The following is a 57,671-nucleotide window of genomic DNA, read 5'->3' as shown; positions in this document are numbered from 1 at the left end:
AGAGGCAACATAAGCCGAGAAACGGGTCGCATTGGCCAATACGCCAATCGAGCTGATGTTAATAATCTGGCCGCTACGACGTACCATCATTTGTGGCAGAATATTCATCACCAGACGCACTGCACCAAAATAATTCAGCTGCATGGTGCGTTCAAAATCGTGGAAACGGTCTAAAGATTCATGCACGGCACGACGGATTGAACGTCCGGCATTGTTAACTAAAATATCAATATGATCGACAGACGCTAAAATATCTTTTGAAGTCTGGTCAATGGCTTCCCAATCATTTAAATCACACGGGAAAATAGATGCTTTGCCGCCTTTGGCTTCAATCTCTGCTTTGACCTGCTCCAGGGTTTCCTGGGTACGTGCCACCAGCAGCACATGCGCTCCCGCCTCTGCCAGACGATAAGCGGTGGTCAGTCCGATACCACTGGATGCACCGGTAATCAGTACGGTTTTTCCATTTACTTTTTTCTTGAAAAGTTTCTCTAGTTTTGCCTTCACACTCGTATCCCTGCTTGATTAAAAGATCAGACTCAATGGTCTTTGTTATTTGAATTTTTGCGCCCAATCTCATTGGTTCGGGCTGTTATGATGGGCATTATAATAACCGAAGTTTAAAAAAAAGCTATAAAATAAGTGCTTGAAATTGAAAGTTATTTTAGAGTAATTGCTCTAATGGGGTGTTTTGGTGGATTGGTAAATTCTGCTTAAAATTTTTCGACAAAGCAAGTCCTTGTTTCTATGTTTAAAAAGCAAAAAGTCTGCCATTGCAGCGCAAAAGCAGACCGTTTGTCGTGAAATTGCAATAATTAGACGCTAGCCAGTGCCTGCTCCAGATCAGCAATCAAATCATCAATATGTTCAATGCCAATCGACAGGCGCACCATATCTTCACTTACCCCCGCCGCTTTCAGCTCTTCATCATTTAATTGTCGATGGGTGGTGGTAGCCGGGTGGCAGGCCAGACTCTTGGCATCGCCAATATTGACTAAACGGGTAAACAGTTGCAGCGCATCAATAAAGCGGGTGCCGCCTTCACGGCCATCTTGCACACCAAAGGATAGAATCGCAGACGGTTTGCCTTTAACATATTTTTGCGCCAGCGCATGTTGTGGATGATCTTTTAAACCGGCGTAATTGACCCATTTCACTTTAGGGTGCTGCTGCAAATATTCCGCCACTTTTTGGGCATTTTCGGTATGACGTTCCATGCGCAGGCTTAAGGTTTCCAGTCCTTGTAGAATCAGGAAAACATTATGCGGGCTAATCGCTGCACCGGTATTGCGTAGCGGTACCACGCGGGCGCGGGCAATAAAGGCTGCTTCGCCCAAGGCTTCGACATAATTCACCCCGTGATAGCTTGGGTCAGGGGTATTTAAGGATTTAAAACGTTCAGGATATTTGCCCCACGGGAATTTACCGCTATCGACAATAATTCCACCAATCGAGGTGCCATGGCCACCAATATATTTGGTCAGCGAATGCACCACAATATCGGCACCAAAATCAAAGGATTTTTGCAGCACCGGTGTGGCCACTGTGTTATCCACCACCACCGGAATGCCATATTCATGCGCAATTTGGGAGATGGCTTCTAAATCAATAATATTGCCGAGCGGATTACCAATGGATTCCACAAAAACCAGTTTGGTTTTGTCATCAATTAGTTCGCGTAAGGCTTCCGGGTTCTGATAATCAAAGAAACGGACTTCGACGCCCTGTTTTGGCAACGTATGTGCGAACAGGTTATAGGTACCGCCATACAGGGTTGAAACCGATGCAATATTATCGCCAGCTTCGGCCAGGGTCTGAATGGTATAGGTAATTGCAGCCATCCCCGACGCCAGTGCCAGCGCACCAATCCCGCCTTCGAGCGCTGCCACACGTTGCTCCAGCACTGCCGTGGTCGGGTTCATGATACGGGTATAAATATTGCCTTGTACTTTTAAATCGAACAGATCGGCACCGTGCTGGGTATTGTCAAAGGCATAAGAGGTGGTCTGGTAAATCGGTACTGCCACGGCTTTGGTGGTCGGTTCAGGGGTGTAGCCAGCATGAATGGCCAAAGTTTCAGCTTTATACGTCATTTTTCGTTCATCTTGCGTGAGTTATATTTTGATCAAGTGTAGCAGGTCTATTTATGAAATAAAGAGGGAAATATCTGCAATAATTATCTTTAAATTTCATAAAGACGCCCTCATTTTAAAATTTCAACGGCGGATAAGGCTGCAATGTATGCCTGAATTTTGGGCACTTTAAAGAGTTGTAACAAAGCGTGGAAGATGAGGCCGATCCCTTATCTTTTTCTGGCTTTCAGGTATAATAGCCGATTATTTTTTCGCTCATTTGAGTAGGGGTGGCGGTTTTGCCCCCGAAATTGGTTTTTCTATTGAGGAGTCCTACGTGGCCCAATATATTTATACGATGAACCGAGTGTCGAAGATGGTTCCGCCGAAGCGCGAAATCTTAAAAGACATCTCTTTATCATTTTTCCCAGGCGCAAAAATTGGTGTGCTTGGTCTAAACGGTGCAGGTAAATCGACCTTGCTTCGTATTATGGCGGGCGTAGATAAAGATTTCTCTGGTGAAGCACGTGCACAGCCAGGAATTAAAATCGGCTACCTTGAGCAAGAACCACCGCTCGATCCAACCAAAGACGTTCGTGGTAACGTGGAAGATGGCGTACGTGAAGCGCTTGATGCATTGGCGCGTCTGGACGAAGTATTCGCTGAATATGCAGCTGAAGATGCAGACTTTGATGCGCTTGCAAAAGAGCAGGAAAAGCTGGAAGCCATTATTCAGACTTGGGATGCGCACAACCTGAATAACCAGCTGGAGCAAGCCGCAGCGGCATTAAACCTGCCAGCATGGGATGCAGATGTGACTAAGCTTTCAGGTGGTGAGCGCCGTCGTGTGGCACTGTGCCGTTTGCTATTGTCTAAACCAGACATGCTGCTGCTGGACGAACCGACGAACCATTTAGATGCTTCATCTGTAGCCTGGTTAGAACGTTTCTTAAAAGACTTCCCGGGCACCATCGTGGCGATTACGCACGACCGTTACTTCCTTGATAACGTTGCCGAGTGGATTCTGGAGCTTGACCGCGGACATGGTATTCCATATCAAGGCAACTATTCGTCTTGGTTAGAGCAAAAGAACGCGCGTTTAGAGCAAGAGCAGAAGCAGGAAGAATCTTTTGCGAAGGCATTGAAAAAAGAACTTGAATGGGTTCGTTCAAATGCCAAAGGTCAGCAAAAGAAAAACAAAGCGCGTATGGAGCGTTTTGAAGAGCTGAACTCACGCGAATTCCAGCAGCGTAACGAAACGTCTGAAATCTATATTCCACCTGGTCCACGTTTGGGTAACAAGGTGGTTGAGGTTGAAGGCATCAGCAAGTCATTTGGTGATCGTACCCTGTATAAAGATTTAACCTTCACCGTACCACCTGCAGCAATTGTCGGTATTGTGGGTGAGAACGGTGCAGGTAAAACCACACTGTTTCGTATGATGACTGGTGAAGAGCAACCAGATACCGGTACGGTAACACTGGGGGAGTCGGTTAAAGTCGCTTACGTGGGTCAGATTCGTGACACGCTAGATGATAACAAAACCGTGTGGGAAGAAGTGTCTGGCGGTTTAGACATCTTACGTATTGGTGAATACGAAATTGCATCACGTGCTTATATTGGCCGCTTTAACTTTAAAGGCCAAGATCAGCAAAAACGTGTTGGTCAATTGTCAGGTGGTGAGCGTAACCGTTTACAACTGGCGAAAATCCTGCAAATGGGCGCTAACGTCATCCTACTCGATGAACCGTCAAACGACCTGGACATCGAAACTTTACGTGCGCTTGAAGATGCAATTCTGGTCTTCCCGGGTACCGTGATGGTGATCTCGCATGACCGTTGGTTCCTCGACCGTATTGCAACGCACATCCTGTCATTCGAAGGTGAAACTCCTGAATTCTTCACTGGTAACTATGCGGAGTTCGAAGAATACCGTCGTAAACGTGATGGTGATGACCTGATTACCAAGCGTCAGAAATATCGCAAAATTGGTGGTTAATCCCATCTAAATAAAAAACCAGCCTTCGGGCTGGTTTTTTTATGTAGTTTGAATAGAGAGCTATAAAGAGATGGGTATTATCCTGGTCGCGCTATATAGATATAGAAGGAAGGCGTGTAGCGATCGCAGGAAGTGTGCAATACTTTTAGCACTTCATTGAAGGAGATGATTTTTTACCTTTTTATAATCATGGGCTGGCGTTGGGAGCTATCCTGATCAACGCCAGATGCAGCTTTGTTTGAATCAATGAGAAAAATCAGATTTCCCACTCATGGTTGCATTCGCGGCATTTCCATTTCTTCTGGTTTTGCATAAAAGCCTGCATTGAAATTTTAAAATCTGGCAAATCACGATAGAACATGAAGCCGGCAATTAAACAGATCACAAAGACAATTACGGTTGCTGTTTGCAGGGTCGTGCCCGCACCATCCCCAAAAATCCACATGGCAATACTAATCAGCACCAGCAGCAATAAAATAAAAATAGCTGGAATCAGAAATACCAGGCTTTTTGGCACCACCGGACGTGGAGCTGCTTGGCCTGCTTGCGCAACAGGCATGATTTTCGGGCTTTGACACTTCGAGCAACGGTATTGCATTACAACTCCAAAATTCTAATCTGTGGTTTATTTTAATCGGAATACATCAGAAAGCAAAAAAGCACAGCAAAATAAAACAACAGGCAATAAAAAACCCAAGTCATAATGCTTGGGTTTTTTATCAGATCACTTTAAAAGTGAGCTTAAATTGGCGTCCCTACGGGGATTCGAACCCCGGTTACCGCCGTGAAAGGGCGATGTCCTAGGCCTCTAGACGATAGGGACTTATTGAGGCAACACAATTATGAAACCATGGTGGAGCCAAGCGGGATCGAACCGCTGACCTCTACAATGCCATTGTAGCGCTCTACCAACTGAGCTATGGCCCCAGTCTGTGTGAGCGCTATATTATGAAGATAATGCTCACACGTCAACAAAAAACTGCATTAACTTGCATCAACTGCATCATTTTTCGGCAATTTTAAGCTTTCATTGAGTTTTTCCCAGGCTTTTAGCTCTTTTTTGCTTGGTCCGCCCACAATTTCCAGCGCATGGCGCAGACGGGCAAAAGTTAAATCCGGACCAATAGTGACCATGGTCTGCATCACTGGCGTAGATGCAGTTGAACCGGCAATGGCAATAAAGAATGCCGGCATAAAGTCGCGCAGTTTAATTTCCATTTGTGCGGCCAGGTCCATTAAGGTCTGGCTCACGGTGTCATTGTTCCAGGTGAACAGACTTTCCAGACGCCAGATGGCAAACTGCAAGCTTTGACGAACCTGTTCTTCAGACAGTTTTTTACTTTCAAACTGTTCTTTTGAAAGTGTCGGGAAATGGTTGAAGTAGTGCGCAGACCAGTTCACGGCTTCAGATAATAAGTTGATACGTGGCTGAATCGCGGCAGCAATCTCTTCCAGCTTGGCGCGATTGGCTTTCCAGGCCAACAAGGTATCCAGCAGTTCAGCCGGAGAAAGGGCTTTAATCCACTGACCGTTGAGCCAGTTCAGTTTTTCCACATCAAAGATTGGACCGCCCAAAGACACACGGTTGATGTCAAAGTGTTCAATCATTTCCGCCAGGGTGAATTTTTCACGCTCATCCGGCATTGACCAGCCCATGCGGCCCAAATAGTTCAGCAAGGCTTCTGGCAGTACGCCAATGTCTTTATAGTAGTTGATTGAAGTCGGGTTCTTGCGTTTTGACAGTTTGGATTTGTCCGGGTTACGCAGCAGCGGCATGTGGCACAGTACCGGCATGTCCCAGCCAAAGTATTGATACAGCAACTGATGTTTTGGTGCTGATGGAATCCATTCTTCACCACGAATGACATGGGTAATTTGCATTAAATGGTCATCGACCACGTTGGCTAAATGATAAGTTGGCAGGCCATCGGTTTTTAGCAGAATCTGCATGTCGACTTGCGCCCAAGGAATTTCCACTTCACCGCGCAGCATGTCGTTAAATTTGCAGATGCCTTCGGTTGGAGTTTTCATGCGGATTACATGTGGTTCGCCTGCCGCCAGACGACGCTGAACTTCTTCAGCGGAAAGCTGTAAACCGCGACCGTCATAACGTGGAGATTCACCACGTGCTTGCTGTTCGGCACGCATCTGGTCCAGTTCTTCTGCAGTTGCGAAGCAGTAGAAGGCATGACCTTTTTCAACCAGTTCCAGTGCATACTGTTTATAGATGTCCATACGCTCCGATTGACGGTATGGCGCATGTGGGCCACCCACATCTGGACCTTCTGACCAGTTCAGGCCTAACCAGCGCAAAGAATCAAGAATCATTTTTTCAGATTCAGGGGTCGAGCGCAGCTGGTCGGTATCTTCAATACGCAAAATAAATTCGCCGCCATGCTGTTTGGCAAAGCACAGGTTAAACAAGGCAATATATGCAGTGCCTACATGCGGAAAACCGGTAGGAGAAGGAGCAATACGGGTACGAACAGTCATAATCAGTAATGAGTCAGAATGTAAATTGGAATCTATTATAACGAAAAAGCCTGATCACTTAATGCTTTATTCTGCATTCGATGATCAGGCTGCAACAGCACGCGGCTTGAGGGGGAGTCAGTCGCGCGCAGGTTCAGTTCAATCCGGTCAATTAAGACTGGTTCGAGCTGAAGAAGGATTGTACAAAACGGCTAAAACGCTGGTTTTGTGAAGCAAAGAAATTCTGGGTTGGCGCTGCTTTAATTGACGTCATCATTTTCAGGTCATTATCGGCTTGCAGCTTGTCTGTTTTGGTGGTGCCTAACTGTTCTTTTTGCTGCAACAGGGCTTTTTCAATGAGGGAGGGTTTGGCCGGCACCATTTTCACCGCAGTATGGGTATTTTTAACCACTGCCGTATGGCTGGTTTGTGCCATCAGGCCCAATCCTAAACTTAAACACAGTACATAGACTGACTGTTTCATCCTGATACTCCCCCAAACTGGTTTTGGATTTAATTTTTTTACGTTGTGGCTACTATATAACCACAGATAAAATATAAAAAGTAAGAACTGCATCACACTTTTTACAAAAATATAAAAAATGTCAGGCTGCTGGTTACTTCTATTCACATTTCGCTGTTGAGTACATGTTTTAGCAAATAACTGTGAAGAGAAAGTGAAGATCAGCAACAAAACTTATCTTATATCATATTTTTTTATATATAATTATGCAAGTTTCGCATTTTATTGATATGTAACTGGGTATTTAGGTGAATGGATCAAGTGCGGGCTATCTCATCTTAATCTTGCTTTAAATCAGCACGGTTTGCCAAGCGTCTGAAAGCCGGGTTTATTCATATTTTTGAATATCTATTCCATAAAAAGCTATAACCTGATTTTGGCCCATCGGTTATGCTGCTTTTTAAAAGAAAAACAAATGATTAAAAGAAAAAATTGCCCATCTTAAAACGAAAGTAAAAATTTTTCTGAATTGCGATTTATGATTTTATTTCATATAGTTAGCATTAATGTAGATAACCTATTTGTGCTGTCATGAAATCTCAAATTAAAGCTTTATTTTCAGCGGCTTTGCTGGCAACCGGCCTTGCGGCAACGGTCAATTCTGCCCAGGCAGCAGATCGTCAATTTTTAAACGTGTCTTATGATGCGACACGCGAATTCTATGATGAATTTAATGCCTCATTTGGTGATTACTGGAAAAAACGCACCGGTTTAAGCGTGAATTTCAAGCAGTCTCATGGCGGTTCAGGCAAACAGGCGCGTTCAGTGGTCGATGGCCTGAAAGGTGATGTGGTGACTTTGGCACTGGCCAACGATATTGAAGAAATCGTCAGATCGGGTCAAATCCAGCCGGGTTGGCAAAAAGAGTTCCCGCATAACTCGGCACCATATACCTCAACCATCGTATTTATGGTGCGTAAGGGCAATCCAAAGCACATCAAAGACTGGACCGATTTAACCAAACCGGGCGTACAGATTATTACTCCAAACCCGAAAACCGGTGGTCTGCCACGTTGGGTATACCTGTCTGCATGGGGCTATGCATTGAAACAGCCGGGTGGCAATGAAGCCAAAGCCAAAGATTTTGTCAGCAAGATGTATCACAACGTTAAAGTGATGGACTCTGCAGCACGTGCCTCAATGACCACTTTCGCAGAACGTGGTATTGGCGATGTACTGCTGACCTGGGAAAACGAAGCGCTGGTGACCCTGAAAACCTTGGGTAAAGACAAGTTCGATATTGTTTATCCATCGATGTCGATTTTAACCGAGCCTTCAGTGGCAATTGTTGACCGTACCGTAGAGCGTAATGGCAACAAGTGGCTGGCAACTGGTTATATCAACTATTTATATTCACCGTTGGGTCAGGAAATGGCAGCCAAACATTTCTATCGTCCACGCAATGAAAAGGTACTGGCCAAGTATGCGCATCAGTTCCCGAAACTGAAAACCTTCACCATTGATGAAGTATTTGGTGGCTGGGCCAAAGCGCAGCAAACCCACTTTGCGAACGGCGCCATCTTCGACCAGATTTATAGCAGCAAGCGTTAATCATCTGCGGACTGGTTAAAGAATAAATTCAAACAGCCTCCTTGTGAGGCTTTTTGAATATTTGGCAAAATCACAAAACGGTTTTCTCTATGAAAAGTAATATTTCTGTACAAAAAGTCGTTTGGAGCTTTGTCAAAACAAGGTAATAATGTGCAGTTAAATTTTGGCTGTATTGATTGAATCCCTATGTCGCATATTTCTGTATTACTCCACGAAACTGTTGATGCCTTGCTGGCAGAACGCAATACAGGAATTTATGTCGATGGCACCTTTGGCCGCGGCGGGCATACCCGTTTATTGCTGTCCAAATTAGATGAACATGCGCGTGTGTATGCCTTTGATAAAGACCCACAAGCCTTAGCGGTTGCAGCAGAACTGGAACAGCAAGATCCGCGGTTTAAAATTATTCATGCCAGCTTTGCCGATTTAAAGCAGGAACTGGCCGCACGTGGTATTGAACAGGTTGATGGGGTGATGGCCGACCTGGGCGTATCGTCTCCGCAGCTGGATCAGGCTGAACGCGGTTTTAGCTTTATGCAGGATGGCCCGCTGGATATGCGTATGGACAACTCGCAGGGGGAAACCGCGGCTGAGTGGTTGCTACAGATTGAAGAAGAAGCCCTGGCCAATATTATTTTTAAATATGGCGAAGAACGTTATAGCCGCCGTATAGCTAAAGCCATTAAAAACGCCGGTTTGATTGAAACCACCGGCCAGCTGGCCGAAATTGTAAAAACTGCCCATCCAAAATGGGAAAAGCATAAACATCCGGCAACGCGAACATTTCAGGCCATTCGTATTGCTATTAATAAAGAATTAGAAGATATTGATATTTTCTTGCCTCAGGCCGTGGAAGTGCTGAAGCCTGAAGGCCGTCTGGCGGTCATTAGCTTCCACTCTTTAGAGGACCGTTTGATTAAACAGTTTATTCAAAAAGAATCAAGCTTGGCAGAAGATACCGGTTGGGGGCTGCCGCAAGTACAACAAGATACCCGCCGTTTAAAAAAGATTGCTCGTATCCGTGCGAGTGAAGAGGAAGTCAAAGCCAATCCGCGTTCACGCAGTGCGTGGCTGCGTGTGGCTGAAAAGTTAGCTTGAACAGGCGAAGAATGAAAACCAAAGCAGTTGAAAACAATACAGAACAGTCACGACTGAAAAAAATGGTCGTCTATTTGATTTTGTTGGCCCTGGTGTTTATCAGTGCGCTCATGGTGGTCTTTCAGGTGTTTGAATATCGACATGATTATCGTCAGCTCAGTTCTTTTATGCGTGAGCGCGATGATCTCAATGCCGAGTGGGGCCGTCTGCTGATTGAACAGCAGACCTTTGGTGCCACCGCCCAGATCGGGACACGTGCCGTAACCCAGTTACGCATGTATTCACCACCCACCGCACAAACTGTGGTGATTTCATTGCCGACGACTTCAGAACAGAAACAATAGGGCTGGCTGTACATGGTAAATTCGCGTAAGAAGCAAACAGGTAAAAAACAGCAGTCTGTTACCCAAAAAAGCAGTTTAAATGTCGATATGTGGCGCTTCTACCTGATGTGGGGAACGGTGCTGCTGGTCTTTGTGGCGCTGGTCTGCCGGGCCTTTTATGTGCAGATTATCAATCATGATTTTCTGCAGAATAAGGCCAATGCCAATATTCTAAGAACTGAAAAACTCAAAGCCATGCGCGGCGTGATTTACGACCGGCATGGCGTGCCTTTGGCGATTAGTACCCCCATCATGAAAGTGGTGATTGATCCGCGTGATTATTTTGAGGCCAAAGAGCTGTATGACGACACCATGGCCGAGCTGGCCAAAGACCCGAATAACCGCAAACTCAAGCGTCAACTGCCCAATAAAAACCTGAATCTGGATGAACTGGCCGATGCGGTGGGCATGGACCGTCAGGAACTGCATCAGAAAATGCATGAGCGTCCACGTTCACGTTATCTGGTGCTGCAAAAAGAAGTGCCACCACAGCAGGCGGAACTGATCCTGAAGCGCAACTTCCAGGGTGTCTATACCGAGAAAAACTATAAGCGTTATTATCCGCAGCCACAGCCGAATGCCCAGATTATTGGCCTGACCAATAGTGAAGGCACCGGGATTGAAGGTCTGGAAATGCAGCTGAACAGCCGTCTGGCTGGGGTCGATGGCGAACAGCAAATTATCCGTGATAAACGTGGTAACCGGGTTAAAGATCCGGAAGTGATTAAAGAAGTCGAGCACGGTGAAAATATCACTTTAAGTATCGACTCGCGCCTGCAATACATCATGTATCGTGAACTGACCGCTGCCGGCGTGGCCAATAATGCCCGTTCTGCCACAGCCATTGCAGTCGATGTGAAAACCGGTGAAATTCTAGCCATGACCAGCTGGCCATCGTATAACCCGAATGACAAAAAGGGCCTGGAGAACAAAGATGCCATGCGTAACCGCGGGGCAGTCGATTCCTTTGAGCCGGGCTCGACCATGAAGCCATTTACCGTGGCCATGGCGCTGGAAAGTGGTAAATATTCGGCCAATACTGTGGTCAATTTAGGGGGGGGCTCGATGCGTGTTGGTAACCATACCATCCGTGATACCCACAATTATGGCAATTTGACCCTGGCTGGCATTATCCAGAAATCGTCTAACGTCGGCGTGGCGAAAATTGCCCTGTCTTTGCCCTATCCAACCTTGCCCACCTTCTATAAACGCTTGGGCTTTGGCCAGCGTTCGGCTGTAAAATTCCCGGGTGAAAGTGCCGGCCTGATTTTACCGCCAAGCAAGTGGAATGTCTCTGAAGTGGCAACCATGTCCTATGGTTATGGTCTGAATGCGACCGTGCTGCAACTGGTCGATGCCTATGCCATGATTGCCAATCAGGGCAAAAAACTGCCGCTGAGTCTGTATAAGTTGGAAGGCGAAGTGCAGGGCGAGCAGATTCTTGACCCGAAAATTGCCGAGCAGGTTCTGCTGATGATGGAAGCGGTGACTTTACCGGGCGGTACGGCGCGTCAGGCCAATATTCCGGGTTATCGTGTTGCCGGTAAAACCGGTACCGCACATAAATTGCGTGCTGACCGCAAAGGCTATTCGCAAAATGAATACCGCGCCCTGTTTGCCGGAATTGCACCGGTCAGTGACCCGCGTCTGGCCATGTTTGTGGTGGTAGAAAACCCGACCGGTCAATACTATGGCGGTCTGGTTGCTGCGCCAGTGTTTGCACGGGTGATGCAGGAATCCTTACGTTTAATGAATGTACCTTTAGATAAACCTTTAGATACAGCACAAATCCAGTAAATAGGTGATGAATGTCCATTACATTTCAAGATCTTTACACCGTTGAGCATGTTGCTGGATGGAGGTCACAACCCTTTGCAGGCTTCAGCTTAGACAGCCGCAAAGTTACAGCAGGGCAAATTTTTATTGCCCTGACCAGTTTTTCGCAGCCTGAAAAAACCGTCCAGTTTGCCGAAGCAGCGTTGGCACGTGGCGCGTTGGCTATTATTGCAGAAACCGATTTGGGTCTGCCGAATCAGCTGATCGTACCGGAGGTACGTCACTTAATGGGGCAGTGGCAAAAACAGTATCTGCATGCCACGCAGCCGCTGCAGGCTGCACGTATTCTGGCGGTTACCGGTACCAATGGCAAAACCACCATCGCCCGTCTGATGGCAGAACTGCTGATGTTACAGCGCAAACCGTGTGCGGTGATGGGCACCACCGGCAATGGCATTTTGCCGAATCTGGAAGCCTCTTCGCATACCACGCTAGATGCCTTACAGCTCCAGCAGGCCCTGCACAGCTATGCCCAGCAAGGCGCTGAATTTGCGGCAATTGAAGCCAGTTCACACGGACTGGAACAGGGTCGTTTAAATGGCTGTAGCATTGAAATTGCCGTGTACAGCAACTTAAGCCGTGACCATCTGGATTATCATGGTACGCTGGAGGCCTATGCTGAAGCCAAAGCCGCGCTGTTCCGTTTTGCCAGCTTAAAAGTGGCGGTCATTAACCTGGATGATGCCTTTGCGGAAGTTATGCTGACCGCCGCGCGTCAGAATCCGGCACAACCAAAAATCCTGACTTATTCCACCACGCAAGCGGCGGATTATCAGGTGCAGAATATCGAATACAGTCTGGCTGGTGCGCAGTTTGAACTGATCAGCGCCCAGCAGCGTTATCGTGTACACAGTCCGTTACTGGGCCATTTTAATGTGGAAAATCTGGTGGCCAGTCTGATTGCCGTTGAGCAGGCCGGATTTGACTTGTCGGATTTAATTGCCAGCGCGCCACAGCTGCAAGGTGCACCGGGACGGATGCAGGTGATTCGTGATGGCGAACGTCTGTTTGTGGTCGATTATGCGCATACACCAGATGCCTTGAAACAGGTGTTAATTACCCTGAAACGGCATGTATCGCAGCAGCTCTGGGCTGTCTTTGGCTGTGGCGGCGATCGTGATCGCGGCAAACGGCCGTTAATGACCCAAGCCGCGCTAGAGCAGGCTGATATCGCCTTGCTCACTTCGGACAATCCGCGGACTGAATCGCCTGACCAGATTTTTGCCGACATGCAGCAGGGCATTGATTTTAGTGGCCACAGCTATCATGAAATCCGTGATCGTCGTGAAGCGATCAAGTTTGCCGTGAAGCAGGCCCAGCCGGGCGATATCGTGGTGATTGCCGGTAAAGGTCACGAAAATTATCAGGAAATTGATGGGGTGCGACACTGGTTTGATGATGTCGTTGAAGTTCAGGCTGCAATTGATGTCCAGCATCATGCTACCAGCTCTGCCTATCCCGCCTAATCAGGAATTCTTATGCATACTTCAACCACCAGTACTGCGGTCTTGACGCCGTGGAGCGCAGCGCAGTTACAACAGGCCACCCAGGGTTATTGGCTGAATGATCGCGCACCAAGCACTGAAATTAAACGTATTTTAACCGACTCCCGTCATGCTGAAGCCGGCGATGCCTTTTTAGCACTGAAAGGTGAGCGTTTTGATGCCCACGATTTTGTGGCGCAAGTGGCGGCCAGCGGCTGTCAGGTGGCGATTGTCAGCCAGCCGGTCGATGCCGATATTTTTCAGTTGGTGGTGCCGGATACCCGCCTGGCGCTGGGCCATTTGGGTGCCTATCGTCGTGCTCAATATCCCGATCTGAAAGTGATTGCCTTGACTGGTAGCAGCGGCAAGACCACCACCAAGGAAATGCTGGGCAGTATTTTATCACGTCTGGCGCCGACCTTAATTACCCGCGGTAACCTGAATAATGACCTAGGCGTACCGATGATGTTGCTGGAGCTGCGTCCGGAACATCAATATGCGGTGATGGAGCTTGGGGCCAGCCATCAGGGTGAAATTGATTACACCTCACAGCTGGTACAGCCACAGGTAGCGGGGATCATTAATATCGGCACCGCACATCTGGGCGAGTTTGGCGGCCGTGATGGCATCTGCCGGGCCAAATCTGAAATTTATGCGCATATTGTGGCAGATGGATGTTCGATTGTACCGGCCGCAGATGATTTTGCTGACTCGATCCGTCAGGCAGTTCGCACTGAACAGCAGCTTAGTTTTGGTAACGGCGGGGATGTGTTTGCCACCGACATCGAACTCCAACCCCAATCGACCCGTTTCCAGCTGCATACCCCGCAAGGCGTGCGTGCAGTCGATTTACCGTTTGCCGGTGAACATAATATCCAGAATGCCACAGCCGCAGCGGCATTTGCGCTGGCGATTGGCATTGGTCTGGATGATATTGTTGCCGGACTGGAACAGGCCCAAGGTGCTAAAGGTCGTCTGAATTTTATTCAGCACGGTGCGCATCTGTTGATTGATGATACCTATAATGCCAACCCGACCTCAATGCGGGCGGCCGGTGAAGTGCTGGCGCAGCAGGAGGGGATTCGGGTCATGGTCATCGGTGATATTGGTGAGCTGGGGGCATCGGCGGCAATTGAGCATTATAAGCTCGGCCGAGATTTGGTGTCGCTCAAAGGCCTGAACTTTGTGGTGGCGGTGGGCGAGTTTGCTCCGGCCAGCCAGGAAGGGGCACGCAGTACCCAATACGGCAAAAAACTCCAGGCCTTTTTGAATCAGGAACAGGCCTTGCCATTTTTAATTAGTCTAGTTGAAACACATCAACCTCAGTCCATGAGTTTCCTGTTCAAAGGTTCTCGTTATACCCATATGGAAACGTTGATGACTGCATTGATGGAGAAACTTTAAATGCTGTTATGGTTGTTTGAACAGCTTGCGGGCTATCACAGCTCGTTTCAGGTGGTTCGTTATTTAACATTACGTTCATTGCTGAGTGTCCTGACAGCGCTCGGGATTGGTCTTTTGCTTGGACCTGTGATGATTCGTAAGTTACAGGCATTAAAATACGGTCAGGCAGTCAGCTCGTTTGCGCCAGAAGGACATGCGAAAAAGATGGGTACCCCGACCATGGGCGGTGTGCTGATTTTACTGTCGATTGGGATTTCGACCCTGCTCTGGGCCGATCTTTCCAACCCCTATGTCTGGATTGTACTGGCGGTTATGGTGATCTTTGGTGCGGTCGGCTGGGCCGATGACTGGATTAAAATCCGTTATAAAGACAATGCCGGACTACCAGCACGCAAGAAATTCTTCTGGACTTCGGTGGCCTCTTTGGGCGCGGGTATTGCGCTGTACTATATTGCCACACAGCAGCCGAACCCGGCGCAAACCGCCGATATGCTGGATGTATTAATTCCGTTCTTTAAAGATTTCAGCATTCCGTTATCCATGATTCCACTGGGTATTGGCTTTATTATTTTCACCTATCTGGTGATTAATGGTGCTTCCAATGCGGTGAACCTGACCGATGGTCTGGATGGTCTGGCGATCATGCCAATTGTACTGGTTGCGGCTGGTTTGGGTGTATTTGCCTATTTAGCCGGTGATGTGCGCTTTGCCGATTATCTGCATATTCCTTATGTCAAATACGCCTCTGAACTGGTGGTAATCTGTGCTGCCATGATTGGTGCCGGTCTGGCCTTCCTCTGGTACAACGCGCATCCGGCGCAAGTCTTTATGGGTGATGTCGGCGCTTTATCGTTAGGTGCGATGCTCGGCACAATTGCGGTGATGGTGCGTCAGGAAATCGTTTTTGCGATTATGGGTGGCGTGTTTGTGGTTGAGGCGATATCGGTCTTCCTGCAAATTGGCTCACTGCGGATGCGTAATAAACGCGTGTTCTTAATGGCGCCGCTGCATCATCACTATGAAAAGAAAGGCTGGCGTGAAACCCAGGTGGTGATTCGTTTCTGGATTATTACAATTATGCTGGTGGTTTTAGGCTTAATGACCTTAAAATTGCGCTAAGCAAATTGAACTGAAAAGTCGGCACTTGCCGGCTTTTTTATGGCAGCAAGCTTGGGAGAAAAACATGAACCTGCTGATGTGTCCTGTCTGTCGTCAGCCCTTAAGCCTGACCGACCGAACATGGCGCTGTGACAACAAGCACAGTTATGATGTGGCCAAACAGGGCTATGTCAATCTGCATGTGGTGCAACATAAGCACAGTAAAAATCCGGGTGATACCCCGGAGTCTGTACAGGCGCGCCGGGCATTTTTAAGTGCAGGACACTATGCGCCGCTGCAGCAGGCTGTGGTAGAGAAAATTCGCAGCCTGCGTATTGAAAACCTGCTCGATATTGGCTGTGGGGAAGGCTATTACACCAACGCCATGCAGGCTGAAGTACTGCAATGCGTGGGCGTCGATATTGCCAAAAATGCAGTGCAAGTGGCCGCCAAGCTGAATAAAGACGTGACCTGGGTGGTGGGAACCGGTGCGACTTTGCCGGTTTTGGATAAATCAATTGATCTGTGTACCAGTCTGTTTAGCCCAATTCCGAAAGAGGAAATTCTGCGGGTGTTGAAACCGGAAGCTTATCTGATGGTGGTAAGCCCGGGACCGCAGCATCTGTTTGCGATGCGCGAAGCCTTGTTTGAAGAAGTTAAAGCGCATGAACCACAGAAGTTTGTGGAACAGCTAAAAGATGGGTTTGAGTTGGTCAGTGAAGATGTTGTTGATGCAGCAATGTGCTTAAATCAGAGCGATTTAAAACATCTGATTGCGATGACGCCATATGCCTATAAGGCCAAACTGGAACGTCGTCAGGCGCTGGAGCAGCAGGATCAGTTCCTGCTGAATGCGCAATACCAGATATATCTGTTTCAGAAAAAGTAAGTGTTTAGTCCTAAAAAAGCCCAAAAAATGAGCGTATTTACATACACTCATTTTTACTACATTTTTCTAATATTTGCTTAACTGACTGGCATTACCTCAGTTGAGGGCTTTTTGTTGTGCGTTTATAAGACTTCATCAATTAGGTTTTCAATCGCATCAGGGCGAGAATTCTGCTGCTGATTTTGCGCTGGTTGTTGCGGCTGTGCCGGTTGCTGTGGCTGAGGCTGCATTGGTGGTGGAGTCGCCTCATCCGGAATCAGGATTTCCTCACCCGGCAAATCATCAAAATCATGCTGCGGTGCAGGCGCGACCGGTGCCGGCGCAGGACGATACAGCGGACGGGCCAATGGCGGTGATGAACGATAGCGCTGCTGCAACTCCTGCTCCATGCTGTCATTGCTGGCACTATCGCGGCTTAGCTGGTTGCCTTTACGGTCCAGACTGACCCAGGCTTCCGGTGTACCTTGCAGGGCTTTACCCATAAACTCGGTCCAGATCGGCAGGGCTGCGACACCGCCATATTCACGACGACCCAAAGTCGTTGGCTGGTCAAAACCGACCCAGGAAATGGTCACCAGTTTACCATTAAAGCCGGCGAACCAGGCATCTTTGGCATCGTTGGTGGTTCCGGTTTTTCCACCAATATCATTACGGCCAATACGCAGGGCAGCGCGTCCGGTACCGTACTGAATCACATCACGTAGAATATTGGCCATATCATAGGCCGAGCTGGATTTTAAAATACGCTGTGCCTGACGATACTGGCTGCGTTCAATCTTGTTGGCTGGCGCTGCATCTGCAGTTTGGATTGACTGATTGGTGACTTCAATCACTTCATCATCTGGCGTTTTTACTTCAGCTGTTTCAGGATTTTTTTCATCTTCACTGATACAGGCAATGCAGGCATATTCAGGATTGGCCTGATAGATGGTTTTGCCATACGCATCTTCAATACGCTGAATAAAATGCGGTTGTACCCGATAACCGCCATTGGCAAAGGTGGCATAGCCGGTGGCCATTTGCACCGGCAGCACCTGTGGCGTACCTAAGGCGATGGTGTAGTTACGCGGAATCTGGTCTTCCTGCAAGCCAAAATCCATAAATAGTTGGCGGGTACGGTCCAGACCGACGGTTTGAAGTAAGCGGACTGAAACGGTATTTCGAGATAAATACAGCGCACGGCGTAAAGGAATCATGCCCAGATAACGGCCATCCGAGTTACGTGGTGACCATTTGCCAATGGTAATTGGGCTGTCATTGAGCATGGTATGCGGAGTCATGCCGCGTTCAAGCGCCATCGCATAAACAAAGGGTTTGATAATTGAGCCTGGCTGGCGCCAGCCTTGCAAGGCACGGTTAAAGGTCGATTGATAAAAGTTATAACCGCCGACAATGGCTTCAATCGCGCCATTGTTTGGGTTAATTGCAATCAGCTGCCCCTGAACTTTGGGAACTTGCACCAGTGACCAGGAACTTTTGTTCTGGTTAGGGCGTAAACGGACAATATCGTTAACTTTGACAATTTGAGCTGCCCGGTTTGGTGCTGCGCCAACACTATTGGCATTGCGATAGGGACGCGCCCAGGACATGCCAGACCACGGGACAGTGACGGTAGAACCATCCTGCATCAGGGCTTCAAAAGAATTGTTCAGGACTTTGGTGACTTGTGCGGGATAGGTGTTGGCAAAGGCACGAAAGTCACTCAGTGGCTGGTCATGCGCTTCGGCACCGCGCCAGCCATGACGGCGGTCATATGCTTCTAGACCATTTTGCACCGCCTGCTCGGCATAAGCCTGACGTTTACTGTCAATGGTGGTGTAAACCTTATAACCAGAATCAACCGCCTGCTTGCCGAATTTTTTGACCAGTTCAGCTCGGACCATTTCCCCAACATAGGGGTGAATATTACTGATACTGCGATCCGGCATATCCAGGTTAATTGGCTCGGCAATCCCACCCTGATATTCATTCTGGTTGATATAACCGAGTTGCAGCATCCGGCCCAGAATCCAGTTGCGACGTTCTAAGGCACGTTCCGGATTGACCACTGGATTGTAACGTGATGGCGCTTTTGGCAGACCAGCAATCATCGCCATTTGCGCAATACTCAGTTCTTCCAAGCTTTTGTTATAGTAAATTTTGGCTGCTGCCGCGATCCCGTAAGCATTTTTACCGAGAAAGATTTTATTGACATACAGGGTCAGAATTTCTTCTTTGGACAGGTTCTGTTCAATTTTTCGGGCTAGAAAAATTTCAGTCAGTTTGCGTCTTAAAGTGCGTTCCGGGCTTAAATAATAGTTCTTGGCCACCTGCATGGTAATGGTCGAGCCACCGGTTTGCACATTAGAACCGGTCACCGCTTCACTCACCGCACGGCCTAGGCCTTTAAAGCTGATGCCGCTATGTTCGAAAAAGGCCGAATCTTCAGCCGCTAAAAAGGCATAGATAAACTTTTCGGGAATCTGGTTGTACTCGACAGGTACAGAAAGTTTGCCACCATACTCTGCAATTAACTGATTATCCGTGCTATAAACTTGTAAAGGCTTCAAAAGAGGCGCTTTTTTTAGAGTGGTCATTTCCGGCAAAGATGGGGCAATATAGAGATACATGCCATAAAAACCCATCGGAATGGAAACTAACACAATAATTATGAGCAAAAAAAATGGATGAACACGGCCCGAACAAGATAGCTTTTTCATAACAAGTAAGTTTTAATAAGAGCTAATGGCAAACTAATTGCTGGTCAGTATAGCCTTTACCCATACGGATTGTTAGATGAGTTATTGTATCCGTACAAAAATATAGACCACAAAGCAACTTAGTGAATGGCATTTTTTGGGGATAAAAAAATAATAGGAAAAACTTATTGTGCGCAGGTTATATCGTAAACCGAGTAAGGGGTTAATAGGTGTAGATATTAGTTCTACTTCTGTTAAGTTATTGGAGCTCTCTGTAAAGAATGATCGTTACTGGGTGGAAAGTTACGCCTTGGTACCGCTCTCAGAGGGCAGTGTGGTTGAGAAAAATATTCTGAATCCTGAAGCTGTAGGGGATGCGCTCGAGCGTGCCTTTAATTTGGCCAATACACCGACAACAGCTGCCGCTTTAGCGATTCCAACCTCAATGGTAATTAGCAAGACCATTGAGATGGATGCCGATATGACGGATGACGAACGTGAAGTTCAAATCCGGATGGATGCAGAGCAATATATTCCTTTCCCATTAGATGAAGTTAGCCTGGACTTTGAGGTGCTGCCTGATCGTCTGGCCAATCCAAACCGGGTCAATGTTTTGCTGGTGGCGACACGACTGGAAAATGTCGAGAGTCGCTGTGAAGCGATTGAACTGGCCGGTTTAACCCCAAAAGTGGCAGATGTCGAAAGCTTTGCCATTGAAAATGCCTTTAAAGTCTTCGCCGATACCTTGCCGATGGGGGTAAATACCATTGGTGTGTTAGACATTGGTCATACTATGACCACGCTGTCGGTACTCAAAGACAATAAAATTATCTATACCCGCGAGCAGGTCTTTGGTGGCAAGCAGCTGACCCAGGAAATCCAGAACCGTTATGGTCTGTCCTTTGAAGAAGCCGGCCGCGCCAAGAAAAGCCGTACCTTGCCAGATGATTATGATGTTGAAGTGTTGGAGCCATTCCTTGAGGCGGTGGTGCAGCAGGCGGCACGTTCGCTGCAGTTCTTCTTCTCCTCATCGCAGTTTAATGAAATTGACCATATTCTGCTGGCCGGTGGGAATGCCAATATTCCGGGTCTAGCCAAGTTGCTGCAGCAAAAACTGGGTTACCGCGTCACCATTGCCAATCCGTTTTTACAGATGGGTTTCTCCTCCAAAATTGATATTAAAAGAATTGAAAGCGATGCCTCTTCATTGATGGTGGCATGTGGCTTGGCATTGAGGAGTTTTGATTAATGGCAAAAATTAACTTACTCCCTTGGCGTGATGAGCTAAGAGAAAAACGAAAAAAAGAATTTATTGCGGTTTGTATTGGGGCTGCATTAATTGGGGTGCTGGCCGTCACGCTGGCATGGTTCTATTACAACCATAAACTGCAGGATCAGGAACAGGCCAATCAGCTGGTGATCAGTACCAATCAGAATCTGGATGTACAGTTAAAGTCGCTGGAAGGCCTGCAAGAGCAGCGTAATGCCATTGTCGAGCGTATGAAGCTGATTCAAGGTCTGCAAAGTCAGCGTCCTGTAGCGGTACGTTTGGTCGATGAGCTGGTCCGCGTTACCCCAAGTAGCATGTATTTGACCAAAGTGGCCCGTATTGGCAATAAATTTACCTTTGAAGGCAAGGCCGAAAGTCCAAACACGGTAGCAGAGTTCCTGCGTAATCTGGAAGCATCACCATGGTATCGCAACGCCTTCATGAATTCTTTCTTGGCCGTTGAAGAAAATAAAAACAAGGCACCAAGTTCGGTTGTTCCACGGGTAGAAGAAAGCTATGGCAGCTTCGTGGTAACGGCAGATTTGGATGAAATTGCACTTCCAGGCACAGCACCTGCGTCTGGTACTCAAGCAACAGCGGGGGCAGTACAATGAGTCTCGATCAATATGAAGAAATGAATCAGGATCCTGTTGCTGCGCCAAAGAAAAAAATGACGCTGGATAAATTCTTGCAGCAATGGAATACCTTAGATCCGAATAACTATGGCAGCTGGCCGTTTTCCGTCAAGCTGACCATCTGGATCTTTATCATTATTTTAATTGCCTTCCTGGGCTATTTCCTGGCCATCAAGCCGAAGCTGGATGCAATTTCCAATGCGCGTGCACAAGAGCAGAACCTGCTGAATGAGTTTCGTGAAAAAGATTCCAAACTGCGTAACTTGCAGCAATATCAGGCACAGTTACAGGAAATGGAAGCCAACTTTAACCAGCAGCTACAACAGTTGCCAAAAGAAACCGAAATTCCAGGTCTGGTTGAAGATGTCAACGTTACGGGCGTGAATTCAGGCTTAAGATTTAAAAATATCCGTCTGGAAAATGAAATCAAGCAAGAGTTCTTTATCGAGCAGCCAATTTCGATTGAAGCCACCGGTGATTATCATGCTTTTGGTTCTTTTGTGAGCGGTACAGCCGCTTTACCGCGAATTGTGACCATGCATGATTTCACTATTACTGCCGGTGAAAACAAGGAAAAGAAAACCGATATTCCACAAATTACCTATGTCGCGAAAGCCAAGACCTATCGCTATGTCGGGAATACCGATGCACAGGCCGGTAATAGTACGACTCCAGCCACAGGAGCAGCACAATGATGAAATTTGAAAAACTTTCGTTGGTTCTGGTGTTGGGCCTACTGGCTGCAGGCTGTGATTCACGTATTGATGCCGTGAATGCACAAATGGCAGAAATCCGTAATCAGCCGCCGTTGCCGATTGAGCCGGCACCGACTTTTGAGCCAGCACCTGTATTTAACTATGCAGCACATCAGCTGAAAAGCCCGTTTATGCCAAGTTCTCTGGCGGCCGAGCTAAAGATTATGGCGGGTAAACGGGTTTATCCAAACCTGTCGCGCCAGTTGCAGCCTTTAGAAAGCTATGCACTGGAAACTTTAAGTATGAAAGGCAGCATGCGCGGGCAACGCGGCGAGATTCTGGCCCTGATTCAAACTCCAGATGGTGAAATTGAACGGATTCAGCGCGGCAGCTATATGGGCTTGAATCATGGTCGGGTCATCAATATTACGCCGACACAAATTGACTTAATTGAGATTATTCCAGATGGTCGCGAAGGGTATGTTGAACGTCCAAGAAGTCTAGTACTGATTGGGCCGGCGCCATAAATTAAAGGAATAAAAATGAATAATACTGTGAAAGATTTTATTTTTGGGGATGGCATTACAATGAACAATTTGTTCCGTCAGTTTTCAATGGGCGCTGTTGCGATGGCCGTCATGCAAGTGGCCAATGCGCAGGTCAGCATTACCAATATTGTACCAATGCAAATTCCAGGACAAGGTACTGAAATTCGTGTCATGTTCAATGGCTTGCCACCTCAGCCTGCAGCCTATCAGCTTGAGCAGCCATCACGTTTGGTGCTGGATTTTGATAAAGCCCAGCAGACCTTAAAACAGGCCAGCATTCCGGTTGCGACTCGGGAAGCCAGCTCGGTTGATGTCAGTTCCGATGCCCAGCGTGCACGTTTAACGGTTAATCTGGCTGAAGCGGGTGCTTTTACTACCCGTGTTGAAGGCAATACTTTTATTCTTAAAATTAACAGCACTCAGGCAGCCGTAACGCCAGTGACGGTACAGCAGACGGCTCAAGGTGTATCGAATATCGGCTTTCAGCGCGGTGCAGAAGGGGAAGGTCAGGTAGTAATTGACCTGGCAGGCAGCAACACCCCGGTCGATGTACAACAGCAAGGCAGTAAAATTATTGTCCGTACCTTGGGCAATAAAATTCCTGCACATCTGGCGCGCCGTTTAAGCGTCAATGATTTTGCCACCCCGGTATCTACCATTGATGCGCAAAATGATGGTGGCAATGGGGTAATTACTATTCAGTCTGCCGGAAGCTATGAATATATGGCGTATCAGGCAGAAAATAAACTGACCATTAGCCTGAAACGTCCGGTAGATAAGAACCCGTTCAAACCGCGTGCAGCACAAAGCTATACCGGCAAAAAGATTTCTTTAGATTTCCAGGATATTGAAGTGCGTCGTGTGCTGCAGTTACTGGCGGATTTTACTGGAATTAACATGGTTGCCGCCGATACGGTACAAGGCAATATCACCTTACGTCTCAAAGATGTGCCGTGGGATCAGGCACTAGATATTATTTTAAAAACCAAAAATCTGGATAAACGCCGTAATGGCAATGTGATCTGGATTGCACCCGTCGCAGAGCTGATCAAGGCCGAAGAAGAAGAAGCCAAAGCGATTGCTCAAAGCGTCAAGCTGGCGCCGCTGCAAACCGAATATATCCAGTTAAATTATGCCAAGGCTGCTGATATCGAGAAACTGATTACTGATGGTAAAAACGCATCCAATTCTCGAGGCGGCACAAATTCGGGTTCTGGGGCAGATCCACTTGGTGATAGCGTCGGTAGTCTGCTCAGCCCACGTGGTACGGTGTCGGTTGATCCACGAACCAACACCCTGATTATTAATGATACTGCACAAAAAATTGACCAGATTCGCGGCATGATTGACTTGCTGGATGTATCGGTGAAACAGGTGATGATTGAAGCGCGTATTGTGCGTGCCACCACTGACTTCACCAAAGAGATGGGGGTCAAGTGGGGCATCCTGTCACAAGGGATCATGAATAATAACCATCTTTTGGTCGGTGGTAGTGATACCACACTGTGGAATTTACGTGAGCCGGAATTTGACGATGAGCGTGGTGGTTATACCTATGAAATTGAACGTCCACAAAACTTGAATGTCGATTTGGGGGTCACCAGCCCAGGTGCGAGCCGGATTGCTTTTGGTCTCATCAGCCTGTCTGACTTTATGCTGGATTTAGAACTGTCTGCCCTACAAGCTGATGGTTATGGTGAAGTGATTTCGACACCGAAAGTACTGACTGCTGATAAGCAACAGGCCAAAGTGGCTTCAGGTACGCAGATTCCGTATCAGTCTGCTGAAGGAGGCGGTGTCAATGCGGTATCCACCACAGAGTTTATTGATGCAACTTTAAGTCTGGATGTTACGCCAAGCATTACCCCGGATGGTAAAGTGCAGATGAACCTGAATATCACCAGTGATAGTCCGGGAGCACCAACGCCGACCGGTCAGCTGACGATTAACAAAAACTCGATCAATACCAATGTACTGGTCGATAATGGTGAAACCGTCGTGCTCGGTGGTATTTTTGAGCAGCAGACAGCCAATCAGCAAACCAAAGTGCCATTCCTGGGGGATATTCCGTATTTAGGCCGTTTATTCCGTAAAGATATTAAATCGGACAATAAACGTGAGTTGCTGATTTTTGTGACACCACGAATTGTTAATGACAGTGTTTCAAGAAATCATTAATATATTTTCAATTTAACAAAATAAATAGGTGACTCCTTGCCAAGCAAAGAGTTTAACGCCCTGCCAAATATCTATTTGGTGGGGCCGATGGGGGCCGGAAAAACCACGGTAGGGCGACATTTGGCAGAGCTGCTCGGACGCGAGTTCCTGGACAGCGATCATGAAATCGAGCGTCGTACCGGGGCCACCATTCCCTGGATTTTTGAAAAAGAAGGGGAAAGTGGTTTCCGTCACCGTGAAACCACCGTCATTGACGAGCTGACCTCTCGTACTCAACTGGTTCTTGCCACTGGCGGCGGTGCAGTCACCCAGGCTCCAAACCGTGAATTCCTCAAACAGCGTGGTATTGTGGTGTATCTGTATACCCCGGTCGAAATCCAGCTGCAACGTACCTACCGCGATAAAAACCGTCCTCTCCTTCAAGTTGAAAATCCTGAACAGAAACTGAAAGATTTGCTTGCAGTACGCGATCCATTATATCGTGAGGTGGCGCATCATATTATTGAAACCAATCAGGGTGCAGCCCGTGATCTGGCACAAAAAATCCTGAATGTGATCGTGGCGAAAAAATCAATTTAATTGAGTACAGTGTTTTAAAACCATGCAAACCTTATATGTTGAACTCGGCGATCGCCGTTACCCGATTTTTATTGGCAGTGATTTAAATCCTCAGACCTTACTGGAACCTTATATTCAAGGCAAGCAGGTCATGATTGTGAGCAACAGTACCGTGGCGCCTTTGTATTTAGAGCACTATCAAACTGCCATAGAAGCACTGGGTAAACAGGTGGCAACATGTATTTTGCCCGATGGTGAAAAATACAAGGATATTCAGCATCTCAATCTGATTTTTGATGCCCTGCTGGAGGCCGGGTTTAACCGCGATTGTACCGTGCTGGCACTCGGCGGCGGTGTGATTGGCGATATGGCCGGTTTTGCCTCGGCCTGTTTCCAGCGCGGTGTGTATTTTATTCAGGTGCCGACCACCTTGCTGTCTCAGGTCGATTCTAGTGTGGGTGGGAAAACTGGAATTAACCATCCGCTAGGTAAAAACATGATTGGTGCCTTCCAGCAACCGCAAGTGGTGCTGGCCGATATGTCACAGCTAAAAACCTTGCCGGATCGTGAGCTGTCTGCCGGTCTGGCCGAAGTGATTAAATATGCGCTGCTGGGTGATATTGAGTTTCTGGACTGGCTAGAACAGCATATGGATGCCTTGGTGGCACGTGATCCGGTCTTGTTGGCGGAAGCGGTGTACCGTTCTTGCGCACACAAAGCCCGTATTGTCGCCAATGATGAAAAAGAGCAGGGCGAACGCGCATTGCTGAATTTGGGTCATACCTTTGGTCATGCCATCGAGTCTTATCTCGGTTATGGCGAATGGCTGCATGGTGAAGCGGTTGCGACCGGCATGGTGATGGCTGCCGATTTATCGCATCGGATGGGCTGGATTTCTGCAGACGATGTTGAGCGTACAAAAAGAATCATTTCTCGTGCCGAATTGCCGATAGTATGTCCTAAAATTCCGTTGGATGATTTTCTCGGTTTTATGGCCCATGACAAAAAAGTGTTGAATGGCCAGTTGCGACTGGTATTAATGCAGCGTCTGGGACAGGCCATCATTACCCGGGAATTTGATCCGGAATTGATGAAACAGTCTATTCTTGCGCATCAGGCAGCATAAATAAGGGATCCCATGGCAGCAGCATCACAAAGCGTCAAACAACGTGTTCAGAATTCCATCTGGTTGGTGTGTGGTGCGCTGTGTCTGCTGCTGGCGATTATCTTCTGGGCCATTACCGATCGTGATGAGCTGGTTGAAGTCGAAAAAGCCCCGGAATCAGAAGTTGAATTACAGATTCAGCCGGCAAAAGTCGCGGCAACCGCGCATTTGGGTGCCCTGATCGACGAAGTCAAACCGCTGGAACAAACCAAGCGTTTAACCGCTTCCGGTTTGCATGAGCCTGAATTTCGCGGCACCAAATTTATCTCCGAGCAGCGTAAGCACCAGACCATTGAGCTGTTTCGCGTGAGCGAAGAAGATATTATCAAGGGCTTTCTGAAAAAACAGGCTGATCGCCAGAATTTTCTTTATATTCGCTTGAGTGGTGAAAACCGCGCCGAGCAATATGTGTTGCTGTATGGCAATTATAAAAATACCAGTCAGGCGCGAAGCGCTTTAGAACAGCTGGCGCTGCAATTGCCTGCATCGGTCAAACCGGTGGTAACCAGCTTTATGGACTATCTACCGTTTGTGAATGACCTGGGTGCAGAGGAAGTGAGCCTAAACAATAAACTTTATGAAGTGGCTTTAAAGCCGGCTGCGCTGCCGAAAATTGATGAAAGTCTGCTGGCTGCACCAAAACAGAGCGCAACCAGTCCGCAACGCTCCACTACAACCACCACCGTAACCCGCCGTGATCAGGACGGAAACGTGGTGGATGTGCAAAAATCACAAAGTGGTGTTGCTCCACCTGCACCAGCATCGAATAACACCACCACAGAACAAGAAATTAGCGATCCTTTCAATTAAACTGCCGTTCTAAAATAGCGCAGGCTGGTGTATAAAAATAAAGATATGCACAAAAACAGTGCGTATAAAATAAGCGAAACTTCCCTGAAAGCGCACCGCTCTCACTGAAACTTGCCCAAATTAAGTCATTTAAAAATAGCACAATAAAGTTGGCATCATTTTTGCATTATTGGGGCATCAATTGAGTTAATGTCCCTATTTTGGAGCAAGAAAGATTCAATGATTGTGCGAAATCGTCAAATGTTTATGCTTGATTTAAGTGCGTAAAGGCAGTCACGGTTTTCCTCAGCTTGTCATCTTGATCACTCAAGATCAAAGCCAGGAGAAATGAACTTGCTCAACATGGATCTTAAGCTAAGTCAGTCGGACCAGGTCGCAAAAGAAAGTAGATTGTTAATGCCCAGCAAGGGCGCGTTGAAAGAAGGGTACGCTATGCACATGCCATCGCCTAATACTGTAGCTCCCGCTCAAGGTTTATACCAACCGGATGAGTTTAAAGATAACTGTGGTTTCGGTTTAATCGCCCATATGCAGGGTGATGCAAGCCATGATCTCGTCAAGACCGCCATTCATAGTTTGAGTTGTATGACCCACCGTGGTGGTATTGCCGCAGATGGCAAGACGGGCGATGGTTGCGGTCTATTGCTTGCCATGCCAAAGCAGTTCTTCCGTGAAGAAGCCAAACGCTTAAGTGACATTACCTTAAGTGAAGTGTTTGCTGTGGGCACCATTTTCCTGAGCCTCGATCCGGCCTTAGCTGCGCATGCCAAACAGACGTTAACCAAAGAAATTGAAGCAGAAGGCTGTAAAGTCATTGCCTGGCGTGTAGTGCCAACCAATAACGATGCTTTAGGTTCAATTGCCATGCAGTCTTTGCCTGCATTTGAACAGGTCATCGTGAACTGCCCGATTGGCGTGACTGAAGTTGAATTTAACCGTAAATTATTTTTGGCGCGTCGCCGTGCCGAACAGCAACTCAGCAATGATCCGTATTTCTATGTGACCACTTTATGTTCAACTGTGATCAGCTATAAAGGTCTGATGATGCCAGCTGCGATTGCTGACTTCTATACCGACCTGGCTGATGAGCGTTTAGCGTCACATATCGTGGTGTTCCACCAGCGTTTCTCGACCAATACCTTGCCACGCTGGCCGCTGGCGCAGCCGTTCCGTTATCTGGCGCACAATGGTGAAATTAACACCATTACTGCAAACCGTAACTGGGCGCTGGCACGTACCCCTAAATTTGAAAACCCGTTGTTGCCGGGCTTAACCGAGCTGAATCCAATTGTGAACCGTACCGGTTCGGATTCATCCAGCCTGGACAATATGCTGGAAATTCTGGTGGGTGGTGGTATGGATCTGTTCCGTGCGCTACGTATGCTGGTACCACCAGCCTGGCAAAACGTGGAAACCCTGGATGCAGACCTGCGTGCCTTCTATGAATTTAACTCGAAACACATGGAAGCCTGGGATGGTCCGGCAGGTCTGGTGATTCAAGATGGTCGTCATGCCATCTGTATGTTAGACCGTAACGGTTTACGTCCGGCACGCTGGGTCATCACCAAAAATGGTTACATTACGCTGGCTTCTGAAATTGGGGTTTGGGGTTATGAACCGGAAGATGTGGTGTCGAAAGGCCGTGTCGGTCCAGGCCAGATTCTGGTGGTTGATACCATGACCGGTAAAGTGCTGGACACCAGTGATGTGAACCAGCATCTGAAAAAAATGCGTCCTTATCGTGAATGGTTACGTGAAAATTCAATTCGCGTTCAAGGCAGCCCGGAATTAGAAGAATATTTATGTGATCAGGGCTTAAAAGGCGATGGCCTGAAAGCGGCACAAAAAATGTTTATGGTCACTTTTGAAGAACGTGACCAGTTACTGCGTCCAATTGCAGAAAGCGGTCAGGAAGCCGTTGGCTCGATGGGCGATGATACCCCAATGGCCGTGTTGTCGCGTCAGGTGCGTCATGTATCAGATTATTTCCGTCAGCAGTTTGCACAGGTCACCAACCCGCCAATCGACCCGTTACGTGAATCAATTGTGATGTCGCTGGAAACCTGTCTGGGCCGTGAGCAAAATGTGTTTGAACAGGGACCGGAACATGCTGATCGTCTGATCATTTCCAGCCCGGTACTGTCAAACTCGAAAATGCACCAGATTCGTACTTTAGGACGTAAAGGCTATGAAATTGCCGATATCGACCTGAACTATGCTGAAACTGAAGGTCTGGAAGCGGCAATCACACGTATTTGCGAGCAGTCTGCGCAAGCGATTCGTGATGGCAAAACCTTATTGGTACTTTCCGATAAGAAAATCCGTGAAGGCTATCTGCCGGCCAATGCGGTAATGGTGACGGGTGCGGTGCATCACCACCTGATCAATACCGGTTTACGTACCGATGCCAACTTGATTGTGGAAACCGGTTTTGCCCGCGATCCGCATCAATTTGCAGTGTTACTCGGTTTTGGTGCCACCGCCATCTATCCATATCTGGCTTATGATGTGATCAATGATCTGGTCGCTAAAGGTGAACTACTCGGTGATCCGGTCTATGCACAATCGAACTTCCGTAAAGGGATTGAAAAAGGCCTGCTGAAAGTCCTGTCAAAAATGGGTATTTCAACCGTTGCTTCGTATCGTGGCGGTCAGCTGTTTGAAGCAGTCGGTTTATCTGCCGAAGTGGTGAATACCTGCTTTAGCGGTGTACCAAGCCGTATTCAGGGCGCGACTTTTGTTGATCTGGAAAATGACCAGAAAAAACTGGCCGATACTGCGTGGAAAGCGCGTAAGCCAATTGATCAGGGTGGTTTGCTGAAATTCGTCTTCGGCAAGGAATATCATGCCTTTAACCCGGATGTGATCAATTCCTTACACAAGGCGGTGCGTTCAGGCAATTATGCCGATTTTAAAGAATACGCCGAGATTGTGAATAACCGTCCAATCGCGACCATTCGTGATTTATTTAAACTGAAAACAGACAATTCGATTCCACTGGAACAGGTGGAGTCAGTTGAAGAGATTTTACCGCGCTTCGACTCTGCCGGGATGTCTTTGGGTGCGTTATCACCTGAAGCGCACGAAGCGATTGCAATTGCCATGAATACGATTGGTGGTCGTTCGAACTCGGGTGAGGGCGGTGAAGATCCAGCGCGTTACGGCACCATCCGTAACTCGAAAATCAAACAAATTGCATCGGGCCGTTTTGGTGTGACGCCTGCGTATTTAACCTCTGCAGAAGTCCTCCAGATTAAAGTCGCGCAAGGTGCAAAACCAGGTGAAGGTGGCCAGTTGCCGGGCGGTAAAGTCAACGGACTTATTGCGCGTTTACGTTACTCTGTACCGGGCGTAACCCTCATTTCGCCGCCGCCGCATCACGACATTTACTCGATTGAAGATTTATCACAGTTGATCTTCGATTTAAAACAGGTGAACCCACAGGCGATGGTGTCGGTGAAACTTGTTTCTGAGCCAGGTGTCGGTACGATTGCGGCCGGTGTTGCGAAAGCGTATGCCGACTTCATTACCATTTCTGGTTATGATGGCGGTACAGCGGCTTCGCCACTTTCTTCTATTCACCATGCCGGTTCTCCGTGGGAGCTCGGTCTGTCTGAAGCGCATCAGGCACTGCGTGTGAACGACCTGCGTGGTAAAGTTCGCGTACAAACCGATGGTGGTTTAAAAACCGGTCTGGACGTGGTGAAAGCGGCCATCCTCGGTGCTGAAAGCTTCGGTTTTGGTTCTACCCCAATGATTGCTTTAGGTTGTAAATACCTGCGCATTTGTCACCTGAACAACTGTGCGACCGGTGTGGCGACGCAGCAGGATCACTTGCGTCAGGAACACTATATTGGTGAACCGCAAATGCTGATCAACTTCTTCACCTTTATTGCTGAAGAAACCCGTGAATGGCTGGCGGCGCTGGGTGTATCCAGTCTGAAAGACCTGATTGGTCGTACAGACTTGCTGGAAATCCTGCCGGGTGAAACCGACAAGCATGCCCATCTGGATTTAAGTGCATTGCTGGAATCGCATCCTGCGGCGGAAGGTAAGGCGCAGTACTGTGAAGTACAAGGCAATGAACCATTCGATAAAGGTATATTGGCCGAGCAGATGGTCAGCGAGATGCTGCCAGCAATTGAAGCCGGTACCGGTGGTGAATTTAATTACAGCATTGGCAACTGTGACCGTTCAATCGGTGCACGTATTTCCGGTGAAATTGCCCGCCGTTATGGCAACCTCGGTATGGAAGCCCATCCGGTGAAAATGAACCTGACCGGTACTGCAGGTCAGTCCCTGGGTGTCTGGAATGCCGGTGGTTTACACATCAAGCTGGAAGGCGATGCCAACGATTACGTGGGTAAAGGGATGGCTGGTGGTCGTCTGTCGATCTTCCCGCCAAAAGGTTCGCCATTCCAGACCCAGAATACCGCGATTATTGGGAACACCTGTCTGTACGGTGCCACTGGCGGTAAACTGTTTGCAGCGGGAACTGCGGGCGAGCGCTTTGCGGTGCGTAACTCGGGTGCCTTTGCCGTGATTGAAGGCGCGGGCGATCACTGCTGTGAATACATGACCGGTGGTATCGTAACGGTACTGGGTAAAGTCGGACACAACTTTGGTGCCGGGATGACAGGTGGTTTTGCTTATGTACTTGATTTGGACAACGACTTCGTTGACCATTACAACCATGAGCTGATCGAGTTAAACCGTATTTCTACAGAGTCGATGGAAGAACACAAAGAGTTCTTGTCACGTATCTTAGATGAGCATATTCAAGAAACGGGTAGTGCCTGGGCGTACAAGATCCGCCATGAGTTTGATTACTACAGCCGCAAGTTCTGGCTGGTAAAACCAAAAGCAGCCAACTTGCTGACTTTGTTAAAGACAACTCAAGCTGATCCTCAATAATTCCACGACTGCAGAAATGAAGCCAGATGCAAGGCAACTGTGAATCCCTTGCATCTAGCCACGGAGTAAAGACATGGCAGAACGCCTAAGTAATGACTTTCAATTCCTGGATGTTGCACGCCAAGACCCAGAGAAAAAAGAGATTGACGTCCGCAAATCTGAGTTTGTGGAAATTTATAAGCCATTTACCGCAGAAGTGGCGACCAACCAGACCCATCGCTGTTTAGGCTGTGGTAACCCGTACTGTGAATGGAAGTGTCCGGTACATAACTACATTCCAAACTGGTTAAAACTGGTTTCAGAAGGCCGTATTTTCCAGGCGGCAGAACTGTGCCATCAGACCAATACTTTGCCAGAAGTTTGTGGCCGGGTTTGTCCACAAGACCGTCTCTGTGAAGGCGCCTGTACCTTAAATGATGGCTTTGGTGCCGTGACCATCGGTAATGCAGAAAAATACATTAATGATACTGCATTTGCGCTGGGCTGGCGTCCAGACATGTCACATGTCAAATGGACCGATAAAAAAGTCGCGATTATTGGTGCCGGTCCGGCAGGTCTGGGTTGTGCCGATATTCTGGTGCGTAATGGTGTAAAACCGGTGGTGTTTGACAAGCGTCCGGAAATTGGTGGTCTGCTGACTTTTGGTATTCCAGAATTCAAGATGGAAAAAGATGTGATGAAACGCCGCCGTGAAATTTTCACCGGTATGGGCGTAGAATTCCGTTTAAATACCGAAATTGGTACAGATGTCACCATTGACCAGTTACTGGCTGATTATGATGCTGTCTTCATGGGCATGGGTACTTATACCTACATGAAAGGTGGTTTTGCCGGTGAAGACCTAGATGGTGTGTATGATGCGCTGGATTTCCTGATTGCCAACGTGAATCGTTGTCAGGGCTGGGAAAAAGATCCATCAGAATACATCTCTGTGGAAGGCAAAAAAGTGATTGTCCTGGGTGGTGGTGATACCGCGATGGACTGTAACCGCACCTCAATCCGTCAGGGTGCCGCGTCAGTGACCTGTGCCTATCGCCGTGATGAAGCCAATATGCCGGGTTCACGTCGTGAAGTAACCAATGCGCGTGAAGAAGGCGTGGAATTCCAGTTTAACCGTCAGCCAATTGAAATTGTGGGTGAAAATGGCAAAGTCACTGGAGTAAAAGTGGTGACCACGCAACTGGGTGAACCAGACAGCCGTGGCCGTCGCAGCCCTGAGCCAATTCCGGGTTCAGAAGAAATTCTGCCGGCAGATGCAGTATTGTTGGCCTTTGGTTTCCGTACCAGCCCAGCCGACTGGTTTGCCGATGTGAACATCAACCTGGATGGTTCAGGTCGTGTCGTGGCTGCAGAACAGCAGGAATTTAAATTCCAGACTTCAAACCCGAAAATTTTCGCCGGCGGTGATATGGTGCGTGGCTCTGATTTAGTCGTGACTGCAATCTGGGAAGGCCGTCAGGCAGCAGAAGGCATTCTGGACTATCTGGATGTCTGATTTACGCTGAATTCATTCAAGAAGCCCGCTTTTTAGAGCGGGTTTTTTAATCTCCTTGGTTTCAGAATCAATCCCTGAAAATGAAAAAAAGACAAGGGCTGCTAGCAAATTCACTGTAAACACACTTTATGCAACAGGTCATTTTGAAGTTTTTTGCAAATCGAATCGGTCTTTTTGCCATAGGGGAAAAGTGATTTTGTTCACATACTGAGCGTCTCCAAAACAAAAAAGATCAGTAACCATGACGCAAGTGACGGCAGAAAAATCCTATCTTCATCGTCCGAAAGCCATTGGGATCACGGTTCGCCGGCTCACATTTAATCCTCATGCCATCCGCCGGCATTATTTTGCCAATTCGCCGGTGATGTCGCATCTGCTTACCGCCTTATCTTCCACTTTTCCCATTGGTGAGCAGTTTTTTGTGCATAGCGTGCGCAATGTACGCGATCAGGTTCAGGATCCGCAGTTGCAGGCACAAATTGCTGCGTTTATTGGGCAAGAGGCAATGCATTCCAAGGCGCATCGTGAATTTAACAACGCCTGGCGCCGTGATGATTATCAGCTCGATCGTTTTCAGGCCTGGCTGGCGCGTAAAGATCATCATGTCAAAAGTCTGCCACCCAAAGTGCAACTGGCGATTACCTGTGCCTTTGAACATTTTACTGCGCTACTGGGCGGCTATATTCTGCGTCATCCGGAAGTGCTGAGTACGCTGGATGATGATGCGGCCAAACTGTGGATCTGGCATGCGATTGAAGAAATTGAACATCGGGCGGTGGCGTTTGAGGTATATCAGCATGTGTATGCCGATCATCGTCTGCGCCGTATGATCATGCGCAGTGTGACTGCCGGTTTTGCCAGTCTGACTTTTTATAGCGCTTCACAGCTGTTTTTGCAGGACAAGAAAAACAGTATGCCGAAAATCGGCGGTAATCTGTTGGGCCTGTATTTGCTGGCGAAAATGCTGCTGCAGCTATTGCCGGAATATCTGTCCTATTACCGGAAAGATTTTCATCCGGCCAAAATCAATTACAGTCGCAGTCTTAGATACTGGAAGCAGCGCATGGCAACGCAGTATCAGGTTGAAGGTTTCCAGCAGGAACAGCCACCACAATTACTCAGTTAATTCAAACAGATGTTAAACCGCTAATCAAAACCGGACTTCTTTACTCGTCCGGTTTTTTCATGCGCATGTGTTTTCCAAGTGATAAATAAAATTAACAAAACTGGGCTAAAATACCGTTAGAATCAAATTATTGAACAAATACAAATAAATAATTAGAGGATAAGGCATGAACTTGATGAAAAAAACACTGCTGATGCTGGCGCTCAGCAGCAGCTTGACCCTGAGTGGCTGTGGCTATAACACCTTACAGGTCAAAGATGAAGCCGTAACGGCGGCCTGGTCGGAAGTACAAAACCAGTATCAGCGCCGTGCCGATCTGGTGCCGAACCTGGTCAATGTGGTGAAAGGCTATGCCGCACATGAAGAGCAGGTGTTGACTGAAGTGACCCAGGCACGTGCCAATGTGGCCGGCTTAAAAGTCGATCAGGCGGTGCTTGAAGATCCGGCTCTGTTCCAGCGCTATCAGGAAGCGCAAGCGCAAATGACCGGGGCGTTGTCGCGTTTAATTGCGGTATCAGAAAATTATCCGGATTTAAAAGCCAATCAGCAGTTCCGGGATTTGCAGGTGCAGCTTGAAGGCACCGAAAACCGTATTGCCGTGGCGCGTAACCGTTATATCACCACGGTGCAGGACTTTAATGCCTATTCACGCCAGTTCCCGCAGGTGATGACTGCAAAAGTGATTGGTATGGACACCAAGCCAAACTTTAGTGCCGATCAAAACGCGCAAACTGCACCGACCGTGTCGTTTGAATAATCCCACGCCCCAAGGAGCCGCGGATCATGCCTGATTCAATTACTGCTCTCATCCGGTGGATACTGCACAGCCTGCTGTTGTGCTGTGCGCTATTGCTCAGTTCACTCAGCTTGGCAGACACGACTGCCACTGGTTCGGCAGATGATCTGGCGGCAGCGCGCATCATTCAGGAACAGCAACGCGCGGCCAATGCTCGTCATCAGAGTCAGGCAGCCGCTGCATCTGAGGCAAGTGCTGAACAACCGGTGATTGCCAATGATATGGCAGAAGGGGAGTCCATCCGCGGCTTGCCGACTTTAAATGAACCGGTGATTGATCAGGCCAATTTGCTGAGTGCAGCGCAGAAACAGGCGATTAGCCAGCGGATTTTAGCGCTGCATCAGCAGGGTAAAGCACAAATTGGGGTGGTGATTGTCCCGACCACCGGTCAGGAAGATATTTTTGATTTTGCCATGCGGGTCGCAGAACAATGGCAGTTGGGCTCGGCCAAATATGACAATGGCTTGTTAATGGCAATTGCAGTGAATGATCGCCGTATTCAGATTTTAACCGGTTATGGTCTGGAAGGGGTATTACCCGATATTGTGCTGGGCCGGATTATCAACAACCAGATCACGCCGTATTTTAAACAGGCGCAATATGCCAGCGGCATTGAAGCCGGTCTGGCCGAAATTGAACGTATTTTGAATATGGACCCGGACGTAGCGGCCAATGCGGCTAAAGAGCTGCAGGAACGCCAGCAACAGGCACTGCGTGAGCAGCAGGCACGGGGAAAAACTTTTAATACAGTAATTTTTATTTTAATTGCCGGGGTGATTGGCTCTTATATTGTTGGTAAACGTCTCAGCGCTTCAACCGCTGCGGTGGCGGCTACGGTGGCGGGGCTGGTCAATGGTGTAGGCATATTCACCAGTTTATTGATGGGCCTTGGAATTTTCTTTTTACTCATTACCGCGCTGGCACAAGCGATTTTTCATATTTTCCTGGCCTCGGCCGGTCGTGGCGGTGGAGGCGGCGGCTTTGGTGGAGGCGGTGGATATAGCGGCGGAGGCGGCGGCTTTGGCGGGGGAGGGGCATCAGGATCATGGTAACCACAACAGATACAACCGAAATTATTACCCAGCCGAAAACTCAGGAGCTGAGCCAACCCAGTTTAAAACGCTGGTTCAGGCATTTTTTCTATATGCCGGCGACCAAGCGCTTTTTTAACCAGCAGGACCAGTACGCGATTGCACAAGCGGTCACAGAAGCTGAGCATGGCCATATTGGCGAAATTCAGGTGGTGATTGAAGGCTGTCTGCCTTCGCGTTTGGCCTATTATCTGGATACGCGTACCCGCGCACGACAACTGTTTGCTGAACTGGGTGTCTGGGATACGGAATATAACAGCGGTGTGCTGCTGTATTTAAACCTGTGTGAGCGTAAAGTCGAGATTGTGATTGACCGTGGTATTAAGTATGCCACTGAGCAGCAGGTCTGGGATGAGATTTGCCAGAAAATGGTGTATGGCCTAGCGCAAAGAGAGTATCAGCAGGCCGTGATCTTGGGTGTTAAAGAAATTGGCATGATTCTGGATGGTTTTTATGACCGGAAAATTCAGGATGAAGCCAATGAGCTGGGGAATAAGCCGATTATTCTGGGGTGATTTTTTTAATTAATTAACTGTATTGGATTGAATATTGTGATACTTAAGAGAGTTTAAAGACTAATAAGCTGAACTTATTACCCAAAGGTTCTGTCATTAATAATGACACCGTGGCACTTGAAGCAGGACGTAAACGAGGTTCGATTAAAAAAAGCCGTCATGCTGCATTAATTGAGGCAATTGAGCAGGCTGCGCAGCAAGCAGGACAAAATGTACTTTCGCCTACACAACAGGTTGAACAAGCAAAAAACAAAACTAAAGCGGTGAAAAATGATTATGAGCAGCTGAAAGAAGATTATGAAAAACTGCTGGAAAAGTGCAATTCGCTGTTGTTAGAAAATTTTGGATTGAAATAAAAAAACACATCAAATTTGATGTGTTTTTTTAAGTTTATATATTAAAGAGTAGGTGCAGTTGCTTGACTAGTACAATTACCTGAAATTTCTGCAGGTGCGTTTGTTACACAAGCCCATGTGCCATTTGAACCTGTTGTAGATGGGGTGTATGTAAATAAAACTGCTACGTTAGCAAGCTTAGCGTTTACACCAGTTGCATCAAATGTATATAGAGCCTTAGCATCAGTGCTCGTGCCACTTGTATATGCACCATAGGTGATATCCCCATATTTCCCTTCTAATCCAGCGCCTAAAGGATTGTCTGTTGCACTACTGGCAACATAGCTAGTGCCTTGATCAACTTTTTCTTGAACGGCAGATTTTAAACCTGATAACAGTACTTGAGACTCAGAAAATTGAGAACGAGCAATATAGTTTTGATAAGCAGGGATCGCGATTGCAGCAAGAATACCGATAATTGCTACAACAATCATTAATTCAATAAGGGTGAAACCTTTTTGAGCGTTCATAACATTCTCCACAAATGTTTTGTTAATTTAATTATAAGCTTTGTAAGCTAATTTATAGTTTGCACAAAGTGTGCCAAACTATGTTAGCGACTTATTCTATAAAAAATCAATACTTTGCTTATATATAAATTGGAGTGGAAAAATTTTTCTGTAAATATATGTAAGTAACTGACGTAAATTGTCAGTTTTTTAGGTTTTTTATTGTTTCTTGAATAAGGGGAAGGTTCATTAGAAATATTAATATCAATGCAAAACTACAATCGCTAAATAATTAAATAGTGGCTCCCTCAGCTGCTTTTTTGATTATCATAGCTCATCTTTTTCTCAACTTTTGCAGCATGAAATTTTTCCTCTTGCTTCTCGCCAGTATCTTTATCTCCCTCGCCTGGCTCCTTCCCATTCATTACCGTCCCTGGGTCACCTATACCGGCGAGCTATATGCTTTTCTTGCGCTGTTCGCTTTGGCGGCTATTTTCCTAAAAGAAAAACTGACTCTTCCAAAAATAAGCCTGCCTTTACTGGCCTTAACCGCTGTTCCATTTATCCAATGGGCCTGTGGTTTGCTGTTCTTTTTTGATAAAGCGCTATTTAGCAGCCTGTATATCTTTGGCTTTTGGTTGGCGATTGTACTGGGCTATAACCTGACCGTAGATGCTGCGCAGCGAGAAAAAATATTTACAGGTTTAAGTTTTGTCTTTTTAGGTGTCGGCACCCTAACCGGTCTCATGGCCATTTGCCAATGGCTCACCATCGACCAGTATTTCCCGTTTATAGTCGATATTCGTACTGGCCAGCGCCCTTATGCCAACTTTGCCCAGCCGAATAATATGGCGACCTTTCTGGTCATGTCCTTAATGGCCTGTTTATATCTGTATGAAAAACAGAAACTGAAAACAGCACTTTTGGTTGTAACTGGTTTGGTGATCTTAAGCGGGGTGGTGCTAAGTCAATCGCGTACCTCTTGGGTCGCCTCGCTGTGTATTCTGGCTTATCTCGGTTATCAGCAATACCAAGGCTATATCCGCCTGAAATGGCTCTATAGCGCGCTCTGGTTTGCAACTTTTGTTGGTTTGATCTTTATTGCCCCTTCCGTAAGTCAACTACTCTCACAAATCGCAGATATAGCGGTACAGTCTCGTGATGTGGTACAGCGTGCTACCGGTGATATGTCGCGGCTGGCAATCTGGGAGCAAATGCTGCATGCCATTGCCCATCAGCCCTGGTTTGGCTATGGCTGGCATCAGACCAGTGTTGCTTACACCACCATCAGTGAATTTTTCCAGGGACCGGTATGGATTCGTAGCGCTCACAATGTGGTGCTCGATCTTCTGCTCTGGAATGGTCTGCTGATTGGCTTGCCATTGTTGGCTTATCTGGCCTATTGGGGCTATCAGCTGCATCGGCAGGTGAATTCGACCATTTCGGTGATTAGCCTGTTGATGCTGGGTGCCTTCCTGATTCATGCCATGCTGGAATTCCCGCAGAACTATGCCTATTTTCTGCTGCCCGCCGGTTTTATTTTGGGGATTGTGCAGTCGCAACGTCCAAATGCTGGTGTGCAGTTATCGCCAATATTCATGCGGGTTGGCTTTGGAGTGGGATTAGTCCTGTTATTGCTGATTTATCGTGATTATGAGTTGATGGTACCGAAGCTAAATCAATCGGTGCGTTATGAAAAGACACCGGAAAAAATCATCAATCAGGATCAGATTTATCTGCTCGAGGAATTTAACCGCCGCATTGCCTGGATTCGTCTGAATCCGTATAGCCAGCAGAGTCCGGAGCAATTACAGCAGATTCATGAGATTGTGCTGAATTATCCAACCCAGTATGACCTGCTTAAATATGCCCGAGTGCTGGCCTTTAATGGCTATGAAGCCGAAGCCAAACAGCAGCTGGAGCTGTTAAAGATCTTACGAAAGGTCGAGGTGGATTATGACAGCTTGCTGGATGGGGCAGAAATCAGCAAAGAGCCGTAAATTATCTTCTGATTTTTAAGGCTGCTGTTTGGGATTTGAAACACATTGCTCAATCCATAAAAAAGACCGGACTTCCGGTCTTTTTTATGCAGTTAATCTTTTTAATTGAGCTTAGAGCTGACTCTGAATATAGTTTTCAATACCGACAGATTCAGTTAAATCCAGTTGCGTGGTTGCCCAGTCTAGATATTCTTCTTCTTTTTCCAGAATTTCCTGAACCAGATCACGGGTCACATAATCCATTTCCTGTTCAGCCAAAACGACGGCTTTCTGAATGGCTTCAATATTTTCTTTGACTTTACGGACATCACAGTTCAGCACTTCAACCGTGTGCTGACCAATATACAGTTTGCCCAGATGTTGCAGATTCGGCAGACCTTCTAGAAATAAAATCCGCTCGATAATTTTATCGGCATGTTTCATTTGACGAATTGATTCTTTATATTCCGCCGAACCGAGTTGCTCAATGCCCCAGTCATTAAACATGCGCGAATGTAAAAAATACTGGTTAATAGCGGTTAAATGATGATACAGCACCTGATTCAGCTGATTAATCACCTCACGATTGCCTTTCATTGCACTACTCCATCTCACAATTTCTGCCCTAAACAGTTTTAAGGCAATCTAGAGCTTTATCTTAAACAAGATGATGGAGGATGGCGAGTAATTTATTGAACAGCAAATGAAAATCGTCATCAATGTGATTCGGCAGCAATGCCCGGTCGGGCAATAAAAACCCGCCTGAGTCAGAAGCGGGGGAGGAGAGTCGGCCCACGGACCGAAGGATTTATTCTTATTGGAATTAGGCAGCAACTGCGAGACGGCCAGCAAGTTCGGCCACCTCATCGCTAATAATGGCACGTGCTTCAGGGGCACAGCGGCCACAGCAGGTTCCCAGATCGAGCAGGTCACGAATTTCGCGATAGCTTTCAGCACCATTCGCTACGGCGTCTTTAATGTCTTGATCTGTAATACCACGGCACAAGCAAACGTACATTGATACAACCATGAAGAATTAAATAAGATAAGTGTTATTATTGATAATTATTATCGTTTGTCAATAAAAATCATTTGAAAATTCATTTGTTGTGATTGGGTTTTTGAATAAAAAAATACCATCTTATCGATGGTATCTTTTTTGTACAGCTAAGTTATTGATTAATAATTACCACGCCATCCATTTCAACCAGTGCACCTTTGGGTAGGCTGGCCACACCTAAAGCGGCACGCGCTGGATATGGCTGGGCAAAATATTCACCCATAATCTGGTTCACCAACTGGAAATTGGATAAGTCGGTCAGGTAGATGTTCAGTTTGGCAATATCAGCCAGCGTGCCACCTGCGGCTTCACAGACGGCTTTCAGGTTGTCAAAAACACGACGGATTTGCGCTTCAATGCCTTCAACCAGTTCCATGCTGTAAGGATCAAGGCCAATCTGTCCTGACAGGTACACGGTATTGCCAACTAAAATGGCTTGAGAATATGTACCAATGGCAGCAGGCGCATTTTCAGTATGGATCACTTGGCGGGACATCGATTTCTCCTTTTATAAGTATGGACAGCATAAACGATTAGCCGGGCAGGCTCAGGCCTATCGTATCATGATTAACAGGCCTTGGATGTTTCGGCAATATTGGGCGGCAGTTCCAGACGGATAATCCGCGGGAAGCCAAAATGCATGCGCAGGTCGCGAATAATCTGGGCAATCTGCTTACGGTTGTTCACCACAATATTGACATAAGTCTTGGCATCGTGGCTACGGACCATTTCCACCCCGGTCTTGGCCTTACGGCATTGATAGATCAGGTCAGAAATCTGCTCATCATTCATTTCAATATCAATGCATAAATAGGCGGTGAAACTGACGTCATCGACGTCATCCGAGTTCCACTGTAGCGGCATGATATTTTCCGGATGCAGATGCTGTTCATGCAGCAGGTTATGGCAACGCGCGCGATGCACAATTAAACCACGGCGGGATAAATGGCCCTGAATCGGATCGCCAAGCACCGGATTACAGCAATGCGCATATTTAACATCAATGCCTTCGGTGCCCTGAATCAGACGATCCGAAACTTCCGAGCTGCTGTCCTGTGAATAGAGATGGTTGGCCACCAGTTGCGGTAACAGGTCACCGACTGCAATCTGTTCAAACAGGCGTTCTTTACTGTCGATATGACGCCATTGCAACAGGTTAATCCAGTCGTCTTCGCTTAAATCTTTAATCGAACAGTTAAACAGTTTCAATGCGCGGTTAAGGGCTTGCTCACCGACCAGGCGCTGCTCGTCAATATCCTGATCACGCAGAATGTTTTGCAGGGCACGGCGCGCTTTCTGGGTGTTAATAAAGCTGAGCCAGTCCGGGTTTGGTGTCGCTAAAACATCGGTAATCACTTCCACCACCTGACCGCTGGTTAGCGGGGTAGATAGTGGTTTGATTTCTCCATTAATTTTCGCACCGACCGCATGGTTGCCGAGGAACAGGCTGGCCGAATAGGCAAAATCAACTGCGGTAGCACCTTGCGGTAATTCATGCAGATGGCCATGCGGGGTATAAACCCAGATTTTTTCCTGATGCAGATAATCCAGCAGCTCGCTAAAGGTGGTTTTGGCACAGGCGCCATCAATCAGCACGTTCAGGTTTTGCATCGAGGCCTGAATCGCCGAGCGGCAGGCTTGCGGTGCATTCTCACCGAGAACCACGCCAAAACGGGCTGCTTTACGCATCAGCTCGGTTTGAATGGTTAAGGATAAGGTGGTTTCTTCACCTTTCAGGCGCAGCATCAGCGACTGGTTGCCACCCGGTAAGGGCCGGCGAATATGATCGGCAAAATGCAGCACCTGAAAATGTTCACGTAAAATATCGGCTAAGCGGTCACAGTCGGCAATGCTTTGCAGAATAATTTCAAAGGCGTGGCTGTGAGTCAGCTCTTGCAGGTCGATGTCATTTTTGACGAAATAACGGAGCAGTTCGATATTGTTATTTTTCTTTTTAATCCGGCCGCTAATCTGATGATATTGCAGCAACTCGGCCAGGTTCTTTTCCCATTTGGCCTGATATTCACAGCGTTTCGGCTTGGTTTCTAGCAGGGCAGCCTGAACATTGTTGAACATATCCAGATCAAGATTCTGGTAGCACAGATGTTCCAGGTTGTCGGCCATTTCATTCATACCGACAATACGCGCCATCGGCACAAAAATATCAAAGGTTTCCTGGGCAATGCGGGCGCGTTTATCTGGACGCAAGGCATCCAGCGTGGTCATATTGTGATAGCGGTCAGCCAGTTTAATAATGATCACACGCGGGTCTTGCAGGGTCGCTTGCAGGATTTTACGGAAGGACGCGGCTTTATTGTATTCTTTATCGCTGGAATGGCTGAGTTTGGTGACGCCATCGACCAGTTCGGCCACGGTACGGCCAAATTTTTCGGTAATATCTTCTTTGCTAAATTCGGTATCTTCAATCACATCATGCAGCAGTGCCGCCATCAGGGTTTCGGCATCCAAACGCATGTGCGCCAGAATGCAGCTGACCGCAATCGGATGCAGAATATAAGGCTCGCCGCTTTTACGGGTCACGCCATCATGCGCCAGATCGGCATAGTCACAGGCCGCAAGCACGCGCTCGCTATCGCTTTCACTCAAGTAAGCGTCGATAATCATATTTAGTTGCTGTTTGGCTTGGCTGACCTCTGCGCCTGGCATATACCACCTTTAACTACAATGCTCGTAACAATCACAAAAACTGATCTTCTAATGAAAAACATATTGCATGACTTGTCAATTTTTTTCACCGAAAATATCGAAATAAAAGCTCGTTGTAATTACGAGTTCCGATGCTTATGTTATAACGGTTATTGCGCAATTATTAAAGTTCAAATAATAAAAAAGCCTAGTAAAAAACTAGGCTTTTTCAGGATGTATTTTCTTATTGGAAAGAAAAACCATCTAAATTCAAGTTATTTGCTGAAAGTGCAAGGTCAAGGCTAGAGGTTTGGTAGTCCTGATCGCGTTGTTTCAAAATGTCTTTAGAAACGTGGCCTTCTGCAATTTCACGTAAAGCAACAACGGTAGGTTTGTCGTTGTCCCACTCAACGGTAGGTTCAATTCCCTGACGTGCCAATTGACGCGCGCGTTTGCTTGCCACTAGTACAAGCTCAAAGCGGTTGTCTACATGGTCTAAACAATCTTCAACGGTGACGCGTGCCATAAGAGTTCTCGTTTGAATGGTAAATTTAAACAGACTGTGCAGTATAAGGTGCTTTGCCTGAAGACTCAAGTTTTAATCAGGGTGCTGTAGGGGTAATCAGCTTCTGGATCAACTCCTGATGACGGTTGGCCTGCTGGCTTAACACCAGACGGTTGGCAATAATCACGGCTTCCAGGTCATGCAGGGCTTTATTAAAGTCATCATTGATAATCACATAGTCAAAGTTGACATATTGCTGCATATCTTCTACTGCACAGCTTAAGCGATGTTCAATCACATCCACAGCATCGGTGCCGCGATTGGACAGGCGCTGGCGCAAGTCAAACTGGCTTGGCGGTAAAATAAAAATCTGTTTCGATTCAGGAAAAAGTTTGCGCACCTGCTGCGCACCTTGCCAGTCAATTTCCAGCAGGACATCGTGACCTTTGGCCAATTGTTCTTTGACTGTGGCTTGGGCTGTTCCATAATAATTGCCAAAGACTTCGGCATATTCAATAAAACCGCCTTGTTGCACTAGGTCGATAAAATCCTGTTTCTGGGTGAAATGGTAATGAACGCCGTCCAGTTCGCCAGGACGTTGACCACGGGTCGTGTGGGAAACAGAAACGTGCAGATTGTTAACACGTTCAAGCAGGGCTTTAACAAGGGATGTTTTGCCTGTTCCTGAAGCTGCAGAAACGACAAACAAGAGACCCGACATGATATTTTTCCTGATATGATAAAATATCTTCTCTATTTTAGAGCAGAGCTGGCTTAAACAAAATAGTTAAGCATCTATTTGTTTGCATTAATTTCGCATCTGTCTGCAAAAGTTGAAATGAATATCGAGGGTTCTATGGAAATTGTATTGGCTAATCCACGTGGTTTTTGTGCGGGTGTGGACCGTGCAATTGCAATTGTGAATCGTGCCCTTGAGTGTTTTAACCCCCCTATATATGTACGTCACGAAGTAGTACACAATAAATTCGTGGTAGATGACTTACGCCAACGCGGTGCGATTTTTGTAGATGAGCTGGATGAAGTGCCAGACGACAATATCGTGATTTTTAGTGCGCATGGCGTGTCAAAAGCCGTCCAGCAGGAAGCTGAGCGCCGTGGCCTGAAAGTGTTTGATGCCACCTGTCCGCTGGTGACCAAGGTGCATATTGAAGTGACCAAATATGCCCGTGAAGGGGTCGAGGCGATTTTAATTGGACATGAAGGCCATCCTGAAGTGGAAGGCACCATGGGTCAATATGACAAGAAAAATGGTGGTGAAATTTATCTGGTGGAAGATGAAGAAGATGTTGCGGCTTTAAGCGTGCGTCATCCTGAAAAAGTCGCGTTTGTTACGCAGACCACGCTGTCGATTGATGATACCGCCAAAGTGATTGATGCCTTGCGCCAGAAATTCCCGCAGATTCAGGGACCGCGTAAAGATGATATCTGTTATGCCACCCAGAACCGTCAGGATGCGGTGCGTGATTTAGCCAGTCAGTGTGATGTGGTACTGGTGGTCGGGTCGCCAAACTCGTCGAATTCGAACCGTTTACGTGAACTGGCCGAGCGCATGGGCAAACAGGCGTATCTGGTCGATAATGCCGATCAGCTGGATCAGGCCTGGTTTAATCATACAACAAAAATTGGTGTCACTGCTGGCGCGTCTGCTCCGGAAATTTTAATTAAACAGGTGATTCAGCGTTTGCAGGACTGGGGGGCAACGGCACCTGCCGAGCTTGCTGGTCGTGAAGAGAACATTACCTTTAGTTTACCGAAAGAGTTACGTATTCCTGTAACTCAGGCTTAAACTGAGAAATAGATAACAGTCTAATTTTTCTTTTAAAAATAAGCAGATGATTGTGATATGACAGTCATCTGCTTTTTTATGCCTTTTATCTGTTCTGTGTAGGTTTTGTAACTTTAATAAGTATGATTTTAACTGGGCCAACATTTTTGCCTAGGGGGAGAGCATGCGAAAAAGTCAGGGATTTACCTTAATTGAATTGATGGTCACGATTGCAGTACTGGCGATTGTGGCGATGATAGCGGCTCCTTCAATGACCAGCATGATTCGTAAAAACCAATTGCATAGTGATGCAAGAGCTATTGTTGAATTGGCAACAATGGCACGTTCCGAAGCTGTATTTACTAAGAAAGAACAGAAGTTGGCACTCGACGCCTCGGTAACAGACGGCAAGTTCAAGTGGTTGCCAGAGCAACATACCAGTTGGGCAACCAAACCAGTCAATAGCCTGACCTACAATATGTTTGGCTTTTTAGTTTCAGCGAATGATCGTGAGTGTTTTATTTTGCAGCATCAAAAAGATAACACCCAAAAAGCGGTGATTGAATTTTATAAAAATGGTTCGATTCGTTATGAACGCTCAAATAGCACATGCCCAAATTAATATGATGAGGCTAGAACAATGATAAGAAATCAACATGGTGTTGGCTTGGTTGAAGTCTTGGTAGCCTTGGTATTACTGGGCATTGCAGTCTTGGGGTTTACGGCATTGCAGATTAGAGCTGTATCAGCCAGTGCGGATGCGGGTCAAAATATTCAGGCCATGAATATTGCCCGGGATTTATCTGAACGTATCCGCATGAATCGAGCTGGATTAAATGATTATAAAGAAAGTAATTCAGTAACGGATTGTGCTGCAAATTTCTGTAGCAGTAGTCAAATGGCAGCCTACGATTTTGAACAAGTGCAATTGCGAGCAGAAGATTTGGGGATGTCGATCGCCGTACATGACTGTCAGGGATCGACCCTGAAAAGAAAATGTGTATATGTGGCTTGGGATACAACCACTGCAACTAATGGAAGTGGGGGTAATCACTGTACCAATGGAACAGCGTATAACCCAAATGCACAATGCATAATTATGGAGGCTTATAACTATGACTAAGCTTCAGAAAGGTTTCACTTTACTTGAGCTGATGATTAGCTTGGCAATTGGTTTGTTGGTGGTCAGTGCAGCAACTGCTATTTTTCTCAGCGCACAACGATCTTTAGGATTTCAGTTGGGTATGGGCGATGTGCAGCAAAACTCAAATTTTGGTTTGGCAATGCTGACTCATGACTTGCGACACGCCAACCTAAACACCCCGTCTAACCAAAAAATTAATAATAAGATTGTAGGTTCTGGCGTAATTTTTGCCCAAGAAAACTATCCATCAAGCTTACATGCGAATTTGATTGATGATGTTGCTTTAAGTCAGCAGAACTTACAAGAAGATGCAACCACAGGTAATAGCGATCAACTCGTGATTCAGTTCGTGCCACAGTATCAAATTGAAGAGGCTTTTGATTTCGACCCAGATGATGAAACTCAAAAAATCAACGAAAGACTGGTAAGTAATACAGATATGTTTGATTGTGAGGGTAATTCGATTGAGTTTACTACAGCCAAAGACGGTGAAGATACCCAAGCAATCCGCCCAACCATGGTACAGCGCTACTTTGTCCAAAAGTTACCTACTTCACAACAAGGAAGTGATGGCTTGGATCGTTATGGATTGTACTGTGATTCTGGTTATTACAGTGCGGGTGATAGCACTATTACGGGTTTAGGCACGAATGCACAATTATTAATGCAGCATATTGACGCTTTTAAATTCCTCTTAGGGGTAAAGAATCCACAAAACAATCAATTGCGTTATGTCACGATAGATCAATATAAAACTTTAATGTCATCCATTACCGCAGAAAAAGATTATCTACAAGTGATTTCCTTGCAGGTGTCTGTAGTAGCGCGATCGGCGACTAATATTGGGGCTGATGCTGGTTTAAATAATAAAACCATTACCCTCCCAGGCGCCGCAACTGCAGTCGTGTTCGATGGTGATGCGAATTTGAATAAAAAATACATACGTCAACTGGTGACTCAAGTGGTTGGTTTGCGTAATACATTGGGAGCATCGTAATGAAACAGCAAAAAGGTGCAACCTTAATTGTGGTTTTGGTCATTCTTATTTTAATTACTCTGGTTGGTACATTAGCTGTCCGTTCTGGGATTTTAGGATTAAGACTGGCCACCAACAGCCAAGTACAGGCTTTGTTATTAGAAAATAGTAATGCGGCATTATTTAATTTGGAAAATCCAAATCAGGTTGAGCGTCAATTGGCACGAGATGGTATGTATAGCTATTTCAACTCCGCTGCTAATGCAGAAGATGAGTTGGTGTTTTGCTACCGTGCATCACAAAGCTCATTTTTTTCTATGAACCAAGCCAGTGCAATTTCCCGTACAGGTTCAAAAACCAAAATTGGGGTAACAGGTTATTGTAAAGCCAATCAGTTTGCGACAGGGCGTTCAGCGGTATTGGCGCAAGTCTATTTAAAGAAAAATATAGACAATGTGGTGCCATTTGCACACGTAGCTCAAAACACCAGTATTGGCTCAAGCAGCTTACCTGTGGTGTCGAACAGTATTAGTGTCACCGTGATTTCAGTCTTGCCAAGTTTTTCTAGTGCAAGTAAAGCAGAAATTGAAGGTTGTTTTAGAGAGCGTGCCGCAGATGTATCGCGCTGTTTTGAAAATTTAAATATTCCCTATAACACGCAACGTGCAGACTATGTAGTTGGTGGTCAGCCGCAACTAGTGTCGTAGTTGAACAGAATCAGTGAGGATTAACAAATGAAACAGTTTAATAAAAAAGTTCTTTCTGCAACTGTGTCAATGATGATGACATTGGCAGTGTGTGGAAGTATTCAAACTTCGGTTGCGAGTGATATTGAAATTTATAAGGATGCAACCAAGGGTAAAACCAATATTCTTTTAATGTTGGATACATCAGGTAGTATGGGTATTAGTTCTTTGGTGTTACCAAAAAACAATGCCTATGGCAGTCCAGGTGATGTGACTGAGGCATTATGTGGTCGAGATACTGTACCCGAATATCATGATAACGGCTCTACAACTTCCAATATCTATCAGTGGCATTATAATTTAAAAGACCCTGTGACAAACAGAACAGCGATCAAAAAGACTGTGAATATTGGTGGAACTTCAGTTGATTATTATATGCGTGGCTGCCGCAAGCAAATCAATGGTCAATGGGTACAAGAATATGATCGACTCTCTCGTTTAAAAGATGCAATTTTACCATTACTAGCGAGTGATGAGTTGGGTTCCGATGTTGTGATGGGGTTGGGGCAATTCTCATCTAAAACAGAGCTAACCATTGGTAATGTATCAAATCGACTCACTGATGGTCACTCCGGACGTATTTTAGTACCTAATGCACCACTAGACACGGCTCAACGAGTCAAAATTGCACGACAAATTGCAGAAATTAAATCATTGGATACGATTACGAATGAAGATGGTACGGCTAATTCAAATCTAAAACTATCCAGTAAAAATTATCCAAATGTCACCAAAGCTGCAAGTGGTACCCCAACCGTACATGCTTATGCAGAAGCAGGTGCTTATATGATGGGAACCACCACAGGTGGCACGGGTACAAATAGTGGGCAGGTCAATACCATTTACGATGGTTATATGGCCATGCAGAATGGCTCAGCCCAAGCTTATTTTATTTGTGTAGAGGTCGGGACTACAACCACGAATGCTTTGGGGGCAACAGTACAGCAATGTATCAATAATTGGCCTTGGTATGATGGGAATAATAGAACAGTTACTACAGGAACGATAAGTGGTGGTGTATTTAAACCCGACTCTACAAGCCCTACAGGTTGGAGACAAATTACGAGTCAGGCGGCTTTCAAAAATGAAGTAGGTTCAATGAACTCTGCGTGGGAAGTGTTTTCTAAGATGCCCGAAGGCTGGCGCTATGGCGGTTGGATGAAAGTCAATAATGAGCCGATGGATATTGAGCCGATTGTAGGTACAGTATGGGGGGGGTATGAAGGTGGTACTATCGGGATTGTGTCATATCGTACCAGTCCTTTTTCGATTCGATCTACGACCACTCTAGGTACTGGTAGATGTACACAAACCCAATCAGCCACGGTTCGTCCTCATAGTCTTTGGGGCAATGGTAATTTTAGGGATTGGCAAAGCTGTCCTTCAGGTTCTAGTCCACTCAGTAGTTGGGCATCACTATGTGGACGAACAACAGGTGGCCCTTGGACTAGAAATGCAACAGCAAACGAAGTCGCTGCTGGACGATGTTTAGCCCCTGCTGATGGCAGTATTGATCCCTTACCTGGTGCTAGAAATCCACAAGGCGGTTTGCATACAGAAAATTATAATATGACACGTACAACTTACACTGCTCTTACTCCAACCGTCATCACACCTATAGATAATAATGGTGGTTTTGTATATTCCACTTCTGATGCAAAAGAGGGCAATAAGTATAAAGCAGGAGGGTCGACCGATAGCTGTGATGGCAATGGGATTTATTTCTTAACAGACGGTGCGCCAAACTCGACTAAAGACAGTATGGCACGTACGATTATGAATCATTCCTTAGCCAATGGTGCTTATGCTTTTACAGGCACACCAACGAGTCTCAAACCAGTACCGCTAAAATCGAACCTATTTGCGGGTGAAACTGGTGGTTGGGAATATATAGGTGCCTACGCGAAAAAATTGCGTAATCGTACGTTATTATCCAACACTCAGAAGAACCCTGCAGATATGAATATTAAAACAGCGGTAGTTGGTTTTGGTTCATCTTTTGCAGGTATTACTAAAAATGCGAATGGTACTTATGATTGTGACAGTGCACCAAATCAAGATGCAAAAAATGCCTGTTTGTGGGGTAGTGCAGAATATGGTGATGGTGGATTCTACTATGCTGAAAACTCAGAAGATATTAAAAACAGTATTCTTGATTTTGTAGACAAAGCTGGGGCGACTTTTCAGGCTACAGCTACAGGTAGCCCGACGATTCCAGTAGACAGCTTAAATCCAGTTCAGTTGCAGCCATACGGATATTATGCGGCTTTTGAGCCAAAACCTCAGGAGAATACCCAGCTTTGGGCGGGGAATTTAAATAAATACAATTTAAGAAATGGGGAGTTGGTCGACAAAAACTTACAGCGCTTAATTTTAAGTACGGGTGCGCTCAATAAAGATGCTGTGGGTTTATGGGCTAATGGTGTCAAAGGGCAATTGGAACTGGGAACACTCACCGCTGAAAATGGTAACCTAAGTTCTAAGCGTAAAGTATTTACCAATCGAATCATTAAAGACGATCATACCGCAGACTCAGGAAGTAGTTTAGCGCAAGTTAACTTAATGACTTTGTTTGCAGATAATGAAGACGTTGCCAAATTTAAGCATGATGCAGACAAAAATTATTGGTTAAATTTCTTGGGCTATGATGTAGGTATTACGGACAATATTGTAAGTTTGGGTGACTTAGCAAGTAAAGCAGAGTACCGAGAGCTTGGAAGCGTGATGCACTCTACGCCAGTCATGCTGACCCAAGAAGGTAAAATTACGGTTGTAGGTGGTAAGTTGACTACAACGGGCCGTAAAGATTACCTGATGTTTGGGTCTACACAGGGTGCGTTACATGTGGTAGATGATGATGGTAAAGAAGTATTTGCTTTTGTACCGCATGAGATGATGAAAAATCAAAAAAATGCCTTTATAGCCAGTGGCAAATATACAGGCTCAGGTAAGAACAACTTATTTTATGGCGTAGATGGCCCTTGGACAGCACATACGCAATATGTTTCAAAAAGTGATGGGACTTTAACGGTTAAAGATTCTGGCCGTAAAGCAAGTGACGAAGAAGATGCGCAGAATCTGATAGGTATGCAGTGGGTGTATGGCGGTTTGCGTATGGGGGGTAAAAGTTACTATGCGCTGGACTTAACTGACATTGAAAAGCCTGAACTAAAATTCCATATTAACCCAGATGCTGATAATGCTTCTGCTGCACTCAAACAAATGGGGCAAAGTTGGTCAAAACCGACTCTCGCTTATGTGAATTGGGGCGATACGCGCAAACTTGTAATGTTTGTAGGTGGTGGTTACGACTCAGTTTATGAAACTCATAATGCAAATCCAAGTGGAACCAAAGGTAATGGTGTGTATATGTTTGATGCACACAATGGTGATTTGCTTTGGTGGGCGAGTGAGAGTGAAAAAACAGGTGCTAGCCGTTTTACTCAAAACAATGAGTTAAAATACAGCGTTGTTTCGCAAATTAATGCCATTGATCGTGATGGTGATGGTTTAACAGATCATCTGTATTTTGGTGACTTAGGTGGACAGGCATTCCGTGTCGACTTTAATAACCGCGCAGCAGACACAGCAAACTTTGCAACACGCGTAGTTCGTCTGTTTACAGAGCATCAGGGTTCGGGTTTAAGTCCTCGTTTCTATGAAATGCCAAGTGTGTCTATTCATCAAGATGATGGGAGCTACTTTGCTGCAGTTGCCTTTAGTTCAGGTAACCGTAGCTCGCCATTAGCTGGTTTAAACTCCACAGTAAGTGCCAATGATGCCGTATTTGTGGTGTATGACAATGATGTAGCACGTCAGGACTTATATAAATCTTCAACTTCGCTAAATACTCATGATGAAACTTTAACCGAACTTAACTTTGATAATGGTGTGCCACGTCGTGGTCAAAATAATACTTTAAATGGTGGTTGGAAAGCGTACTTTGATAGTGATAATGTGGGACGCTATAAAGGTATGAATGACCTGTATGCCCTAGATGGTATGCTCTATGTCAATGTGTATGACCGAGATGGTACTGGTATTGGTGGTAACTGTGGTGCAGGTGTAGCGGGTGACTCTTACTTGTATCAATATTGCTTACCTACAGGAAAGTGCGATTTCTATTCGGGTTCTGGCAACAAAGCAAATCGTGTGAAACTCGGTGCAGGTATTCTGGGTACAGGTTTAGGTCAAGGCTTTAAAAATGGACCAAATACCGTGAGCTTAGTTGTGAATCGTGATCAGCCATCTGCATTGGATTGTAGTTTACCTGCCAATAAAAACTTGCCACAATGCCAGCTGTTTAATACACAGGTAAAACTCAAGCAAATGCGCTGGTATGAGTCGCGTTAAGGGGGGAGTATGCAATTCAAGAAAGGCTTTACCCTAATTGAGCTAATGATTGTGGTCGTTGTGATCGCAATCATTGCAGCCATCGCGATTCCGAGTTATGCCGCATATATTGAGCGTAAAGATCTTGCTTTAGCAAAGCAGGAAGCATTGCGAATAGCGACAGAGCTAGAAAAATTCAAAGCTAAAAACTTCAGCTATAAAGGTTTTGATGCAACCTACTTATATACAGGTTATGCACCATCCACAGGTACTTTAGCAATTCCTGTAGATGGTTCAGATACTAAATTCAACCTTACTTTATTGGATTTAGCCACCAAGAAGCCTTTGTCTATACAAAGAGACGCAGATGGTAATGAAACCGCAGATTCAAGTTCTGTACGTGGTTTAAACTGGGTGATACGTGTTGAACGTGCTAAAACAGGTACGACCTTAAAACAACCACGTAATTATGATTTATTATTGACCAGTGAAGGTGTACGTTGTCAAACTCGGACTCCAGATATGGTATCAACATATACTTGTGGGACTACAAATAATGAGAGTTGGTAATCATGAAAACGGATTTACACTAATTGAACTGATGATTGTTGTTGCTGTCATAGCTATTTTGGCTGCAATCGCTTTGCCTTCTTATAATAGTTATAAAGTACGTGCTAATCGTGTAGAAGTTCAAACGGAGTTGATGCAACTGGCACAGCGTTTACAAAGCTATAAGGCAATGAATCACAGTTATAGAAATGCGACATTGGCGAGTATTGGAGGAAGCGGTACGTTTCCAAGTCATCAAGCTTTATACAATATTAATTTGTCAATTGATGCATCTAATCAAGCATATACCCTGTCAGCTTTGCCTATTTCAACAGCTGCACAAAAAGGGAATGGTGGCTTGAGCCTCGATCAAACAGGCCGCCAATGCTGGTTTAAAGGTAAGGATTCACCTGTAACAACAGATACTTGTTCTGCTTGGTCCGATAAATAAATTCAAAACTGCGGATAAACACTTTTTGATCTTTCATTCAGGGCAAACTTCGCGTAAAATACTGCCCTCTATGAAAGGGGTTTGAAATGTATCGATGGTCGGTACAGGGATAATCCGTAAAAACTATAAGGTTGTATCATGGTAGTTATTCGTCTTACTCGCGGTGGTGCTAAAAAGCGTCCATTCTATCAAATCGTTGTAACTGATAGCCGCAATCCACGTGACGGTCGTTTCATCGAACGTATCGGTTTCTTCAACCCTACAGCGCAAGGTAAAGCAGAAAAACTTCGTTTAGATGCTGACCGTTTTGCTCACTGGGTAGCACAAGGTGCTCAACCTTCTGAACGTGTTGCTTCTTTAGCTGCTCAAGCGAAGAAAGCTGCAGCTGCTGCATAATTTTAAAGAATTAAGTAGTAGGTAGCCCATGACACCAACACAGAATGTACCCGAAGATCGTATTCAGATTGGACAGCTACGTTCAGCATATGGATTAAATGGGTGGCTCTGGGTCTATTCCAATACAGAACCTATGAGCAACATGTTTGACTACCTGCCTTGGTACATTGAGACCAAAGCAGGTTGGCAAACTGTCGATGTAAAACGTTGGAAACCACATGGCAAAGGCCTGGTTGTCAGCTTAAAAGGTGTGAGCGATCGCACTGCAGCAGACGGTCTGGTTGGCGCAAATATCTGGATTTCAAAATCGCAACTGCCGCAAGCAGGTGTGGATGAGTATTACTGGTCTGATTTAAAAGGTCTAACCGTGTTAGGTCTGGATGATGAGGAACAGGAAGTCAATCTCGGTCAAATCCACGAACTGTTTGAAACAGGCGCTAACGATGTGATGGTGGTTCGCGCAACTGCTGACAGCATTGATGGTGAAGAGCGTATGATTCCATGGCATAAAGATGTGGTACAACGCGTTGATCTCGAAACAGGTCGTATTTATGTCAATTGGGGCGTAGATTACTAATATTTTTGGAAATACGGGAGTCTGCGATGTTTTTTGCAGTCATTACGCTTTTTCCTGAAATGTTTGAAGCGATTACACGTTTCGGTATTAGCGGGCGCGCAGCACAACGTGAGTTGATGCAAATTCATTGTATCAATCCTCGCGATTATGCTGAGGGTAACTACAAACGGGTGGATGAACGTCCATTTGGTGGTGGTCCCGGTATGGTAATGATGGCTGAGCCACTGGCAAAAGCAATCCGCCGTGCCAAAGAACTTGCTCATGAAGCGGGTGCAGTTAACGTTCCTGTGGTATATATGTCACCGCAAGGAAAAACCTTAAATGAACCAGCAGTACAGGACTTCGTTCAATATGACGGATTAATTGTGCTGTGTGGCCGTTATGAAGGTGTCGATGAACGTTTAATCCAGAAATATGTCGATCAGGAATGGTCGATTGGAGATTACGTGTTATCGGGCGGTGAACTGCCGGCGATGGTGTTATTGGACAGTATTATCCGGAGACTTCCGGGTGCCATGTCCGATGAACAATCCCATGTACAAGATTCATTTGTGGATGGTCTTTTAGATTGCCCACAATATACCAAGCCTGACCATTTTGAAGGTTTGGATGTGCCTGAGGTACTTAAATCAGGTCACCATGCAAATATTGAAAAATGGCGTTTTTTGCAACGTTATCAGCGTACACTTGAACGTCGACCTGAACTGGTTGAACAAGTGGAGCTGACCAAACAGCAGGAAAAATGGCTAAAAGATTTGCCAGAACATAAATCTTAATTTATGCTTCGGGCGCAATGAAAGCTTGGTCTTTAGACTGAGTATTTAAATAGGCTCTTTATGTCTTGAAGCGGTCAAGCATAAAGGGAAAGTTAATCGGGTCTATGCGCTTTAGCCTCTAGCCCCAGTGGATCTCAGACCTCTTCTGACCCACACATATTGGAGATACCCCATGAGTGGTAAGCATCCTTTAGTTCAAGCTGTTGAAAATGCTCAGCTTAAACAAGACATCCCAGCTTTTGCACCAGGTGACACAGTAGTTGTTCAAGTAAAAGTTAAAGAAGGTGACCGTGAGCGTCTACAAGCGTTCGAAGGCGTTGTTATTGCGAAGAAAAACCGTGGTCTGAACTCTGCGTTCACCGTACGTAAAATTTCTAGCGGTGTTGGCGTTGAGCGTGTATTCCAAACTCACTCTCCAATCGTTGCTAAAATCGAAGTGAAACGTCGTGGTGACGTTCGTCGTGCTAAACTTTACTACCTACGTGAATTGTCTGGTAAAGCTGCACGTATTCGTGAAAAGTTACCAGCTCGTAAAGCGTAATTTTACGTTTTATCGAATTGAAAAAATGCGCCTTTTGGCGCATTTTTTTATGTCTAAATTTTATAAACCTTGCAACTTGAGACGGTTGGCATGTTGACGGTAGACATCGACAGGGTTTGGCGCAAAGATACCCGTGATACCAAACAATAAATTCACCTCATCTAAGTGATTCCATGGAAAATCATCTCGAATCGTTCTACCGAATTTCGCACTACATACGGAGACAATGCCATCATTTGCACTTGCTTTAGAAGCAGAGATCAAATCCAGTGCCTTCATCGCGGCATCACTGAAATCTAATGCATTGGTCATTTGTTTGTGCCCATTATTGAATATAGCGCAATGCCTTGATCGTTATATTTGCCTTCACCACAATGCTTTAAAGATAGCCCAAGCGTAAAACGTTGATTAAATTCAGCGGTGCCTTCAATAGAAGTGCTATGACCTGCAGCTAAAGCGTTATGCGGAAAAGTATGTGCATCCAAACCCTGTGCCCACATAATCACAGCGCCAAAACTACTAATCAGGGTATTTAGTAAATCAGAGGTACCAGTTTGACTGGCAAATTTCATCACATCCGATGCCACGATTGAGCCTTGATTGGCGCCAGCGACTGTCATAACAGAAGTGACATGTTGTGGCATGACTCCTGCTGCATAGCGCACTGCATGGGCACCGTGGCTATGTCCAATTAAATTGAGTTTTTTGGCGCCCGTAATTGCCATACTTCTTTGAGCTGTTCGACATATTGTTCGCCACGGACTTCTGATGAATTAAAAGGGGACATGCGGGCAGCAAAAGCGGTTGAACCATTACGTGCTAAATCAGGCAAAATTTGATGCCAATAATCCATGCCCAAAACATCCATAGCAATGCGATTAAAGCCCATCATGCCATGTGCAAATACGAGGGGGTATTGCATTTTGGCATAGTTAGAGATCACGTTTTTACTTTGTGCTTTTTGTAAATTTGAAGCAGTACCGAATGAGCTAAAGAGTAGGGCAGCTATGGTGAAGTATATTGTTTTAATTTTCATGCAATATCCCAATCATGAATGCAAAGAAAAGCCCTACAATGCAG

General features: G+C 46.2%; 49 protein-coding genes, 2 tRNA genes and 2 pseudogenes (1 of these 53 running past the window's edge). 37 read left to right on the top strand and 16 right to left on the bottom strand.

Going from position 1 to position 57,671, the window contains the following annotated elements:
* On the bottom strand, positions 1 to 507 hold the 5' portion of the coding sequence (locus VF685_RS05065; protein WP_005180554.1) for an SDR family NAD(P)-dependent oxidoreductase. Its footprint begins 381 nt before the window's first position; only the first 507 of its 888 coding nucleotides appear in the window; the start codon lies at positions 505 to 507; the stop codon falls past the left edge of the window.
* Positions 508 to 815: 308 nt separating this feature from the next.
* Positions 816 to 2,093, bottom strand: coding sequence for an O-acetylhomoserine aminocarboxypropyltransferase/cysteine synthase family protein (locus VF685_RS05060; RefSeq protein ID WP_005180552.1), 1,278 nt, complete (start codon positions 2,091 to 2,093; stop codon positions 816 to 818).
* A gap of 316 nt (positions 2,094 to 2,409) precedes the next feature.
* On the opposite strand from VF685_RS05060, the gene ettA reads away from it, so the two are divergent.
* Positions 2,410 to 4,071, top strand: coding sequence for an energy-dependent translational throttle protein EttA (gene ettA, locus VF685_RS05055; protein WP_005180550.1), 1,662 nt, complete (start codon positions 2,410 to 2,412; stop codon positions 4,069 to 4,071).
* A gap of 256 nt (positions 4,072 to 4,327) precedes the next feature.
* Here the strand turns inward: ettA and VF685_RS05050 are convergent, their stop codons facing one another.
* From VF685_RS05050 to VF685_RS05030, 5 genes are all read right to left on the bottom strand, one after another.
* Positions 4,328 to 4,669: a hypothetical protein gene (locus VF685_RS05050; RefSeq protein WP_286384668.1), complete on the bottom strand. Its 342-nt coding sequence runs from the start codon at positions 4,667 to 4,669 to the stop codon at positions 4,328 to 4,330.
* 149 nt (positions 4,670 to 4,818) lie between these two features.
* Positions 4,819 to 4,894, bottom strand: a tRNA-Glu gene (locus VF685_RS05045).
* 28 nt (positions 4,895 to 4,922) lie between these two features.
* Positions 4,923 to 4,998, bottom strand: a tRNA-Ala gene (locus tag VF685_RS05040).
* Between the two features lie 57 nt (positions 4,999 to 5,055).
* Positions 5,056 to 6,564, bottom strand: coding sequence for a glutamate--tRNA ligase (gene gltX, locus VF685_RS05035; RefSeq protein WP_286384667.1), 1,509 nt, complete (start codon positions 6,562 to 6,564; stop codon positions 5,056 to 5,058).
* Between the two features lie 151 nt (positions 6,565 to 6,715).
* Entirely contained in the window at positions 6,716 to 7,027 is a 312-nt protein-coding gene (locus VF685_RS05030) for a hypothetical protein (RefSeq protein ID WP_104472435.1), read from the bottom strand.
* Between the two features lie 570 nt (positions 7,028 to 7,597).
* Here VF685_RS05030 and VF685_RS05025 point away from each other — a divergent pair.
* The 8 genes and pseudogenes from VF685_RS05025 (at position 7,598) to VF685_RS04990 (ending at position 16,809) form a co-directional block, all read left to right on the top strand.
* Positions 7,598 to 8,617 (top strand): sulfate ABC transporter substrate-binding protein, encoded by a 1,020-nt coding sequence (locus VF685_RS05025; RefSeq protein ID WP_005180543.1) that lies wholly within the window; start codon positions 7,598 to 7,600, stop codon positions 8,615 to 8,617.
* A 186-nt stretch (positions 8,618 to 8,803) separates the two neighbouring features.
* Positions 8,804 to 9,715 carry a 16S rRNA (cytosine(1402)-N(4))-methyltransferase RsmH gene (gene rsmH, locus VF685_RS05020; protein WP_005180541.1) on the top strand — a complete coding sequence of 304 codons (912 nt, stop codon included), beginning with the start codon at positions 8,804 to 8,806 and terminating at the stop codon, positions 9,713 to 9,715.
* An 11-nt stretch (positions 9,716 to 9,726) separates the two neighbouring features.
* Positions 9,727 to 10,059, top strand: coding sequence for a cell division protein FtsL (gene ftsL, locus VF685_RS05015; RefSeq protein ID WP_005180539.1), 333 nt, complete (start codon positions 9,727 to 9,729; stop codon positions 10,057 to 10,059).
* Positions 10,060 to 10,071: 12 nt separating this feature from the next.
* Positions 10,072 to 11,903 (top strand): annotated as a pseudogene (gene ftsI / locus VF685_RS05010) (penicillin-binding protein PBP3).
* A gap of 3 nt (positions 11,904 to 11,906) precedes the next feature.
* On the top strand, positions 11,907 to 13,400 hold the full coding sequence (locus VF685_RS05005; RefSeq protein WP_127799872.1) for a UDP-N-acetylmuramoyl-L-alanyl-D-glutamate--2,6-diaminopimelate ligase: 1,494 nt from the start codon (positions 11,907 to 11,909) through the stop codon (positions 13,398 to 13,400).
* 12 nt (positions 13,401 to 13,412) lie between these two features.
* On the top strand, positions 13,413 to 14,822 hold the full coding sequence (locus tag VF685_RS05000) for a UDP-N-acetylmuramoyl-tripeptide--D-alanyl-D-alanine ligase (RefSeq protein ID WP_127799874.1): 1,410 nt from the start codon (positions 13,413 to 13,415) through the stop codon (positions 14,820 to 14,822).
* On the top strand, positions 14,823 to 15,941 hold the full coding sequence (gene mraY, locus VF685_RS04995; RefSeq protein WP_005180530.1) for a phospho-N-acetylmuramoyl-pentapeptide-transferase: 1,119 nt from the start codon (positions 14,823 to 14,825) through the stop codon (positions 15,939 to 15,941).
* Positions 15,942 to 16,005: 64 nt separating this feature from the next.
* Positions 16,006 to 16,809, top strand: a complete 804-nt coding sequence (locus VF685_RS04990) for a putative RNA methyltransferase (protein WP_440203580.1) — start codon at positions 16,006 to 16,008, stop codon at positions 16,807 to 16,809.
* A 122-nt stretch (positions 16,810 to 16,931) separates the two neighbouring features.
* Here VF685_RS04990 and ponA read toward each other — a convergent pair whose 3' ends face one another.
* A complete protein-coding gene (gene ponA / locus VF685_RS04985) occupies positions 16,932 to 19,508 on the bottom strand; it encodes a penicillin-binding protein PBP1a (RefSeq protein WP_168398428.1) in 2,577 nt (858 codons plus the stop codon).
* A 169-nt stretch (positions 19,509 to 19,677) separates the two neighbouring features.
* Between ponA and VF685_RS04980 the strand changes: the two genes are divergently transcribed.
* The 15 genes from VF685_RS04980 to VF685_RS04910 all read left to right on the top strand — a co-directional run bounded on the left by VF685_RS04980 (position 19,678) and on the right by VF685_RS04910 (position 37,639).
* Positions 19,678 to 20,736 (top strand): pilus assembly protein PilM, encoded by a 1,059-nt coding sequence (locus tag VF685_RS04980; RefSeq protein WP_075174946.1) that lies wholly within the window; start codon positions 19,678 to 19,680, stop codon positions 20,734 to 20,736.
* On the top strand, positions 20,736 to 21,371 hold the full coding sequence (locus tag VF685_RS04975; protein WP_005180516.1) for a PilN domain-containing protein: 636 nt from the start codon (positions 20,736 to 20,738) through the stop codon (positions 21,369 to 21,371). The genes VF685_RS04980 and VF685_RS04975 overlap by 1 nt, the downstream gene beginning before the upstream one ends.
* Positions 21,368 to 22,087 (top strand): type 4a pilus biogenesis protein PilO, encoded by a 720-nt coding sequence (locus VF685_RS04970; protein ID WP_005180513.1) that lies wholly within the window; start codon positions 21,368 to 21,370, stop codon positions 22,085 to 22,087. Before VF685_RS04975 ends, VF685_RS04970 begins: the two co-directional genes overlap by 4 nt.
* Positions 22,087 to 22,614, top strand: coding sequence for a pilus assembly protein PilP (locus tag VF685_RS04965; RefSeq protein ID WP_045795346.1), 528 nt, complete (start codon positions 22,087 to 22,089; stop codon positions 22,612 to 22,614). The genes VF685_RS04970 and VF685_RS04965 overlap by 1 nt, the downstream gene beginning before the upstream one ends.
* A gap of 60 nt (positions 22,615 to 22,674) precedes the next feature.
* A complete protein-coding gene (locus VF685_RS04960) occupies positions 22,675 to 24,813 on the top strand; it encodes a type IV pilus secretin PilQ (protein ID WP_440203582.1) in 2,139 nt (712 codons plus the stop codon).
* A 36-nt stretch (positions 24,814 to 24,849) separates the two neighbouring features.
* Entirely contained in the window at positions 24,850 to 25,392 is a 543-nt protein-coding gene (gene aroK / locus VF685_RS04955) for a shikimate kinase AroK (protein ID WP_075167858.1), read from the top strand.
* Positions 25,393 to 25,414: 22 nt separating this feature from the next.
* The gene (gene aroB, locus VF685_RS04950; protein WP_286384664.1) at positions 25,415 to 26,497 is read left to right on the top strand and encodes a 3-dehydroquinate synthase; all 1,083 of its coding nucleotides are present in this window, start codon (positions 25,415 to 25,417) and stop codon (positions 26,495 to 26,497) included.
* A 12-nt stretch (positions 26,498 to 26,509) separates the two neighbouring features.
* Positions 26,510 to 27,346: a hypothetical protein gene (locus VF685_RS04945; RefSeq protein WP_253096588.1), complete on the top strand. Its 837-nt coding sequence runs from the start codon at positions 26,510 to 26,512 to the stop codon at positions 27,344 to 27,346.
* Positions 27,347 to 27,784: 438 nt separating this feature from the next.
* Positions 27,785 to 32,260, top strand: coding sequence for a glutamate synthase large subunit (gene gltB, locus VF685_RS04940; RefSeq protein ID WP_104483980.1), 4,476 nt, complete (start codon positions 27,785 to 27,787; stop codon positions 32,258 to 32,260).
* 73 nt (positions 32,261 to 32,333) lie between these two features.
* A complete protein-coding gene (locus tag VF685_RS04935) occupies positions 32,334 to 33,755 on the top strand; it encodes an FAD-dependent oxidoreductase (RefSeq protein ID WP_045795263.1) in 1,422 nt (473 codons plus the stop codon).
* A 241-nt stretch (positions 33,756 to 33,996) separates the two neighbouring features.
* Positions 33,997 to 34,881 (top strand): metal-dependent hydrolase, encoded by an 885-nt coding sequence (locus VF685_RS04930; RefSeq protein WP_440203579.1) that lies wholly within the window; start codon positions 33,997 to 33,999, stop codon positions 34,879 to 34,881.
* A 166-nt stretch (positions 34,882 to 35,047) separates the two neighbouring features.
* A complete protein-coding gene (locus tag VF685_RS04925; protein WP_005180484.1) occupies positions 35,048 to 35,638 on the top strand; it encodes a LemA family protein in 591 nt (196 codons plus the stop codon).
* A gap of 26 nt (positions 35,639 to 35,664) precedes the next feature.
* The gene (locus VF685_RS04920) at positions 35,665 to 36,729 is read left to right on the top strand and encodes a TPM domain-containing protein (RefSeq protein WP_440203578.1); all 1,065 of its coding nucleotides are present in this window, start codon (positions 35,665 to 35,667) and stop codon (positions 36,727 to 36,729) included.
* A complete protein-coding gene (locus VF685_RS04915; RefSeq protein ID WP_440203577.1) occupies positions 36,723 to 37,283 on the top strand; it encodes a TPM domain-containing protein in 561 nt (186 codons plus the stop codon). The genes VF685_RS04920 and VF685_RS04915 overlap by 7 nt, the downstream gene beginning before the upstream one ends.
* Before the next feature lie 68 nt (positions 37,284 to 37,351).
* Positions 37,352 to 37,639, top strand: a complete 288-nt coding sequence (locus VF685_RS04910; RefSeq protein WP_440203581.1) for a hypothetical protein — start codon at positions 37,352 to 37,354, stop codon at positions 37,637 to 37,639.
* A 41-nt stretch (positions 37,640 to 37,680) separates the two neighbouring features.
* Here the strand turns inward: VF685_RS04910 and VF685_RS04905 are convergent, their stop codons facing one another.
* On the bottom strand, positions 37,681 to 38,148 hold the full coding sequence (locus VF685_RS04905; protein ID WP_440203576.1) for a pilin: 468 nt from the start codon (positions 38,146 to 38,148) through the stop codon (positions 37,681 to 37,683).
* 338 nt (positions 38,149 to 38,486) lie between these two features.
* Here VF685_RS04905 and VF685_RS04900 point away from each other — a divergent pair, with 338 nt between their 5' ends.
* Entirely contained in the window at positions 38,487 to 40,127 is a 1,641-nt protein-coding gene (locus tag VF685_RS04900; RefSeq protein ID WP_440203575.1) for a Wzy polymerase domain-containing protein, read from the top strand.
* A gap of 111 nt (positions 40,128 to 40,238) precedes the next feature.
* Here the strand turns inward: VF685_RS04900 and bfr are convergent, their stop codons facing one another.
* The 6 genes from bfr to gmk all read right to left on the bottom strand — a co-directional run bounded on the left by bfr (position 40,239) and on the right by gmk (position 45,038).
* On the bottom strand, positions 40,239 to 40,703 hold the full coding sequence (gene bfr, locus VF685_RS04895) for a heteropolymeric bacterioferritin subunit Bfr (protein WP_005180468.1): 465 nt from the start codon (positions 40,701 to 40,703) through the stop codon (positions 40,239 to 40,241).
* Between the two features lie 226 nt (positions 40,704 to 40,929).
* Positions 40,930 to 41,124, bottom strand: coding sequence for a bacterioferritin-associated ferredoxin (locus VF685_RS04890; RefSeq protein WP_034597991.1), 195 nt, complete (start codon positions 41,122 to 41,124; stop codon positions 40,930 to 40,932).
* A gap of 154 nt (positions 41,125 to 41,278) precedes the next feature.
* A complete protein-coding gene (locus tag VF685_RS04885; RefSeq protein WP_005180461.1) occupies positions 41,279 to 41,662 on the bottom strand; it encodes a RidA family protein in 384 nt (127 codons plus the stop codon).
* A 71-nt stretch (positions 41,663 to 41,733) separates the two neighbouring features.
* The gene (locus tag VF685_RS04880; RefSeq protein WP_104498093.1) at positions 41,734 to 43,833 is read right to left on the bottom strand and encodes a RelA/SpoT family protein; all 2,100 of its coding nucleotides are present in this window, start codon (positions 43,831 to 43,833) and stop codon (positions 41,734 to 41,736) included.
* A gap of 223 nt (positions 43,834 to 44,056) precedes the next feature.
* Complete coding sequence (gene rpoZ, locus VF685_RS04875) at positions 44,057 to 44,338, bottom strand: DNA-directed RNA polymerase subunit omega (RefSeq protein WP_004809957.1); 282 nt, start codon at positions 44,336 to 44,338, stop codon at positions 44,057 to 44,059.
* 76 nt (positions 44,339 to 44,414) lie between these two features.
* Positions 44,415 to 45,038: a guanylate kinase gene (gene gmk, locus VF685_RS04870; RefSeq protein WP_045795273.1), complete on the bottom strand. Its 624-nt coding sequence runs from the start codon at positions 45,036 to 45,038 to the stop codon at positions 44,415 to 44,417.
* A 135-nt stretch (positions 45,039 to 45,173) separates the two neighbouring features.
* Between gmk and ispH the strand changes: the two genes are divergently transcribed.
* The 12 genes from ispH (at position 45,174) to rplS (ending at position 56,591) form a co-directional block, all read left to right on the top strand.
* A complete protein-coding gene (gene ispH / locus VF685_RS04865) occupies positions 45,174 to 46,124 on the top strand; it encodes a 4-hydroxy-3-methylbut-2-enyl diphosphate reductase (RefSeq protein WP_253096685.1) in 951 nt (316 codons plus the stop codon).
* A gap of 163 nt (positions 46,125 to 46,287) precedes the next feature.
* Positions 46,288 to 46,725, top strand: a complete 438-nt coding sequence (locus VF685_RS04860; RefSeq protein WP_440203574.1) for a pilus assembly FimT family protein — start codon at positions 46,288 to 46,290, stop codon at positions 46,723 to 46,725.
* Positions 46,726 to 46,743: 18 nt separating this feature from the next.
* Positions 46,744 to 47,226 carry a type IV pilus modification protein PilV gene (gene pilV, locus VF685_RS04855; protein ID WP_440203573.1) on the top strand — a complete coding sequence of 161 codons (483 nt, stop codon included), beginning with the start codon at positions 46,744 to 46,746 and terminating at the stop codon, positions 47,224 to 47,226.
* A complete protein-coding gene (locus tag VF685_RS04850; RefSeq protein ID WP_163170431.1) occupies positions 47,219 to 48,244 on the top strand; it encodes a PilW family protein in 1,026 nt (341 codons plus the stop codon). Before pilV ends, VF685_RS04850 begins: the two co-directional genes overlap by 8 nt.
* Positions 48,244 to 48,930 (top strand): pilus assembly protein PilX, encoded by a 687-nt coding sequence (locus VF685_RS04845; RefSeq protein ID WP_440203572.1) that lies wholly within the window; start codon positions 48,244 to 48,246, stop codon positions 48,928 to 48,930. The genes VF685_RS04850 and VF685_RS04845 overlap by 1 nt, the downstream gene beginning before the upstream one ends.
* 27 nt (positions 48,931 to 48,957) lie before the next feature.
* A complete protein-coding gene (locus VF685_RS04840; RefSeq protein WP_440203571.1) occupies positions 48,958 to 53,322 on the top strand; it encodes a pilus assembly protein in 4,365 nt (1,454 codons plus the stop codon).
* Between the two features lie 9 nt (positions 53,323 to 53,331).
* The gene (locus tag VF685_RS04835) at positions 53,332 to 53,871 is read left to right on the top strand and encodes a type IV pilin protein (protein WP_208012133.1); all 540 of its coding nucleotides are present in this window, start codon (positions 53,332 to 53,334) and stop codon (positions 53,869 to 53,871) included.
* A complete protein-coding gene (locus tag VF685_RS04830; RefSeq protein ID WP_440203570.1) occupies positions 53,858 to 54,301 on the top strand; it encodes a type IV pilin protein in 444 nt (147 codons plus the stop codon). The genes VF685_RS04835 and VF685_RS04830 overlap by 14 nt, the downstream gene beginning before the upstream one ends.
* Positions 54,302 to 54,439: 138 nt before the next feature.
* Positions 54,440 to 54,697 carry a 30S ribosomal protein S16 gene (gene rpsP / locus VF685_RS04825; RefSeq protein WP_004809941.1) on the top strand — a complete coding sequence of 86 codons (258 nt, stop codon included), beginning with the start codon at positions 54,440 to 54,442 and terminating at the stop codon, positions 54,695 to 54,697.
* A 28-nt stretch (positions 54,698 to 54,725) separates the two neighbouring features.
* Positions 54,726 to 55,274: a ribosome maturation factor RimM gene (gene rimM / locus VF685_RS04820; RefSeq protein WP_016658481.1), complete on the top strand. Its 549-nt coding sequence runs from the start codon at positions 54,726 to 54,728 to the stop codon at positions 55,272 to 55,274.
* A gap of 26 nt (positions 55,275 to 55,300) precedes the next feature.
* The gene (gene trmD / locus VF685_RS04815) at positions 55,301 to 56,050 is read left to right on the top strand and encodes a tRNA (guanosine(37)-N1)-methyltransferase TrmD (protein ID WP_440203569.1); all 750 of its coding nucleotides are present in this window, start codon (positions 55,301 to 55,303) and stop codon (positions 56,048 to 56,050) included.
* Positions 56,051 to 56,222: 172 nt separating this feature from the next.
* Positions 56,223 to 56,591, top strand: coding sequence for a 50S ribosomal protein L19 (rplS, locus tag VF685_RS04810; RefSeq protein WP_104500703.1), 369 nt, complete (start codon positions 56,223 to 56,225; stop codon positions 56,589 to 56,591).
* A 60-nt stretch (positions 56,592 to 56,651) separates the two neighbouring features.
* On the opposite strand, the pseudogene VF685_RS04805 reads toward rplS, so the two are convergent.
* Positions 56,652 to 57,627 (bottom strand): annotated as a pseudogene (locus VF685_RS04805) (esterase/lipase family protein).
* Positions 57,628 to 57,671 lie beyond the last annotated feature (44 nt).

The sequence above is a fragment of the Acinetobacter sp. Brlt_5 genome (genome assembly GCF_051949055.1).
GTDB lineage: Bacteria > Pseudomonadota > Gammaproteobacteria > Pseudomonadales > Moraxellaceae > Acinetobacter > Acinetobacter indicus.
The sequence above is the reverse complement of the archived record's forward strand: the minus strand, read 5'-3'. Positions and strand labels throughout refer to the sequence as shown.

Excerpts from the sequence above, each read along its gene's own strand:
- VF685_RS05060 (WP_005180552.1), bottom strand. The coding sequence starts at position 2,093 with ATGACGTATAAAGCTGAAACTTTGGCCATTCATGCTGGCTACACCCCT.
- VF685_RS05050 (WP_286384668.1), bottom strand. The coding sequence starts at position 4,669 with ATGCAATACCGTTGCTCGAAGTGTCAAAGCCCGAAAATCATGCCTGTT.
- gltX (WP_286384667.1), bottom strand. The coding sequence starts at position 6,564 with ATGACTGTTCGTACCCGTATTGCTCCTTCTCCTACCGGTTTTCCGCAT.
- VF685_RS05030 (WP_104472435.1), bottom strand. The coding sequence starts at position 7,027 with ATGAAACAGTCAGTCTATGTACTGTGTTTAAGTTTAGGATTGGGCCTG.
- VF685_RS05025 (WP_005180543.1), top strand. The coding sequence starts at position 7,598 with ATGAAATCTCAAATTAAAGCTTTATTTTCAGCGGCTTTGCTGGCAACC.
- rsmH (WP_005180541.1), top strand. The coding sequence starts at position 8,804 with ATGTCGCATATTTCTGTATTACTCCACGAAACTGTTGATGCCTTGCTG.
- ftsL (WP_005180539.1), top strand. The coding sequence starts at position 9,727 with ATGAAAACCAAAGCAGTTGAAAACAATACAGAACAGTCACGACTGAAA.
- VF685_RS05005 (WP_127799872.1), top strand. The coding sequence starts at position 11,907 with ATGTCCATTACATTTCAAGATCTTTACACCGTTGAGCATGTTGCTGGA.
- VF685_RS05000 (WP_127799874.1), top strand. The coding sequence starts at position 13,413 with ATGCATACTTCAACCACCAGTACTGCGGTCTTGACGCCGTGGAGCGCA.
- mraY (WP_005180530.1), top strand. The coding sequence starts at position 14,823 with ATGCTGTTATGGTTGTTTGAACAGCTTGCGGGCTATCACAGCTCGTTT.
- VF685_RS04990 (WP_440203580.1), top strand. The coding sequence starts at position 16,006 with ATGAACCTGCTGATGTGTCCTGTCTGTCGTCAGCCCTTAAGCCTGACC.
- ponA (WP_168398428.1), bottom strand. The coding sequence starts at position 19,508 with ATGAAAAAGCTATCTTGTTCGGGCCGTGTTCATCCATTTTTTTTGCTC.
- VF685_RS04975 (WP_005180516.1), top strand. The coding sequence starts at position 20,736 with ATGGCAAAAATTAACTTACTCCCTTGGCGTGATGAGCTAAGAGAAAAA.
- VF685_RS04970 (WP_005180513.1), top strand. The coding sequence starts at position 21,368 with ATGAGTCTCGATCAATATGAAGAAATGAATCAGGATCCTGTTGCTGCG.
- VF685_RS04965 (WP_045795346.1), top strand. The coding sequence starts at position 22,087 with ATGAAATTTGAAAAACTTTCGTTGGTTCTGGTGTTGGGCCTACTGGCT.
- VF685_RS04960 (WP_440203582.1), top strand. The coding sequence starts at position 22,675 with ATGAACAATTTGTTCCGTCAGTTTTCAATGGGCGCTGTTGCGATGGCC.
- aroB (WP_286384664.1), top strand. The coding sequence starts at position 25,415 with ATGCAAACCTTATATGTTGAACTCGGCGATCGCCGTTACCCGATTTTT.
- VF685_RS04945 (WP_253096588.1), top strand. The coding sequence starts at position 26,510 with ATGGCAGCAGCATCACAAAGCGTCAAACAACGTGTTCAGAATTCCATC.
- gltB (WP_104483980.1), top strand. The coding sequence starts at position 27,785 with ATGCCATCGCCTAATACTGTAGCTCCCGCTCAAGGTTTATACCAACCG.
- VF685_RS04935 (WP_045795263.1), top strand. The coding sequence starts at position 32,334 with ATGGCAGAACGCCTAAGTAATGACTTTCAATTCCTGGATGTTGCACGC.
- VF685_RS04930 (WP_440203579.1), top strand. The coding sequence starts at position 33,997 with ATGACGCAAGTGACGGCAGAAAAATCCTATCTTCATCGTCCGAAAGCC.
- VF685_RS04925 (WP_005180484.1), top strand. The coding sequence starts at position 35,048 with ATGAACTTGATGAAAAAAACACTGCTGATGCTGGCGCTCAGCAGCAGC.
- VF685_RS04920 (WP_440203578.1), top strand. The coding sequence starts at position 35,665 with ATGCCTGATTCAATTACTGCTCTCATCCGGTGGATACTGCACAGCCTG.
- VF685_RS04915 (WP_440203577.1), top strand. The coding sequence starts at position 36,723 with ATGGTAACCACAACAGATACAACCGAAATTATTACCCAGCCGAAAACT.
- VF685_RS04905 (WP_440203576.1), bottom strand. The coding sequence starts at position 38,148 with ATGAACGCTCAAAAAGGTTTCACCCTTATTGAATTAATGATTGTTGTA.
- VF685_RS04900 (WP_440203575.1), top strand. The coding sequence starts at position 38,487 with ATGAAATTTTTCCTCTTGCTTCTCGCCAGTATCTTTATCTCCCTCGCC.
- bfr (WP_005180468.1), bottom strand. The coding sequence starts at position 40,703 with ATGAAAGGCAATCGTGAGGTGATTAATCAGCTGAATCAGGTGCTGTAT.
- VF685_RS04890 (WP_034597991.1), bottom strand. The coding sequence starts at position 41,124 with ATGTACGTTTGCTTGTGCCGTGGTATTACAGATCAAGACATTAAAGAC.
- VF685_RS04885 (WP_005180461.1), bottom strand. The coding sequence starts at position 41,662 with ATGTCCCGCCAAGTGATCCATACTGAAAATGCGCCTGCTGCCATTGGT.
- VF685_RS04880 (WP_104498093.1), bottom strand. The coding sequence starts at position 43,833 with ATGCCAGGCGCAGAGGTCAGCCAAGCCAAACAGCAACTAAATATGATT.
- rpoZ (WP_004809957.1), bottom strand. The coding sequence starts at position 44,338 with ATGGCACGCGTCACCGTTGAAGATTGTTTAGACCATGTAGACAACCGC.
- gmk (WP_045795273.1), bottom strand. The coding sequence starts at position 45,038 with ATGTCGGGTCTCTTGTTTGTCGTTTCTGCAGCTTCAGGAACAGGCAAA.
- ispH (WP_253096685.1), top strand. The coding sequence starts at position 45,174 with ATGGAAATTGTATTGGCTAATCCACGTGGTTTTTGTGCGGGTGTGGAC.
- VF685_RS04860 (WP_440203574.1), top strand. The coding sequence starts at position 46,288 with ATGCGAAAAAGTCAGGGATTTACCTTAATTGAATTGATGGTCACGATT.
- pilV (WP_440203573.1), top strand. The coding sequence starts at position 46,744 with ATGATAAGAAATCAACATGGTGTTGGCTTGGTTGAAGTCTTGGTAGCC.
- VF685_RS04850 (WP_163170431.1), top strand. The coding sequence starts at position 47,219 with ATGACTAAGCTTCAGAAAGGTTTCACTTTACTTGAGCTGATGATTAGC.
- VF685_RS04845 (WP_440203572.1), top strand. The coding sequence starts at position 48,244 with ATGAAACAGCAAAAAGGTGCAACCTTAATTGTGGTTTTGGTCATTCTT.
- VF685_RS04840 (WP_440203571.1), top strand. The coding sequence starts at position 48,958 with ATGAAACAGTTTAATAAAAAAGTTCTTTCTGCAACTGTGTCAATGATG.
- VF685_RS04835 (WP_208012133.1), top strand. The coding sequence starts at position 53,332 with ATGCAATTCAAGAAAGGCTTTACCCTAATTGAGCTAATGATTGTGGTC.
- VF685_RS04830 (WP_440203570.1), top strand. The coding sequence starts at position 53,858 with ATGAGAGTTGGTAATCATGAAAACGGATTTACACTAATTGAACTGATG.
- rpsP (WP_004809941.1), top strand. The coding sequence starts at position 54,440 with ATGGTAGTTATTCGTCTTACTCGCGGTGGTGCTAAAAAGCGTCCATTC.
- rimM (WP_016658481.1), top strand. The coding sequence starts at position 54,726 with ATGACACCAACACAGAATGTACCCGAAGATCGTATTCAGATTGGACAG.
- trmD (WP_440203569.1), top strand. The coding sequence starts at position 55,301 with ATGTTTTTTGCAGTCATTACGCTTTTTCCTGAAATGTTTGAAGCGATT.
- rplS (WP_104500703.1), top strand. The coding sequence starts at position 56,223 with ATGAGTGGTAAGCATCCTTTAGTTCAAGCTGTTGAAAATGCTCAGCTT.